Raw genomic sequence first — 57,671 nt, 5'->3', positions numbered from 1 at the left:
TGATTTTGAATATCAAGCACCGCTCCTGCCGCTGTATTGAGGGTGAAATGTCCGCCATTAAGCTCAATTGCATTCCCTTGACCAGATAAGGACACAACGGCTTCTTTCTCAAGATTAAGTGCACCATACGCGCCATTATCAAGCGTGAAACCTTGATCTTTAAGGTTTAAGGCGCCTTTTTCTGCCACTTGTAAAGTCGCCACATTATCCGCAGTTCCATTTAAAGCGAGATCATTAAGGCTTGTGCCTAATTGATCGCTATTAGCAATACGAAGCGTACCACCATTGATATCAACACCACCTGCAAAGATATTCTTCACAGTTTGTGTTAAATCCACAGTGCCGGTAAATGTCGCATCTGTGATATTCATAGATGCATCAATTGAGCCGCCTAAAACAAACTTCCCATCACTATCTACGCCAAAGCTTGAATCTTTCGCTAGCACTTTATTGGTATGGAGTCCTTGACCACTAAAGAGATAAGTACCATCGCCTTTAAAGAAAATCCCCGCGCTTTCAACCGCTGTTTGACCATCTAAAGCGATCGTTTGTGTTGGTGCATTGGTTAAGCCGAAGATGACATAATCATTGGCAGCAATCTCATTCCAAGTACGGCCCTTACTGTCTGTCACAGACCAGTTGCTCGCACCATTGGTACCATTACCATTTGCCCAAGCATCGCCCCCCACCCAGTTTGCGATACCGTGATAGACGATATCTTTCTCTAAGACGAGGTTGTGATCATCTTGTGCTAAGAAGAGCGTTTCAAAACGATTGGTATTCGTATGACCTTTAATATTGGTATCAAAGAGCCCATCTACTAAACTTGCCGTACTAGAAAGCAGCGTATAGTAACCTTGATCAAGTGCTTTAAGATCGGTAAGGCTATTTAAGAGATCAACCTCAATACCACTTTGAACCCCACTATTACTCAAGATAATGTTCTGCGCATCGATATTGAGGATCGCAAGGCTACTGCCCACACCATTCATATCGAGTGAGTAGTTATCTTTTGTCACGGTAAAGGTAAAGGTGGTCTCTGCACTATTGTTAAGATGGAGATCTGCTGTTCTTAAGGTGTTATGCCCCCCTAAAACAAGCTTCGTATTTTGTCCTGCTTTTCTCGAGCCTTGACCATCAAGCACAATATTCGCCTGACCTGCAAGGTTTAAGGTTCCTTCTAAGATCGCAACATCTGATTGTCCTTCAAAGTGATTATCCCCATGAAGTTTGAGCGTTCCTGAACCTGTTTTATTAAAGCTTGCATCCAATCCATTAAGTGCATTTTGTATCTCAAAAACTGCACCAATGCCGGTATTGAGAGCTAATGCACCACCATTAATCGAGATGCCTTCTCCTAAGTTACCATTACTATTGATCGTCACATTAGCGCCATCTTCTAAATCAAGCGCTGCAACATGGTCTTTCTCAATCGTTAATGTCTCATTAGTGAAGGTTAATTGACTATCCTCTTTCACTTGCAGTGTTGCGGCATTATTTGCAACACCAGCCAATAAGAGCTGATCTAAACTTGTGCCTAATTGATCTTTTGTTGCGATACGTAAAGTACCACCATAGATATCAACGCCACCTTGGAAGTCATTTTTCAAAGTACCAGTGAGATCCACAACGCCACTAAAGGCTTGACCCTGCACCACTAAATCAGTACCAATGAGCCCGCCTAATACCAGCTTACCACTACTTAAACCTAATGGGTTTTGTGGATAGAACGTGGTCGTTACAGATTCTGTCGTAATGCCATCTCCTGAGAATTTATAAATGCCATCCCCCGCCACATACATTGCCGCAGCTTCTACTGGATTCACAATCGTAATCGCCTGCTTGCCAGTTGCCGCAAAGTTGACAAAGTCGCCATTAACAAATGTTGTCCAAGTTTGACCATTACTATCTGTGACATTCCAGTTTTCTGAAGTGCCGTTCCAAAGGAGATCTTGTCCACCATTCCAAGTAGCAACGCCGCTAGAGAGCTCACCTTTATTAAGAACAATCCCGTGATTGATAAACTCAAGAGAGAGATCACTTAAACGGCCAATCTCAGAAATCAACTTACCTTGATAGGTAAACTCACTATTAAAGAGATTCTTATCAAGCTTATTTGCGGTATACAGTAACGTATAGAGTCCTGAATCATGCTGACTATTAATGCTCGCAATATCGATATTAAGCTTGCCATTCTTAGCGTTAAACTGACCATTCAGATTAAGCGCTGCGTTATCAGCTGCTGCACCGCTGATATGCGAAATATAGTTACTATCGGTCACATTAAAGCTTAGCGTTGTTTTACCGTTATTGCCGCCACCATCAAAGGTGATATTGCCAAGGCCATTTCCAACATGAAGCGCATTGTTACCGCCTACGAGGAATAGGCTATTCACATTGTTACCACCAAAGGTAAAGCTTGAATCTTGACCTACTAATGAAAGGCTTGCATCTTTAGCAAAATCAAACTTGCCACCATTGATATTAAAGCTCGAATCACCGCCAAAGTTGTGGTTGCCGGCAAGTTTAAAGTCACCTTCGCCAGTTTTCTTGAAATCAGTATTATTGCCCGTGAAACCATTGGCTTTATTGGTAATCTCAAAGAGCGCCCCTGCAGCACTACTCACTGCAAAGCTACCATTATTGATGACAAGCTGACTATCGTCTTTAATTGTGGTAGTCGCATCTTGCGCCAATGAGAGTGCAAGTTTACCGCCATCAACGGTGATACCGCTTTGATTGAGACCAGTGCCCTCAAAGGTCACATCGCTATCTTTCTCAACATCAAGCGCCGCTACACTGCCAGTATTGACTGTTAAGGTCTCATCCATAAAGTGAAGTGTACTACCTTCTGCAATCGCTATGGTTGCGACATTTTGATCGCTGCCCATTAATGCAACATTATCAAGCGCTGTTCCTAATTGCGCCTTTGATGCCACTTTTAGCGTACCGCCATAGATATCGACACCACCGTCAAACGTATTGTTATCAGTATTGGTAAGATCCACAAGACCACTAAATGTCTCGTCGGTTACTTGCATATTCGTATCAATTGTTTGACCTAATACAAGCTTACCAAGACTACTCACACCAAAGGTTGAATCACCGGCATCAATAATATTGCTATTGAGGCTGCCATTCGTGAAGAGATAGCTACTATCACCCGTCAAGAAGATCGATGCCGTATTAATGCTTTCCGTACCTAGATCAATCGTATTATCACTTTCATCAGCAAGTGCAAAGATTACATAATCTTGATCTGCAAATTGACTCCATGAGCGGCCTTTACTATCAACAACTGCAAAGCTATTTGCGCCATCCCACACAGATCCTTGACCTAACCAGTTCGCAATCCCGTGATAAAGCACATCTTTCTCAAGTACTACCGCTTTATCGGTTTGTGCTAAGAAGAGCGTATTGAAACGATCTTGATTTTGGCTATTCGTTGCCGCAATCACATCCTTAAATAAACCTTTACCTAAGCTACTTGTACTATGAAGCAAGGTATAGAAACCGGCATCTGTCACACTACTTGCGTCCCATGTCAGATGAATGCTATCCGTACTTGATTCTTGGTTAACAAGATAGACACCATCAGCACTAATATTCAGCGCTGCTAATGCTGCATAATCCATATTGGCATTAGTTGCCGCATGGTTATCTTGGCTTAAGTTAAAATGAAGCGTTGTACTACCTTGATCTCCACCATTTGCAAGGAAAAGATCCCCAGCAACATTAAGGCTATTGTGACCATTAATATTTAAAAGTGTTGCATTACCAGCGCCACCAAATAAAAGCTCTGAACCTGCGCCATTTAAGTTAATTGCACTATTCGCAGCTAAATCAATCACTCCATCAGTTAACGCAACATCTGCTTGACCCGTAAAGGTGCTATTTTCAGCAAGATTAAGCGTTCCTGACCCTGACTTATTAAACGTACCGCCTTGACCACTAATACCATTATCAAAGGTTGCAACAGCGCCTTGATCGGTATGAAGTGTAAAGGTTCCGCCATTAAGCACCGCACTTTCAGCAAGAATGAGCTTCGCATTGTGATCAAGATTAAGCGCAAGCGCCCCACCGTTGACGGCAATACCGCTACCTACACCAAGATCGACAGATGCTTGTTTTTCAAGGTTAATCGCTGCAATATGATCTTGACCAATCGTTAATGCGCCATCATCAAAGTGTAATGCACTACCTTCAGCAATCGCTAAGGTTGCTGCATTATTACTGTTCGCGCCTGCTAAGGTTAATTGATCGAGCGTCACACCTAACTGATCGCGATTAGCAATTCGTAAGGTTCCGCCAAGTATATCAATCCCTTCAAAGCTATTTTGAGTGGTATTAGTTAAATCCACAACGCCGGTAAAGTCTGCATTAGGCATTGCGATCGCATTAGTATTGAGCATACTGCCTAATACCAATTTACCATCACTTTCAAATCCAAAACTACTATCAACGATATGCGTCGCAAAGCCTTCACCCTCAAAGCGGTAAGTTGCATCACCACTAAAATGAGCGCCCGCTGTTTTAATGTCTTCCTCTTTAATCAGAATCGTTTGATCACTTGTTGCTGCAAAGTTCACAAAGTCATCGAGCATAAAGGTGGTCCAAATTTGACCAGAGCTATCGGTAGTATCCCAGTTATTATTAAAGGCATTCCACTCATTATTGGTAGTGCCGATCCAGGTTGCAACCGCATTGTAGAATTCACCCTTATTAAGCACCATAGCAGAATCAGTAAAGAGAAGATTAAATGCCGCTAATCTCTCAATATCTTTCACATTACGACCATGAATGGTGATCGAATTTTCAAGATTGAACTGGTCTGCTTTTAATACCCCTTTTGAATCGGTGTAAAGCAGCGAGAAGAGTCCTGATTTTTGAGGATTTGTTAATGCAGAAATATCCACATTCACATCAATCTTGCCATCCCCTGTAATCTGCAGATTACCGGCAAGATTTAATACAGCCTTATGATTTTGATCTAATTCAAAATCTTGCTCTGATAACGCATTCGTCCCATCTACTTTAAATTTAAGGGCTGTCTGACCATTTGTGCCACCTGAATGAAGCGTGATATCGCCATCAACAGAGACCCTATTTTCACCTTGCGCATCTAATGTTGCTACTTGTCCTTCTTTACCTAAGGTAAAGGCAGATCCTGCCCCAGTAAGCGTAAGTTGACTACTATTAGCAAGCTTAAATGTTCCTTCTTGAATATTCACATTTGAAGAGCCGGTAAATTGATTGCTACCAGCTAATTTGAAGGTTCCTAAACCTTCTTTATGAAGTGTTGCATTGTTTCCACTCATTTGACTTTGAATGTCTAAAAGAGAATCTGCAACCGTATTAAGCGTTAAGGTGCCCCCTTGAATATTGAGCGCATCTTGAGTTCCAGTAAATTTAACCGTCGCCCCATCTGCCATATCTAATGCCACAAAGTGGTTATTAGCAATTGAAAGCGTCTGGTCATTAAACTCAAGCACTTGGCCTTGACCATTAGCAAAAGCTAATGTCGCTGCTTGATCTTCAGATTTACCCATCAGTTTAAGTTTATCAAGCGTTGTTCCAAGTTGAGTCTCAGATGCGATTTTTAATGTACCACCATAAACATCAATGCCACCTTCAAACGTGTTTTTCACTGTTTGAGTGAGATCAACAATGCCGGTAAATGGCGCATCTTGAACCACTAAGGAGTGATCAAAAGTTTGCCCAAGCACAAGTTTTCCTTGGCTCATTCCATTCCCAGCAAAACCGCTCATATCGACACTATTGGCATTTAAACCTTCGCCAATAAATTGATATTCCTGATCCCCACCTACATAAATACCGGCTGTATTCATTGCAGTTGCAGAATCAAGATTAACGTTCTGAGTGCTATTTTGCCCATTATTTAAGTTAAAGATCACATAATCATTGTCTGCTACTTGGTCCCATGTGCGGCCTTTACTATCTGTAACATTAAAACTGCCCTTTTCAATCCAGAGATCTTTATCGCCCGTCCAAGTTGCAACACCGCGGTAGAGAACGCCTTTCTCTAACACAAGCGCATGGGTTGTTTCCTGAAGATAGAGCGTATCGAAACGATCATCATTTTTCTGGTTCATCTCAAGAATGGAGCTTGCAAAGAGCCCTGAGGTTAAGCCATTTTGGCTATGCAATAAGGTATAGAAACCGCTATCAAGATCTTTACGCTCATTCTCAATCTCAACTGCAATATCTTTAGCCGCAGCTCCTTGATTCGTTAAGAGAATATCTTTTGCATCAATCTTCAGCGCCGCTGAGTTCTCTGTATCGATTGCTGCGATATCTAAGGCGTGATTATCCTGTGAAAGGTTAAAGGCAAATGTTGTCTCACCATTATCCCCACCGGCATTAAGCACCATCTCACCATTAACAATAATCTCATTATCGCCGTTGACCACTAAGCGTGACACATTATCATCACTACCAAACTCAAAGCGAGAATCAGCACCTGTTAAATGAATACTTCCGGCAGTTACTACATCACCATTGCTGTTGATAAGCGCATCTTTACCGTAAAGTGATAACGTGCCGTTATTTACGGTAAAGGTTGTGTTATCACCTGCAAAGATCGATACGCCGGCAAGATTCCAAGTGCCTAAACCATCTTTAACAATAGAACCTCTATCTCCCGACATTGCATCACGCATATCGAGTAAACCGCGTTCTGCGATATCAATGTTAAGCTGTGAATCTTCTGTTAAATGGATGCTGTTACTAATGCCATTTGCAAAGTTATCCTTAAAGGTTGAGGTGCTATCTTCAGTAACCTTGAGATTGAACACTTTACCCTTAAATAAAATCGCACCACCACTAGTAGTTGCAGTATTACCACTAAAATTACTATCGATTAATGTTAAATACTCATCGCTCGAGATTGCCCCACCATAATTTGCGCTATTTTCTTCAAAAGTACTATTACTAACCGTTAAATCATTTCTATTAAGAATCGCACCACCATAATTTGTTGCCTTATTCGCTACAAAAATAGCATTATTAATGCTTAATTTTGCAGTATCGCCACTTACACGAATAAAGTTTACTGCCGCACCACCATCACTTGCATTATTACTTTCAAAAACAGCACCATCAATTGTCATTACCCCGGTATTAGCTATAGCTCCACCTGATTGAGTAGCAACGTTATTGAGGAAATGTGTCTGCCCAGAAATATCAACTTGATCATAAGAATAGATTGCACCGCCATGATTATTAACACGTCTAACACCATTATCAGTAAACGCTGAATCAATCACAGAGACAGTACCACTAACGATATCAAGCGCTCGGCGATAAGCGTTATCAAATGAAACGTTAGTTAACGTCACATCAGCTCCGTCATATACGGCAACTCCATAATGATTATGTTCACTAAATGAACTATTAGAAACTGATGCCTTCCCTCCATTAACGCTGATTCCAAATGCCATGCTAATCGCAGGATTTCCTTTAAATAGCGTATGATTAAGTGTTAAGGTCCCTCCATTATTTTGAATCGCATGAGTACTATTTTTTGTACCATCAAATAAAATCTGATGGTTCTCTGTTCCCGTAACCATTAATTTACCCGCATTAGTAATGGCAGAGGTTCCATTACTATTCGTAAATATTAATTCTCCTGTTCCCTCTGTATCAATGACAGCAAAGACATTGTTATCAATTTGTAATGTTTCATTATTAAAATGAACATTACCTGTATCCGCTATCGTTAAGTGTGCTCTGTTATCTTCCGTTCCTGCCAGATTTAACTTATTTAGAGATGTTCCAAGCTGATCTTTATGAGAGATCTTGAGTGTTCCACCATAAATATCCACGCCACCTGCAAAATGATTGCTTGTCGTTTGTGTTAAATCAACCACGCCTGAGAATTGATCTTTCGCAATATCGATATTACCAGCATTATTAGCAACACTTTCTCCTAATACGAGTTTGCCGGTACTGGTATGTCCTACAAAATCAGTATTAAAGATCTCTGCGTTCAATCCTTCACCACTAAGCGCATAATTTGCAGCTCCTGTGAAGTAAATTCCTGCTGTTTTAATCGCAGTAACATTATTAAGATCAATTGATTGATCCGTTTGTGATGCAAAGTTGACATAATCCCCTTCTGCAAACTGCTTCCAATCACGTCCTTTACTATCCGTTGCATCAAACGCGCCCTTCTCATTCCAGAGCGTTTCAGCGCCTGTCCAATTTGCCACCGCATTATAGAGAACATCTTTCTCTAAAATCACAGCCTTATCCGTTTGCGCTAAATAGAGCGTATTGAAACGATCATCATTTTGTTGATTAATATCGGCAATAGAAGTCGCAAAGAGATCTGCACCTAAGCCATTTTGGCTATGAAGTAAGGTGTAGAAACCGGCATTAAGGTCTGAGCGCTGATTTAAGATATCTAACGTAATATCTTGATTATTAACCCCTTGTCCTTCTAAGGTAATATTATTTGCTGAAATATTTAAAGCCGCTGAACTTTCGGTATCAATCGCCGCATAATCAGCCGTGTGGTTATCTTGTGATAAGTTAAATGCAATTGTTGTCTGCCCATTATCACCACCGGCATTTAAGACTATATTATTACCGGCACTAATAGTATTACCACCACCGACGGTTAATGTTGTCTCGTTACCATCTGACCCTAAGGTGAAATTAGTTGAAACATGAATTTGTCCTGCGGCAACATCTACATTTTCGTAAATATTACTATTATCAACCTCACCAGCACGATAGAGATATAACTCACCCTCTTCAACTTTAACATTCGTTAGAAGTTCGTTATTTCCTCCTAACTTCCAAATGCCTTTACCTGATTTAGTAACAGTACTTAATCGATACATCGGATCACGCATATCAATCGTGCCGTCAGCTATTAGTTGAACATTCCGACCACTAGATGAAAGTGAGTTTGCAATCCCTGAAGTACCGTTGTCAGCTCTTAAGTTTCCTGAGAAAAGCGTTGTTTCCCCTTCATCCGCTGCAACTGTATAGTGACGATATCCATAGATAGCACCACCTTCACCACTTGCTCTATTTTGAATAAAGGTATTATTTTTAAATACTTTAGCATCAGCACTATCCGTAGAATAAACAACAAATGCTAACGCGCCACCATTGTGTGTTGTTGAGTTATTGATAAATGTACTATCTGAAATAAGCGCAGATTTTGCATCGTAAATATCAATCGCTCCGGCATTATTGGTTTCGACTCTTAAGTTCTCAAATACTGAGTTCTCAACAATGACCTCTCCAGCCCCGATATCTAAACTAAATGCTCTTTGGGTGCTGTCTTTAAAGGTCGAGTTTCTAATAGTAATATTACCTTTAGAAACACCAATCATGCTTTGAGATGGCGCACTACCACCATTAGTATCATTATTAACAAATAACGCATCTTCAATTGTTAATGAAGTTGATGAGCCAATAACACGACCAATATTGTTACTAAACTCACTACCTTTGATAACTAAGTTCCCACTATTATCAATAACGCCATTAGTATGATTCGTAAATAATAAGGAACCACCATTACTAGCATCTAATATTGCATAATCACCTGCTTTAACCGTGAGCTTCTCATTACCATCAAAGACGACTCTATCACTAGCAAGGAGCGTTGCTTGATTTTGCGCTGTTCCCATTAAGGAGAGTTTATCAAGGGTTGTTCCAAGTTGCTTCGCATCAGAGATCTTGAGCGTACCACCATGAATATCAACGCCACCTTCAAAGCTATTTGCACCTGTAAGGCTTGTCATATCCACGATACCTGTAAACTCAGTATCTGGCGCTAAACTTAAATCTTTCTTGCCATTACTCGCAATTTTTTGACCTAATACGAGTTTACCGGCGCTCTTCGTTGGATTAAAGGTAGTGTCGTTTACTGACGCATGGAAACTATCTCCATCAAAGAGATAAGTTGCCGCACCACTGATATATACGCCGGAGGTTTGAACATCTTCTGTAATTTTTACTTGATGCTCATCGCTTCCTGCTAAGGCAAAGTTTACATAATCTTTATCTGAGAAAATCTGAGATTTTTTACCATTACTATCAATTGTATCCCAGTTTTTTGCAGAGAGATTATTCCAAACATTCACATTACCAGATGTCGTATCTTCGCCTGTCCATGTTGCAATACCTTGCGCCTCGGCAATTAATCCGCCAAATTTAAAGATTAAAGCATTGCCATCTTTATAACTAAATGGTGAATTTACAGCTCTTCCTAAATCTGCAAGTGATTCTCCTTCATAGAGATAATCTGCACTAACGTAGGCAAATTTGTCATCACTGAAATTCGTTGCGGTATCTGAATAGACTAATGTGTAATACCCTTCTTCAAGGTCTGAGAGATCAACATTAACGTTAATCTTCTTATCACCAATAAAGTTAATCGCCCCATAAAGCGCTAATGCCGCTTTATCGATGCTTGAATCTTCAGCGGTTGCCGTCCAGTTATCTTGAGTTGGGCTAAATTCAAAATTCAGACTTTGATCTGCAAAAGTACTACTACCGGTATTAAAGTTAATGAAACCTTTCTCAACATCGATACGATTATGACCATTAGCCGCTAAAGTCACATGAGTATCACCACTGCCGATACTAAATACAGAACTATCACCGGTTAGAGTGATCGATCCTGACACAATATCTTGATAATTGACATCACGCGCTTGCTCTTTGCCATAAAGAGTAAGCTTTCCATCATCTACAGCTAGATAAGTATTATCCCCTGTAAAGTTAATATCACCACCAAGCTTCCATTCACCTTCACCTTTTTTAACGATTTCAGCACGAATTCCTTTAATAGGATCATGCATGTCAAGTGATAAGCCTTTATTAACATTGATATCTAATACACCATGATCAATATAAATACTATTACTTCCTTCAGCATTTGTATTACCACTAAAGACCATTGTTTCATCTTGAACATTTAAAGCCAGTTTAACAGTTTCATCGCCAGCAAAATAAATGGCGCCGCCCTGATTGCTAGACGTATTTTTAGTGAAATTAGTATCTGTAATAACAAGATTATTATCTATGCTATAGATAGCGCCACCTGAAATAGATGCCATATTGCCATCAAATGTACTGCCTGTAATAGTTAAAAAATGTTGTTTATTGTCATAAAAACGAATAGCAGCACCATAATCTGCTTTATTACCACTAAAGAGTGAGTTATGAATATGTGTCTCTTGACCTGCTGATAATGCGCCGCTTTTATTATTAATAAAACGTGTATTTTCAACCGTTAATAATTTACTGTTTCCATGAATAGCACGACCAGCTGAGCTTGAAGAACCACCATTATCTACAAATAAGCTATCTTTTACCGATAATGTTGCGCCATTTTTACCACTAAAGAATTCAAAACCATAATGATAGTTATCTCTAAATATCGAATCCTCTATCTTGACTGAATTACTATTTACCGCAGCGCCGACAGCGATTCTATATCCTTCAAAAATGCTATCTTTAATATAGGTATCTTCGCTTCCTTCTTGCAATAATAACCCATGAGAACTACCCACTCCCGCACCTATCATATGTGCTGAAGATAAAGATAATTTATGAGTATCATATATCGCCCAAGTATTAATATGAGAGCTTAGATTCTCAGAGGTAAAGGTAATACGCCCATCATCACCATCTCCTGCAATCACCAGCGTCCCTTTATTTAAAATGGCAAAAGGTCCCGTATCATTAGGGGCAAACGTTAATTTTGCATTATTTTCAGTACGAATTTCTGCAAAATGATCTTTCGCAATCTCTAAGGATGAATCTGAGAATGTAACATCCCCATCACCGACTGATAATATTGCTTGATTTTGCGCTGTTCCCATTAAAGAGAGTTTATCAAGAGTTGTTCCAAGCTGATCTTCATGCGAGATCTTAAGCGTACCACCATGGACATCAACACCACCCTCAAATCTATTAGCACTTGTGATATTTGTCATATCTACAATGCCTGTAAATTCTGTATCAGGAGTGAAACTTAAATCTTGACCATTACTGGTAATTTTCTGACCTAAAACGAGTTTTCCAGAGCTTTCACTTGGGTTAAAGGTTGTGTCATTAATAGAGGCGTTAAAACCTTCGCCTTCAAAGAGGTAAGTCGCAGCGCCACTAACAAAAATGCCGGAGGTTTGAATATCACCCTCAAGTTTCACTTGTTGAGTATTAGCATCTGTTAGCGCAAAATTCACATAGTCTTCATTAGAGAAGATTGTTGACGTCCCGCCATTACTATCCACTGTTTCCCAGTTTTCACCGAGTAAGTTTTTCCAAACATTAACATATTCGGGGGTTGTATCTTTCCCAGTCCATGTCGCAATTGCATGGTAATCCGCCTTAATATCCCCCATTTGGAAAATAAGCGCATTCCCATCTTTATAACTAAAGGGGGAGGTTACCGCTCTTCCAAAGCTGGAGAGCGCTTTACCTTCATAGAGATAATCTGTATCAATATAGGCAAATTTGTTATCACTGAAATTCGTTGCAGTATCTGAATAGATCAGCGTATAAAAACCTTTATCAAGATCTTTTAAATCAACACTAACCCCGATACGGTTATTAGCATTATCACCAAAATTAACCGCACCATATAATTTTAATGCGGCATTATCCATCGTTGCCGACTCAACATCTGCTGTCCAGTTATCTTCGGTTGGCTTAAACTCAAAAGTCAGGCTCTCATCTGCTGTTTTACCGGCATTAAAGTTAATAACGCCATTCTCAGCACTAATACTGTTATGTCCATTTGCCGCTAAGGTCACATGTTTGCCAGTACTACCTAGACTAAAGGTTGCATTATCCCCTAAAAGGGTAATTGATCCTGCCGTAACATATTCTCCACGTTCATCGCGCAGCTCTTCTTTTCCATAGAGTGTGAGTTTTCCATCATTAACAACAAAGGAGGCATTTTCATTACTGAAGATAAAATTACCAGTTGCCCCACCTAACTTCCATTCACCAGCCCCATCCTTAACAACTTTTAATGACTCTCTAAAACTCTGGTTAGAATGTATTGGATCATGCATATCCAACAAGCCATCTTTATCGATATTAATATTGACTACCGATGCAGAGATAGCATTACTAACTACTGCTTGTGTATCAATATCAAAAACAGTGTTACCGCTAAAACGGGATATTTCACCTTCACTGACTTGCAAATTAACTAGATCGGCATTAATTGCGCCACCTAAATAATATTTCTCTACGCTGTTGTTAATAAAATTGCTATCGGTAATAGTAACATTACGGGCATCTATAGCACCCCCACCCCAAGTTGATCTATTTCCCTCAAAATCAACATTAGAGATGTCTAATACCCCAGATACAACGTTAATTGCTCCACCAACACCATAGCCAGAATAATTAACATCTGTTATTGCTTCATTGTTCTTAAAATGCCCCCCTCTAATGACTAACTTAGTATCACCAGAGCGCCCATCGAAATAAATAGCACCACCATGACCTTCTCGATCACCGGCTTTATTCCCTTCAAAAATAGTATTTACAATGTCTCCATCATGTTCGAGGTAAATCGCAGCTCCACCTCTGGCGTTATTATTAATAAATTCAGCATCATTAATAGATAAATATCCTTTCCCCCAAGCACTAATTGCACCACCTATCGAGTGAAGAGTTGTACCATTATTTATAAATTTTGTGCCATCAATATCAGCAGTTACATTTGAAAGCCCTAAGCCAGCGTCAGTCCACTCATAATCATTATCAACAAACTCACCACCAATAATCTTTAGATCCCCATTCGAAACACTAATAATATCTCCCTCATTTTTATTATCTTTTACTAGTGTATTTTCTAAATAAGCAGATCCATCTAAGTAACGAGGATTTTCACCACGACCACCAGTTATTACGGAATTAGTGATTCTATATGATTGTTCCTCAAACTTCTTTCCTGAGTCTATTCTTCCCGTCAGTAATACATGATCAAATACTACCGAGCCTTCGTTATACAAACCGCCTTGTAAGAGAATATTCCCATTTTCTTGGCCTAATAGTTCAAGTGAACCATCATTATTGACAAAGCCTAGTTTTAGTATCGCATTTTCTTCGGTTAAGATTTTTGCAAATTTACCATTCTTAATGGTTAACTCATCATAACCTTCAATTTCACCACCGGATGCAACTACTAATGTAGATTTATTATCTTGGTTCTCACTTAAGAAATTAAGCTTATCGTAAGCAACGCCTAGTTGGTTATTCGAAGCTACGCGCAAAATACCACCATAGATATCAATTCCACCGGCAAAACTATTTATATTAGTACCAGTAAGATCTACCATGCCTGTAAATTGTTCATCCGTAATCTTCAGATCTTTCTGATCACTACTTATTTTTTGCCCAAGAACTAATTTTCCAGAACTTTCAGACGGATTGAAGGTCGTTTCATAAATCGATGCATGAAATCCTTCCCCTTCAAAGAGGTAACTCGCAGCGCCACTAACAAAAACGCCGGAGGTTTGAATATCACCATCAAGTTTCACTTGTTGAGTATTAGCATCTGTTAGCGCAAAATTCACATAGTCTTCATTAGAGAAGATTGTTGACGTCCCGCTATTACTATCCACTGTTTCCCAGTTTTCACCGAGTAAGTTTTTCCAAACATTAACATATTCTGGGGTTGTATCTTTCCCGGTCCATGTCGCAATTGCATGGTAATCCGCCTTAATATCTCCCATTTGGAAAATAAGCGCATTACCATCTTTATAACTAAAGGGTGAAGTTATCGCTCTTCCAAAGCTGGAGAGCGCTTTACCTTCATAGAGATAATCTGTATCAATATAGGCAAATTTATCATCACTGAAATTCGTTGCACTATCTGAGTAAATGAGTGTGTAGTAACCTTCTTCAAGATCTGAAAGATCTACATTAACGTTGATCTTCTTATCACCGATAAAGTTAATCGCCCCATAAAGTGCTAATGCCGCTTTATCGATACTTGAATCTTCAGCCGTTGCCGTCCAGTTATCCTGAGTTGGGTTAAATTCAAAATTTAGGCTCTGATCAACAGATGTACCATTACCAGTATTAAAGTTAATAACGCCATTTTCAACACTAATACTATTATGTCCATTTGCCGCTAAGGTCACATGTTTATCAGTACTACCTAAACTAAAGGTCGCATTATTTCCTAAGAGAGTAATTGAACCAGCAGTAACATATTCTCCACGCTCATCGCGTATTTGCTCTTTACCATAAAGAGATAACTTTCCATCATTGACAACAAAGGAAGCTTCATCAATAGCATTATATAAATCTCCTGAATTTCCTCCTAGTTTCCACTCTCCGGTGCCAGATTTCGTAACATTCAATACATCACCATCATGACCACTTGATGTTATGGCATCGTGAATATCTAATAATCCCCCTTGCTCCACATCAATATTCACTACTGCGGCTGAAATTGCATTATTAATACGAGTTGTACCGTCACTATCTAATGTTGTATTACCACTAAAAGTAGAACTTTTACCCTCTGTTACTACTAAATTCAGGGTATTGGCAAGAATTGCTCCCCCATATCGATATTTCTCTACACTATTATTTAAGAAATTACTATTTGTAACAGTGACTTTAACGGCCTCAATCGCACCACCACCATAACTTGCAGTATTGCTATCAAATTCACTATCAAAGATATTGAGATGCTCTTTAGCCCCTGCATATATTGCGCCGCCTCTACCATAGTCATCAACATAGTTTCTAGGAGTTATCGCCCTGTTATCTCTAAACTCACTATTAGTAATTGTTAAAATACTCTCTTTTTCTTCGCTAGCAGGACTTGTATAGTAATATATTGCACCACCATTATTCGTGCCCCATTGCGAAACCTTATTTCCAACAAAAAGACTATTTAATATCTCCCCATCATGTTCTAGAGAAACAGCACCGCCATCTTCGCCGATATTGCTTAAAAACTGGCTATTGTTAATCGATAAGTAGCTATCATAACCTGAACTGAGATTTGATAGTACAGCCTTAGCATTATCCTTAAAGAAAGAATTTGAAATAGATAATTTCGAGCCGAATGCAGCAACCATACTAGAAGGATTATCAACAAAGTTACTATTTCTAATGTCTAAATTGCCATTAGTGATTGAAAAAGTATAATCAGAAGAATCTTGTAAGGATTCCGAGACTTTCATATTGTCAAAATATACATTACCGGAAAGCGTACTTCTAGACCTCACGCCCGTCACTAAAGAATTTGTCAATCTAAGGGATTTATTACTAGCAACATAGTAAGGCATCTCAATCCGATTGGTCAGATGAACATAATCTAAAACTAAATTAGCTACATTCTTAATTACTCCCGTGGTAGTAAGAAGATATGCTCCTGTTCCTTGTAAGTGCAGTGTCCCTTTATTATCAATTGCCCCTATTGATAAAGATGCCTTCTCCTCTGTTAATATCGTGGCAAATTTAAGAGCATCAATCTTCAAGTCTCCTGAAGTTACAACATGCCCTCCCGATGAAACTACTATTGTAGACTGATTATCTTGATTTTCACTTAGGAAATTAATATTATCCAGCGTTGTTCCAAGTTGCTTTTCATCAGAAATTTTGAGTGTGCCGCTATAAATATCAACACCACCTTCAAAGCTATTATTTCCAATAATGCCGGTCATATCGACAACACCCGTAAATTCTTTCTCACTGATTGTCAGGTCTTTACCATTACTTGAAGCAATATGTCCTAAAATGAGTTTTCCAGAGCTTTCAGTTGGGTTAAAGGTTGTGTCATTAATAGAGGCGTTAAAACCTTCGCCTTCAAAGAGATAAGTCGCAGCACCACTAACAAAAATGCCGGAAGTTTGAATATCAACCTCTGTTTTTACTTGGTGGGTACTAGCATCTGTTAACGCAAAATTCACATAATCTTCATTAGAGAAGATTGTTGAAGTCCCGCCATTACTATCCACTGTTTCCCAGTTATCTCCAAACAAGTTCTTCCAAGTATTCACATACTCAGGGGTTGTATCCTTTCCTGTCCAGGTTGCAATACCATGATAGTCGGCCTTTACCTCTCCCATCTCAAAAATTAGCGCATTACCATCTTTATAGCTAAAGGGAGATGTTACAGATCTAGCAAAGCTTGAGAGGGCTTTCCCTTCATAGAGATAATCAGCACCTATATAAGCAAATTTATCATCACCAAAATTCGTTGCGGTATCTGCGTAGATCAGTGTATAAAAACCTTTATCAAGATCCAAAAGATCAACGCTTACATTAATCTTCTTATCACCAATAAAGTTTACTGCACCAGAAAGTACTAAAACAGCCTTTTCAACTGAAGCTTCTTCCGCTGTTTCTGTCCAGTTATCTACTACTGTTGGGTTAAATACAAAGTTAAGGCTCTCATCTTTAGAGCTACTTCCTGTATTAAAGTTAATAGCACCATCTTTAACATTAATGCTATTGCCACCATTAGCAACTAATGTGACATGTTTATTATCACTTCCTAAAGTAAATACCGGGTTTGCACCGGCAATATCAATACCCGCGGCGACAACAAACTCCCCATTTTCATCTCGCACCTCATTACCACGGTAGAGTGATAAAACCCCTTCATTCACTGTAAATGCCGTATTATCACCGGTAAACGTTGATACGCCACCTAATTTCCACTCACCTTCCCCTTGTTTCGTAATTGTTGCATTTTCCCCCCATATAGGATCATGCATTACTAAGGAGCCTCGTTGTGCGACATCAATATCAAGTTTTGATTTTGCTAAATAAAAGCTGTTATTAGGTCTCTCTTCACCTTTGAATACCTGATTACCGCTAAACAGAGAACTATTGCCTTCAGAAACAATTAAATTAGCCCCGTCACTATATTCTCCAACATGAACCGCTGCCCCATTTCCCCGATAACCAGGTCCACTTACGCTGTTGCCAATAAAGGTGCTATCTATAATCGTTAAATAACCCCCGCCTGTATAAATTGCCCCTCCATATTCCGCGGAATTGCTTTCAAACAGGGAGTTTTTGATTGTTGCATTCCCCCCAGTCCCAGTATAAATAGCGCCCCCTGATGAACTACTATTAGAGCTGAAAGTAGCTCCATCTATCATTAATTCTCCAACATTGTATCCTCCATGATAAATGGCACCACCTGAGGATGAACTATTTGTTGTAAAACTAGATTCACCAGTGATTGTGAGATGACCTTTATTTTCTATAGCCCCCCCCTGATGTACGGATGCTTATAGTCTTATTACCTTGAAATACAACATCATGGATATTTAAGGTACCATTATTAACTATTGCGGCACCACTCATGTAGATGGCCGCTGAGTTATTTGAAAATTTATTATTTTCAAGAGTCAATACTCCATTATTAGTAATAACCCCTTTTTTCTTATTATTATAAATAGCGGTGTATCCATTACTACCAGCTATTTTCAAATAACTCCCCTCTGCGACAGTTAAGGTGTCATTTTGCCACATGTTTACATCATTATTATCGATTAAGATGATGGCTGGGTTATCTTTCGTTCCTGCAAACTTTATTTTATCTAGCGCCCCGATATGACTACCATCGGAAATTTTGATTGTTCCCCCATATATTTCAATTCCCCCTTCAAATGTATTGCCCTTTCGAAGCCCCGTCATATCTACAATACCGGTAAACTCATCATCTCCAACAGAGAGTACGCTACCAGTACTTGAAATAGCACGTCCTAAAACAAGCTTCCCAGAACTTGTTCTTGGATAGAATGTCGTCTCATTTATCGATGCGTTGAGCTTCTCTCCATCAAAGAGATACGTAGCATTACCACTGAAGAAAATACCAGAGGTTTGAATGCCTTCATCTATTTTTACTTGATGAACTTCACCATCTTTTAAAGAGAAGTTCACAAAATCTTGATTAGAAAATATTGTTGAATTCGCGCCAGAACTATCCGTCGTTGCCCAGTTCTCAGCTAAAAGATGATTCCAAATATTTTTATATTCTGAATCAGTATCTGCACCAGTCCAAGTCGCAATGCCATGATAATCTGCATACAACCCACCTAGCTGAAAAATAAGCGCATTACCATCGTTATAACTCAATGGTGGTACGAGTGCTCTTCCTAAACTTGATAAGGATTTCCCCTGATAAAAGTATTCAGGATCTTCTACATAAGCAAAATGCTCATCACTGAAATTATTAGACTTATCAGAATAGAGAAGCGTATAAAATCCATCATCCAGGTCTGAAAAATTAATTTTAACTTTAACTTTATTAGAACCAGAGAAATTAACGGCACCATAAAGACCTAATGCGGCATTACTATAATCCGCCTGTTCTGCATCACTAATCCAGTTATCTGCTGAAGGTGTAAACTCTAAAGTAAGGCTACTACTTGCGTTTGAACCTTTCTCAAAATTAATAGATCCATCCGGTACACTGATGGTATTGCCGCCATTAGCAATTAATACAGTATGAGCTGCACCAGAACCTAAGTTAAATTCATCCTTTTGCCCATTTAAAAAGATACTGCCTGCCGCAATATATTCATCATGACTATTTTTAATCTCTTCTTTACCATAAAGATAAAGTGTCCCATGGGCTAAGGTAAACCGATTTTTATTGGCTGAATGAGCCTTAAATATATTTTCTCCACCTAGTTTGACAGTTCCCTTACCACGCAGAGCTACCTCTCCTACTCCTGCTAACGGATCTTGTATATCAAGAACACCTTCTTTAGTGGAATATAGATTCAATACTCCACCATCTAAATAGATGCTGTTACTCTTACCATTGGCATAGTTATTTTTAAAAACGCTATATTGATGATCCGCTGAGATTAATAGCTGCCCATTATCGTCACCTTTATAGTATATTGCTCCCCCTTTTCCTGTATGCGCAATATTACCGTCAAAAATGACTGATGTTAATTCAACATCAGTTCCTGGCTTATTGATATAGAGGGCACCGCCATGCTCCTGAGCTTCATTACCTTCAAAAATAACACCCATAATGGAACCACTAAGGGTCTCTCCATCTTTGGGGATTGTGAGCGCGATAGCACCACCATCTTTTCCTGCTTTGTTATTTAAAAACTCTACATCTGAAATATATATAGAAGTAGCAGCTATTGCACCACCACTTAGGTTCGTAGAGTTACCCTCAAAATACTGAAATTCTGGGGTTGAACTTGATAAACTACTTAAACTAACATAAGCATCTGAAGAGATAGCACCACCATCTTTATCTATTCGTTGATTATTGATAAAGCTACTTGCATAAATTGATACTGGAGATCCTGAATCTGCATCAATTGCCCCTCTTGTTCCATTTTCAAATAACACATCGTAAAGTTCTAATGAACCATCAGAAACATGAATGCCTAATTGATTATTAAGTGCAAATCTTGAAGAAGAAATAAATGTTTGTGCCTTCGTATCTGTTTTTATAATCGAAGCATCACTACCACTAATATTCCCCGTAAAAAGAGCTTTAGATATGCTTAATTTCCCTTGATCATGATTATATATTGCAGATGCATCATTTTGACTATTATCAAATATAATAGTGCCATTAGTAGCAGCCACTATAAAGCTATTAGAGATATCTGAATCTTTGGCTGCATTGTCAAGTATGAGGCGATTATTGTTATTTGCAAATTTTAACGTCCCATTCTCAAGCTCTATTTCGCCAAAAAAATCATGCTCAATCGTGAGTGTCTGATTATTAAACTGGACATCCCCATCAATAAGTAATTTACCTACAGCTTTAAAATAATAATCAGGGACATAAGTTCCTGCCAACCTCAATTTATCTAGCGTCGTTCCTAACTGATCTTCATGGGATATTTTGAGTATCCCATCATAAATCTCAACACCACCTTCAAAACTATTTTGGGTAGTTCCCGTCAGATCCACAGTACCCCAAAAATCAGCATCTGCAACACTAATCCCCCCAGCTTCTTCACTCTCTACTTTTCCCCCTAAAACAAGTTTGCCACTACTTGCACTAGGATTAAATGTTGTTTTATCAATAGTTGTATGAAAACCTTCTCCGCTAAACTTATAACTGACACCACCAGAGAAATAAACACCCGCACTCGTAATTTTATAATTAGGATCATCTTCATTTAAGACAAGATTAATCGTCTCCCACTTCGCGCCATAGTCTTCATTAAGTAAGGCAAAGTTTACAAAATCGCCCGCCATGAAGATTGAATTTTCAACAACAACACCAGCACTATCAATCGTTTGCCAATTAGCATCTGCACTACTGCCCCAATTATTACTACCACCATTACCAGTCCATGAGGAGATAGCGGTTAAACGACCATTATCTTCTTGAATATTATTAAAGATAAGAGCATTCCCCTTCTCATTAATCATAAGGGGATCAAAGCTCTTTAAACGCTCAATTGTGGAGATATCTCTACCTAGATATGTAAGGTTGATAGAGCTCTCAGAATACTCAAATTGATTAGCTGTAGGATTTTATCGCGTTGTTTACAGTATTAGGAGAAAATACTGTTATGAATATCCATCGAAAAACAAAATTAACGCCGTTTCATCGAGAAGAGATTTGGCGATTACATCATCAAGAAAAATTTACCGTAACCTATCTAGCTGAGCGTTTTATGGTAAGCAGACCTACGATCTATAAAGTACTAAAACAAGGTAGATTGAACTTGTTTGTGCCATTAGCTAGTAAAAATGAACGTTATAGAACAATTAAGTATGGCATTAAACGTCTTGCAAAGATTGAAAAATCTATTGAAGAGAAACTTAAAAAGAGGGCTAAACGTTATAACAAAAACTATCCTGGCGAGATGGTCCATGTGGATACTAAACGGCTCCCTCTTTTAAAAGGGGATCTTAAAAATCGCACTAGAGAGTATTTATTTGTAGGAATTGATGATTTTTCAAGAGAACTTTATGCCGGTATTTATCCTGATAAATCACAGTTTAGTGCTGCTGAATTTCTTCGATGGGATCTGTTAGAACAGTGTCCCTATACTGTAGAATGCACCTATTCGGATAATGGTCGTGAGTATAAAGGTACATCAGAACATGCCTTTGTCGAAATGTGTCTAACACATAAGATTAATCAAAAGTTTACAAAGCCAGCTTGCCCTCAAACGAATGGAAAAGCAGAAAGAGTCATTCGAACACTCATGGAAATGTGGCATAATCAGGAAGAGTTTATCAGTTCAGATGATCGGAAAAAGAAGCTAAAACGATTTTTGAACTATTACAACACAGTAAAACCTCATAAGGGTATTAATGGTTTAACGCCTTATGAAGTTTTAGAAAATTATTTTAACACTGAAGTGTAAACAACCCGCCGATTTCTAACAGATTAGCATTAAAAGCATGATCTTGATTAGAGGATAAAAGGGCATAAAGAGCACCCTCTTCCATTAATCCAAAGACTTCAAGCTTTACCTTACCGCCGCCAGTGACTTCAAAAGCACCTTCTAACCCTAAAACAGCTTTATCTGAGGCTGCTTCATTGAGATCGTTTAGACGGTTCTCACCTGTCACATTTAATCTAACGGTTGTATTTGTGTTAGCATCATCATCTGCAAAGAAGGATATTTTACCCTCTTTCACCACAATTTGGTTACCGCCATTAGCCTCTAATATTGCCGACTTACCTTGACTACCTAAGGTAAATCCTGATAGTGAACCGTCTAATAGAATTTTACTGGCGGCAATATCATAACCATTAATATCTTGAGCTTGATTTTTACCATAAAAAGATAAAAGCCCTTCATTAACAGAAAATTGTGTCCCTACGCCTGTAAAATGAGAAACGCCGCCAAGCTTCCAATGCCCTAAGCCATCTTTGGTGACAGCGAGCGCAACAGGCTCATACTCCGGTCCAGGCCCACCCTCATAAGAATATCCAGAGAGGGGATCATGCATCTCTAAAACTGATTCGGCATCTTCCAGATGAACACCGAATGAGAAACCATTGTTTATAGCAATACTATTGCTTTGACCTTTAGCACTATTACCACTAAATAGTGAGGTATGATCACCCGATACTATTAAATCAAGCGTCGCAGCATTAATCGCACCGCCACTTACGCTATCATCTACGCTATTATCAAGAAAACTGCTATTTTTTACATTTAAAATCGTTGCAAAAATAGCACCACCGCCACTGCCTGCACTATTTCCGGTAAAAGTTGAATGGGAAATATCTGCTGTATTTGCCGATATTGCACCACCCGAATCAACTGCACTATTAGCTGTAAAAGTGGAGTCTGAAACATCTAATGGAAAATACCCAGGGTCCGTGGATGAGCCTGCTATTGCGCCACCATAATCTGCACTATTTTCATTAAAAGTAGAGTCTCTAACCAAAAGCGTAGTTAGATGCCCCCAATCGCTATTATAGAAAATCGCTCCACCTTGTGACCCCCACCACCAATCTTCTTCTTTCTGATGGGCACTATTTTTCTCAAAGATTGAGTTTTCAACCGTTAATATCCAATTGTTATAAATGCCACCGCCATGGCCATTAATGGTTTTATTTTCTTGAAAAAATGCATCGCTGATCGTTAAATCACCATTGTTAAAAATGGCACCGCCATGTCCATACGATACACTGTTATTGATAAAGTTCGTTTTAGCAATAGTCGCTTTTGGGGCAATAGTCATCCCCCCATTATTATCATATATTTCACCACCAAGATTATAGATAGCGCCACCATAAGATTCTTGATGTTCCCAACCCCAAATATGGTTATTAATAAAGCTAACATCTTCAAACTCCATAGTTCCGCCATTATTATAAAAAGCGGCTGAACGTAGCGATAAAATACCATCTCTATTGTCCAGAATATTATCTTCAATCATCGTCGACTTAAGTGTAAGATGATTCTGATTATAAAGGACAGCTCGATCATAGGATGTAGTTGCGCTTTCACCTCTAGTACCTCCGATACGTGCATCGGTAATCGTGAGATCTCCATAGTTTTCTATAACCCCACTATTTTCATGCCAAAGATTATGGAGCGATAATATCCCCCCATTAGAAATTGAAGGTCCTATCCCTAACGAATTTTCAAAACGGATACCGTCTGTCGTTAATGTGCCGCCATTCCAAATACCAATAGTACTAAATGGTATAGGATCAGTAAAAATTAACTCCCCACCATCTTCCGCCTGGATAACTCCATAATGCCCCTTTTCAAGTTGAAGAATGTTATCAGTTATTGTAACTTCTCCCGATATTAAGAGCGTTGCCGGGTTTTCTGCATCTTTACTATTAAACCTGATATGAGTTGTTCCCCTGCTATATTCAGGCAATCCAGGATACTCTCTATATCGAGCCTGAATCTGATCTGCACTAGAAATCCTTAAAGCACCACCATAAATGGAAATACCTTCATCAAAATAGTTTTTAGTGGTCCCTGTAAGATCGACAATGCCAGAAAACTGATTTTCTTCAAACTTAAACAGCCCCGTTTGCGCATCTCTAATAACCTCTTGCCCTAAAACAAGCATTCCTGAGCTATAAACCTCTTCTCCCCACTCTCCGGTATACGATGCTTTTAATGCTTGCGAATTAAACTCTGATTCTGTCTCGAATCGATAGGTGCCTTTGCCACTAAAGTATATTCCTGCCGCATTCACTTCAGTGTCAATTTTTACCGTTTGAGATATATCATCAGTTGAATGGAATTGTGCATAATCTCGATTTGAGACAAAGCTTGATGAAGCGATGCTATTTCCATCACTATCAATCGTTTGCCAGTTACCTTCTGAATCCCAAATACCATTGTTATTAGCATTGGTCCATGTCGCAATATTGGTTAATTCCGTATTATCCGTATCAAACTTTTCGATATCTTCAATACCTAATTGAATATGACTTAAAGTATTGATATTACTTTTATAAGGGACTCCCATCTGCCCACCATCGTCAATACCTTGCGCACCTGCCGCAGAAAATAACAGTGAAGCAAGTGTAACAATCATTCGTTTTGAGCTTTTTGTCTTTTTCTTACTACTTGTAAGCTCACTTGTTACTTGATATTCACCAATACTTTTATTGAAAATAACATTGTAGGTCTTATTCATAATTTTATTCTTTCTTATATCGACATTTAATTACGGCACAGGGAGAAAATAGAATGTCACTAAAGAGCACGCGAATACTCTGTTAGAAATCCATTAATAAAAATACAATTTATTGCAAAAAACAAATAAATATATATATTTACAACTATTTGGCACATATACTCCTATATATACCATAAAAATATAAAAAAGTTAGTAATCAATAAGATATAAAACAAATAAAAGCCTCAGATCAAATAATCTGAGGCTTTCATAAAAATAAAAAATATAATATGAAAAATAATTAGTTAATAGATTCTATTTAGTAATAATCTTTAACTCTACCGGAATATTTGCTTCTGGAACTTCTCCCTTAATAATTAATTCCGCCGCTTCCACTCCTTTTGCGCCAATAAGCTCAGGTTGTTGTGCGATCGTAGCTGCCATCTGCCCACGTTCTACCGCTTTAATCGCATCATCGGTTCCATCAAAACCGACAACTAACACATTATCCTTTCCCGCAGAGCGAATAGCACGTACTGCGCCTAATGCCATCTCATCATTTTCAGCAAATACAGCTTCAACATTTGGATTTGCCGTTAAGAGATTTTGCATCACATTCATCCCTTTCGCACGATCAAAATCAGCAGGTTGGGCAGCGATAATATTAAATCCATTCGCCTCTTGTGATTGCTTAAATCCATCTCCTCGCTCCCGAGAAGCTGATGTTCCCACAATACCTTGAAGCTGAATTACTTTTACCTCATTGCCTAGCTTTTCAACGATAAAGTCTCCAGCGGCTTTCCCGCCAGCAACGTTATCTGATGCAATATGACTAACAACCTCGCCCTTAGCACTTGCTCTATCAAGCGTAATCACCGGCACACCTGCTTTATTGGCAGCTAAGACCGCATTGCCGACCGCATCTGAATCTGTTGGGTTAATTAAGAGTACTTTTGTCCCTTTTACCAAGATATCTTCAACATTCGCTAATTCTTTTGCAGGGTTATTTTGAGAGTCTAAAACTACAAGCTCATATCCAAGCTCTTTTGCTTTATCAACGGCACCATCTTTTAATGTGACAAAAAAGGGATTATTAAGTGTTGATACGACTAAAGCGATCTTCTCCTGCGCTATTGCACTTGCTCCCATCAATCCAATCCCAAGAGCTGCAACCATTGCTGTTTTTAATATGCTTCTTTTCATATAAATACTCCTTGTTAATAACTCTTAAAAAGTCTTTCCAATACTCATCAATATTATGCGCGAGCTGTTTTATTATCTATTAATACAGCTAATAGAATAACACCACCTTTTACAATCATCTGATAGTACGCATCTACGCCTAAAAGGTTCATCCCATTATTAAGGAAACCTAAAATCAGCGCCCCGATTAGAGTGCCGATAATCTTTCCTCGCCCACCTGCCATACTAGTTCCACCAAGGACAACTGCGGCAATCGCATCCATCTCATAACCCATTCCGGCAGTTGGCTGCGCAGATGAAAGACGAGAAACCTCAATCATTGCGGCAATTGCACAAAGAAGGCCACTAATCATATAGACAATAATTTTAACGCGATCAACATTAATTCCAGATAAACGTGTTGCCGACTCATTACCGCCCACAGCATAAATATGACGACCTAATCTTGTGAATTTTAAGATGTAACCTGCAACAATAAACACAACAGCCATAATGATAATCGGCATAGGAATACCAAAAACGCGCCCAAAGCCAATCCATTCAAACATATAAGCATAATCACTCATCCCAAGACCAATAGGACTTCCTTGAGTATAAACTTGTGTTGCCCCCCGAATAATGAGCATCATCACTAACGTTGCAATAAATGCTTGTAACTTGCCTTTAGCAATAATCACCCCAGAGCCAAAGCCAATACAAGCCCCTAATGCGAGCCCTGCAATCACGGCAATAAAAGGATTCATATCCTGCCCAATAATAGAAGCGGCAACGGCGCCGGTTAAGGCAAATACTGAACCGACAGAAAGATCTATTCCACTTGTTAAAATCACCAGCGTCATACCTACCGCAATAATGGCATTAACCGAGGTTTGTTGCAGAATATTAAAGATATTATTGAGTGTGAAAAAATTCTCATTAAGGGTTGAGACGCCAATAATTAAAACCACCAAAGCAATTAGTGATTTTTGATCGATTAAAAATTTTTTTATTCCTTGCTGCATGATGCAACTCCTTCTACTTTACCTACAGCTGCTGCCATGATTTTTTCTTGTGTTGCTTCTTCTCGGCTAAGCTCTGCGGTTACTTTACCTTCATGCATTACTAAAATCCGATCACTCATTCCTAATACCTCCGGCATTTCAGAGGAGACTAAAATCACACTTAAACCACGCGCTTTAAATTCATTAATAAGCTCATAAATCTCCTTTTTCGCCCCCACATCTACCCCTCTTGTGGGTTCATCTAAAATCAATACCTTTGGCTGGGTCATTAAGCCTTTGGCAATGGCAATTTTTTGTTGGTTGCCACCTGAAAGTAGACCAATATTTTGCTCAATATGGGGCGTTTTAATATTAAAAGCATCGATATACTCTTTCACAGCAAGAATTTCTGCTTTTAAACGAAGATTGTTGGCTTTTCCTAAAAAGAAATCGAGCGCACTTAAAGTCATATTCTCTTTAACCGTCATCGATAATACTAAACCATCACGCTTTCGATCTTCGGAGATATAAACAATGCCTTGCTTAAGCGCATCAATAGCGGAGCGAATCTTCATAATATTCCCATCAAGGGTTAAGGTTCCCCGCTTTTTAGCATTAGCACCATAAATCGCCTTCATCAGCTCTGTACGCCCCGAGCCCATTAATCCAGCAATGCCCAAGATCTCCCCTTTATTAAGGGTAAAGCTCACATCATTAACACCAAGCCCATGAAGATTAGTCACCGATAAGATCGTCTCTCCGACAGCTTTATTTAACCGCGGATATTGATCTTCTAACTTGCGCCCAACCATTAGCTCAATAAGCTTATCTTCGTTTAAATCTGTCACGGCTTTCTCGGCAACAAATTGCCCATCACGAATCACCGTGACATCATCACAGATCTCAAAAATCTCTTTTAAACGATGTGAGATATAGACAATCCCTACCCCATCTGCTTTTAGCTCACGAATAACTCTAAAGAGCGACTGCGTTTCTGTATCAGTCAGCGCATCTGTTGGCTCATCCATGATGATGACTTTTGTCTCATAACTTAAAACCTTCGCAATCTCTACCATCTGCTGCCCACCGATTGAGAGATCTCCCAATAAGGTATGAGTGCTATAAGGAATATTGAGTCGCTTTAATAACAGCGCCGCCTCTTCATGCATCTTTTTCCAATTAATGCAGCCTAGACGATTGGTAAACTCTCGCCCTAAAAAGATATTCTCCGCAATGGAGAGTTCAGGAATCAGGTTTAACTCTTGATGGATAATGCCAATGCCGGCAATTTGGGAATCTCGAGGATTTTTAAAGGCGATCTTTTCACCAAGATACTCAATCTCCCCTTCATCTTTACTATAAATACCGGTCAATACCTTCATCAAGGTCGATTTTCCGGCACCATTTTCGCCTAAAAGTGCCATCACTTTACCGGCATAAACGTTGAGGCTCACTTTATCTAACGCTTTAACGCCAGGAAAAGATTTGCTCACCTCTTGAATACTTAAATAACGCTCAATCATATTTAAAACACCACACCAGATTCTAAAATAATATTGGCATAAGGCGTGCACTCACCGGTACGAATCACGGCTTTACAAGATTCTACTTTTGTTTGGGCTTTAAACGCTTCATGCGATATATACATTATTTCAATTGGCTTCTTACTTGAATCAAGGCCGGAATAATAGGCGATCAACTGTAATAATTCTTCATGGAGCTGTAAATTTTGCGTTTGAATCTCTTTGGCTAAGATAATTTTCTCAACCTGCATTACGGGTAAAACAGCTCTTAAAGTCTCTAAAAAGCTGGGAACTCCCTGTACTAATGCGAGATCTATTCGCTCGGTACTATTGGGAATAGGCAATCCTGCATCTGCAATCACAATCTGATCTGTGTGCCCAAGTTTTGCTAGAACACCGTTAATAGCGCTATTTAACATACTACTTTTAATCATAACCACCTCATTTAATTAAGGGCTATTATGCCATAAGGCCGTAGCAACTCTGCTTATCATGCCACTTCTTTAAGCGATCCGTCAGCTTTTTAATACAAAAAAAGACCTACAGCAAATTCAGCGTAGATCTTTCAGATCGTATCGTCTTGTAAAGGAAAGATTATTCTATAGTCGATTTGGTTTAAAAACTGTTTTAAAAGTAAAGGTGAAAATAAAACATTTTTAGCCCATCATACATGAACAAAAAGACCAATAGCGTACGTTACAATCATGGTTACCATTCCCACAACCACATTTCGAACCACCGCTTTTAATTTAGGGGCATTGCCTAATTTTGCACTAATAAATCCTGTTAAAGCTAAGGCGAATGACACAACAATAAAAGTACCAATGATTTTAATATTAGCCGGCAACAATAAAATAAAAAGTAACGGAATAATTGCGCCACATGCAAATGAGATAATTGAGGAGAAAGCGGCATACCAAGGATTCACGTAATTATCTAAGGTAATATTTAACTTTGTTTGCACTTCCACCCCTAGCGCATCTTCTTTCATCAGCTCTTTTGCAACCTTTAGCGCTAAATCTTGTGATAGTCCTTGATCGATATAATAATCAACTAACGATTGCTGCTCACCTTTAAAATCATCTCGTAATAATATTTTTTCGCGCTCAACCTCGGCCTGCTCAACATCTTTCTGAGTACTCACTGAGGAGTATTCTCCCCCAGCCATAGAGAGCGCTCCGGCTAATAAACCCGCAACACCAGCCACTAAAATTGTCATCATATTACTTGTGGCACTTGCAACACCAATAACAATACCTGCCGTAGAGATAATGCCATCATTAGCACCTAATACCCCAGCTCGTAGAACATTTAAACGATTCTCAATATCCCGTACTTGATTTTTTGGTTTATGACTCATCGATTTATCCTTTTTAAATAATGCCTTATTCTCAATAGTTCCTGAAATAGTTAAAAAACACAACAACAGACCATGATTTATTCGCCCAATTTTAAAAAAAAGAGAAGTAATACAAATTAACGCCTCTGGTAGGAATATTCATCGCTTTATACTAAAATCAATCACAGTATTAAAAATAATAACGAATAATTTAACCGCTATATCACCTAGGAGCATTCATGTCTAAACCATGCATTACATTAGAAAACACCTCTCTTCCTATTCAAAATATCTTCTGCATTGGGCGAAACTACGCCAAACACATTGAAGAACTCAACAATGAAACACCCACAGAGCCTTTAGTATTTTTAAAACCCACATCAGCACTTGCACAAAAAGGGGATACTATCACCTTGCCGGCATTTTCTAATTCTGTGCACTATGAAGCAGAACTAGTCATTTATATCAATCAAGATGCTCGAAACTTAAATGTTGAGGAAGCAACTACCGTGATTGGTGGTTATGGCGTTGGGCTTGATTTAACGGCTCGTGACTTACAAGATGTGATAAAAAAGAAAGGGGAGCCTTGGACAAAATGTAAAGGCTTTCCGGCAGCAGCAATTGTAAGTGACTTTATCAGCACTGAAAAGATTCAAGATCCTAAAGATATCCAATTTACCTTTACTCAAAATGGCGTTTTAAAACAAGATGGCAATTCTAAAATGATGCTTTATCCGATTGCCGAAATTATTAGTTATCTCTCCACTATTTATGGGCTTTCAAAAGGCGATCTTATCTATACCGGAACGCCAGAAGGGGTTGGGCAATTAGCTGCGGGCGATAAGCTCAATTTAACGCTTGAAGAGTTTATCTCTGCAGATTTTACAATTAACCATATTTAGAATAAACATTAAAATATCGGCAACTATCTCAATACTTGCAACCAATACTTTCAACTGGTAGTTATTTGCAAAGATATATTCAAACTAAAAAGCCATCTAAGATCTCAACTCTTAGATGGCTTTTTAAGCAAATACCGATGCACTCATGCTATTGAGGCAATTTTTCTATTAATTGCTCACTTTCAATTTTTGAATCTGGGGCTTTAAAATAATAATTAAAATTAAACTTGGCACAAAAAGTACAGCCGTTGAAATAAAGAAGTTCGCCCAACCAAGTCCTTCTACCATAAAGCCAGAGGCACCGCCTAATACGCGCAGCCCAAATGTTGCAAATGCACTTAACAGTGCATATTGCGTAGCGGAGGCATTACGATCACACAGTAATCCTAAAAACATGATAAAGAGGGCACTTGAGAAACCTGAAATAAAATTCTCCGCACTCAATGCCACCATTAACATCGTTAAACTTGGCGACATAATGATTAAGAGATAACCCAAATTAGTCACGCCAATTAAGATTGCCGAAACTATTAAGCTACGATAAAGCCCTAGTAGATTGATAATCGCAGCTGCCAAAAATGCCCCTAACAGCGTTGCAACTAAACCATATATTTTTGAAACGGCGCCAATTTGCGTACCGCTATACCCCATCTCATGATAAAACGGGGTTGCCATTACGCCTGAAACAGCATCGGGTAATTTGTAACAAACCACTAATAACAAGAATAATAGCGCATAATCCCGTTTAAAAAACTGCTCAAACCCTTCAATAAATCGCTTAAAAGGATTGCTATATACCTTAACTTCAGAAGCATCTTTCGCTTCCTCTTGCTTCTTTTCTGGAATAAATAAGGTTAAAACTGTAATGATTGCCACAATAAAGGCAATTCCTTGAAAGATTAATCCCCAAGAATAAAGATCAGATAGCGCTAAAACGCCAGCCCCCATTAAAAGCATGGCAATGCGATACATAAAGAGATAACTACTTGCGCCGTATGCTTGCGTCTTCTCATCAAGGGCATCAATACGATAAGCATCGACCACTATATCCTGACTTGCTGAAGCAAAAGCTAAAGAGAAAATTAATACCCCCAATAAATAAGGAGACTCTTTAGGATCAATCATGGCTAACATTAAAAATATAAGCGCAATTGCCACCTGAAAGAAGATAATCCACCCCTTACGCCGCCCTAATTTTCGTAAAATTGGCAATTGAAATAGATCTAGTAATGGCGCCCAAATAAATTTGAGTAAATATGGCATACCTAATAACGAGGCAAGCCCTATTGCTGACTTTTCCACCCCTAAAGTTGAGAGCCAATAAGTAAGAGTTGATAGCGTCATTAAGATCGGCAATCCAGATGAGAAGCCTAATAATGCAACAGAGAGATTTTGTATGGAGAAATAGCGAGTAAAACTCTTTAATAATTGGTCTTCTTGTGCCACTTCCCTCTCCTTTTCTATCTCTTTAAAAAAAATGATCGATGATATCACTCACCGATCATAGCAGATATATTCCTGCAAAATCTCACTCAATTCTTTTTGCAGATAATTTAATCTATAGTTGCAAGAACATACTAGCAATCCCTAGGTAGATAAAGACGCCTGCGATATCACAGATAGAGGTAATTAGTGGCGTACTTGCTGTGGCTGGGTCTAGATTAAAGAGTCTAAAGACAAAAGGAATCACCGCCCCTAAAAGTCCCCCAAACATCACCACAATCACCATCGATAACGCAATAATAATCGCCGTTTCAGTGCCGGCACCATAATCACTACCACGATAATAACCGATCACGGCGATCGCTGCTGCCATTGTTAAACCTAGCGCAAAGGAGACAAATGCTTCTTTAACGAACACCCTACCCCAATCTTTCATTGTCACATCACCAATCGCCATCGCTCGTATAACAAGCGTTGTCGATTGTGATCCTGTATTTCCACCACTTGCGATTAAAAGCGGTAAGAAAAACACCACATAGATATGATCATTCAATAACTCTTCATAACTTGCAATCCCAGCGCCTGACAAGAGGTTTACGAAGACTAAAATCACCAACCAGCCAATACGTTTTTTATAAAGCCAAGCCATTGATGACTCTAAAAGACCTTTGACCTCTTCATCATCATCGACCGAGATCGATGCCATTTTATGAATATCTTCAGTCGCTTCTTGTTGTAAAACATCCATCATTTCATCAACATGAAGCACACCGATCATTCGCCCATTACTATCAATTACAGGTAACGTTACAAGATCTGAATCTTGGAATATTTTGGCCGCTTTTTCTTGGTCTAGGTTGTAATCTAATTTTAAAGAGGTAGGAGACATAATATCTTGTAAGATACTATTTTCATCAGCGCCTAACAGTTCACGCAGCGATAATACCCCAACAAGCACGCCCATTGGATCAATCACGTAGCTATAGTGAATATTGGCCTTCCCGTGAACATTCTTCCTCAGATACTTAAATGCCTCACCAACAGTATACGTTTCAGGAACACAAATAAAATCAAAATCCATTAAAGATCCGACAGTTTCCTCTGCGAACTCATGTGGTCTTTTAACATTTTGCTGTTGAACCATAAGCATCCTCCTATGACTTGGCGTGATCGATACTGATCTACAAAATTAGAATGAGGTTATAGCTTGAAGGACGCTATTTGAATATTAAAGCTCTCAGTACATTTATACTGCACCATGTACCAATTACGCAAAATCTTTAGAAATAAATGAGAGCACCATAAAAAAACAATCTTCAAATAAAGATTGGTCTCAATTCCTATGATCTCCCCTAATTTCTAGCTTATTGCTGCTTCAACAATAACGTATTCTGAAAGCCTAAATTTATCAAGGATATCCTTTGCCTTAATAGAAATAGTCTTTCGACGCCTTAACGAGGAACTCGCAAGATACGGGTTAAGGCCCCTCCTTCGTAAAAACTTTAGCACTATATGGCTAGAACCGATAGTCATTGACTAAACTATTCATTCTCACTGTATTAGAAATAACCTTAATTCGATTATTCCTGCTGACCCATTGGTGTCTCTCGACATTTCTGGGCAACAGCTTACAACCATATAGGAGCCTCACCTAACGAGGAATCATTATCGATTTGAATGATCTAAGTTAGTAACTCTCCTCAATTATTGCCTTTCATTAAGCGCAATGATATTAAAGACCTACTGGGAATTTAAGGCAAAAATTATACCACAACCCTTCAATGATAGCAATTTGCGCAGTTGAAAATAATTACCACCTATTATCTTAGATCTAGCGCATAATGCTATGAAAAAAGGTACAAATTTAATGCTATTTGCGGTATTATTGCCCTGTTATAAAAAAGGTCCACTCAAGTAATGAAAATTCTGATTTTAGGTGCTGGGCAAGTTGGCTCTACGGTTGCGCATGTTTTATCAAAAGAAGCGCAAAATGATATTACAATTATTGATAATCAATATGAGCCGCTTGCATCTCTTAAAGAACGTTATGATATCCGTACCATTCGCGGTAATGCAGCCTCCCCTGTGATTTTAAAAGAGGCCGGTGCTGAGAGCATGGATGTTATTATTGCAGTCACATCAAGTGATGAAGTCAATATCGTTGCCTGCCAAGTGGCGCATACCGTTTTTGGCATTAAACTAAAAGTAGCGCGTGTTCGCTCTCAAGATTATCTTCGTCATGGGGATCTTTTTGGCAATAAGCTCGATTCAACCTTCCATATTGATGTTGTTATCAGCCCGGAAACGCTTATTACAAACTACATCAAAAATATCATTGAGCTGCCAGGCGCGCTTGATGTCCTCCGTTTCTCTAAAGGGGAAGCGCTCATCGTTTCTATGGGCGTTGAAAAGGACTCACAACTCTATGGAAGACGATTTGCTAAAATTAAACGCCGAACTCGCCATCTCAATATTAACTATGTTGCCATTTACCGCGAGGGCTCTGAGTTTATTCCTGATGAAAACACCATCTTAGAAGAAGATGATGAGGTCTACTTTCTCTGCGCTCGCTCTGATGCTCGTGAAGTTATTGAGCAGTTTCAAGCAAAACAGCGCTCAGCAAAGCGCATCACTATTGCCGGCGGCGGAAATATCGGAGCATCACTTGCTGAAGCATTAGAATCATTTACCCATGTAAAACTGATTGAAGCGAATGCTGATCGTGCTAATCACTTAGCCGCACAACTTAACAAAAGCCTGATTCTCCACGGTGATTGCACAGATGAGGCGCTTTTATTTGAAGAGAATATTGAAAAAACTGATCTTTTTTGTGCGCTCACCAATGATGATCAAACCAATATTATGTCAGCAATGCTGGCAAAACGCTTAGGCGCAAAATTCTCAATGTCGTTAATTAACCGTTCTTCTTATCTAGAAATGATCGAAGATGAGTCAAATATCGACCTCGCCTTCTCACCTCAACAAGTTACATTAAGTACACTACTCACATACATTAGAAAAGGAGATATTGTTCAGGTATACTCTCTTAGATCAGGCGAGTCAGAAGCAATGGAGATTATTGCCCACGGGAATGCCGAAACCTCAAAAATCGTTGGAAAATCCTTAGAAGGAATCCGCTGGCCAGAAAATGTTGTGGTCGCAGGACTCATTCGCCGAGGAAAAGTCATGAAGATTGAGCCCTCCATGTTTATTGAACAGAATGATCATCTAATCTTATTTATCACCGATAAAGAGAGTATTCCCGAAGTGGAAGATCTCTTTGAACTTAGAAAATAATCTTTCATACCAAAAGTCGACAGGAGACTGTAATGGAAAAAATCAATAAAGTGGTTCTCGCATATTCAGGCGGGTTAGACACTTCCGTAATCCTTAAATGGTTACAAGACGAATATAATTGCGAAGTAGTAACATTTACAGCAGATATCGGTCAAGGGGAAGAAGTTGAACCAGCACGCGAGAAAGCACAAGCGCTCGGCGTAAAAGAGATCTATATTGACGATCTTCGCGAAGAATTTGCTCGTGACTTTATTTTTCCAATGTTCCGCGCTAACGCAATCTACGAAGGTGAGTATCTTCTTGGTACCTCAATCGCTCGCCCATTAATCGCAAAACGTTTAATCGAAATCGCTAACGAAACAGGCGCTGATGCGATCTCACACGGCGCAACCGGTAAAGGGAACGACCAGGTGCGTTTTGAGCTTGGTGCTTATGCGCTTAAACCAGGCGTTAAAGTCATCGCTCCTTGGCGTGAGTGGGACTTAATGTCTCGTGAGAAACTTCTCGATTACGCTGAGAAAAATAATATCGTGATTGATCGTGGTGGTAAAAAATCCCCATACTCAATGGATGCAAACCTTCTTCATATCTCTTATGAAGGCTTATCACTAGAAAACCCATGGAGCGAACCTGAAGCTGACATGTGGCGCTGGACTGTTTCTCCTGAAGAAGCACCAGATGCGGCAACTTATGTTGAGTTAACTTACCGCCATGGTGATATCGTTGCGATTGATGGTGTGGATACATCTCCAGCAAATGTGATGGCACAACTAAATAAACTTGCGGGCGCGAATGGTATTGGCCGTGTTGATATCGTTGAAAACCGCTATGTTGGTATGAAAGCACGTGGTTGCTACGAAACGCCAGCAGGAACAATTATGCTTAAAGCACACCGTGCAATTGAGTCGATTACTTTAGACCGTGAAGTTGCGCACCTTAAAGATGAGCTCATGCCAAAATATGCAAGCCTCATCTATAACGGTTACTGGTGGAGTCCTGAGCGTGAAATGCTTCAAACAATGATCGATGAATCACAAAAATTTGTGAACGGTGTTGTTCGCGTGAAACTCTACAAAGGCAACGTGATCATTGTCGGCCGTAAATCTGATGATTCACTCTTTGATGAAGATATCGCAACATTTGAAGATGATGGCGGCGCATACGATCAAAAAGATGCTGGTGGCTTCATTAAATTGAACGCACTTCGTTTACGTATTGCAGCGAGTAAAAATCGCCGTTAATTTTTTAACGAGAACGAAATAGATAAATCCCAGTAAATTGTTTACTGGGATTTTTTTATTATAGTGAAATCGGTTTAAAAGCAACTGAATCAGATTGCCGACACATTAGTTATAAAAAGCGCCGAATCCCTTCTATTTAGCACCCTACAAGTGAGTTTAAGGCACCACTACACGGTTTCACTTTTAAAGCTATTTTTCTGAAACCGAATAGGCTATATGTCTGATCACAAAAAAACGCAGCCCTATAAAGCAAGCTGCGTTTTTAATTAAAGATCTTGATCTAATAATTATTTATTAATGGCATTTTGTACATCATCCACCATTTGAGTAGTTGATTTAAGTCCGCCACCTGAGAGATACCAAACATTTGGATCTAAATAGATAATTTTGTTATTTTTATACGCATTGGTATTTTTCACAAGATCATTTTCTACAACTTGTTTTGCAGATGTTTCACTATTACCAACAACCGCACTACGATCTACCACAAAGATATAATCAGGGTTTAAGTCCATCACATATTCAAATGATGCGGTTTGACCATGAGTTGAAACTTGGATTGATTTATCAGCTGATTTAAATCCTAAAGCATCATGGATAATTCCAAAACGTGAACCTGAACCATAAGCACTGATTTTACCATCATTCACAAGGAGAATAAGCGCTGTATCTGGCATATTGCTTGTCTGCTCATATACGCTTGCAACTTTATCTTCTAAAGCTTTTATCTCTGCTTCAACTTGTGCTTCTTTATCAAAAATTTTCCCCATCACTCTTGCATTATTCGCCGTTGATTCAACGTAATTTTTCTCATCAAGAGAGAGGTTTAATGTAGGGGCAATTTCTGCAAATTGATCATAAAGCGCAGCTTGACGAGCAGCAATAATAATCACATCTGGCTTTGCCGCATGAATTGCTTCAAAGTTAGGCTCTTTTAAACTCCCAAAATCACCATATTTATCTGCTTTATAACTCGATAAATAGCTAGGAAGGTTTGCTTTTGGTAAACCGATGATATCAACATCAATCTTCTCTAAGGTATCTACTGCCCCTAAATCAAATGAGATCACTTTTTCAGGTTTTAAAGGAACTACTGTTTCGCCCGATCCATGTTTAATAGTGACGGTTTTAGGTGCCGCTTGCTGTGTTGTTTCTGTTGTTTGATTTGTTGTTGATGATGTCTCGGTTGTTGCTTTTTTCTCATCACCACATGCAGCTAAAACTAATGCTAATGCAGATGCAATCACAACTCTCTTAAACATTTTTGTTTTCATCGGTAACTCCTTATAATTTTACCAAGCTTAAAATTTTCATATACTTTAAAGATCTAAAACTCAATTTCTTATTTAATCTGTAATCAATTGCCTGATTTATCAAGACTTTTAAGAATACTAAAACGCTATTTGATACTCAATCCTTTTTTAAATTGAGAATCATTCACATTAGGATACCTTAAAAAAAGGGATTCACCCAATATATTTTCCTCACCGATATAAAGAATGTTCCCCTTCTCTTTTAATATAAAAATATCAAATACTTAAAAACAGCATTAATCTCCAATTCATGAGATTCTCGATAATAAAGTTTATTTTTATCTATTTTTATGAGAAATAGACACAAATTCTCCGATTATCAATCATCTGAATAGGGATCTCCATATCATAAATATCCCTTAAAATATTACTATCAATAATCTTCTCGGTTGCACCTTCATGCACCAAGGCACCATTTTTAAGAGAGATAATATGATCTGAGTAACAAGAGGCAAAATTGATATCGTGAATCACGATGACAATCGTTTTATTCTTTTCATCTACTAACTTACGAAGCACTTGCATAATCTCTACAGAATGCTTCATATCTAGATTATTTAAAGGTTCATCTAAAAAGATGATCTCCGTATTTTGCGCAACAACCATTGCAATAAAAGCACACTGTCTTTGACCACCACTGAGCTCTGAAATATATTTATCTTGCATCGAAGAGAGGCCCATATACTCAATTGCTTCATCAATAAAGGTCTGATCTTCTGCTGTTAATCGTCCTTTACTATGAGGAAAACGACCAAAAGCCACGAGCTCTCTCACGGTAATTCTTAAATTAAGGTAGTTAGCTTGCTTTAAAATCGAAATCTTCTTCGCCAGATCATCCCCTTTCCAGTCAGAAATTGAAAGACCATCAATTGTCACATTGCCATTATCTGGGGTTAACAACCGGCTCATCATGCCTAATAAGGTACTTTTTCCTGCGCCATTAGGTCCGATCAATGAAGTAATTTTATTTTTTGGGATTGAAATTGAGACATCATCAACGACTTTTCTTTGCCCAAAGAGCTTGGAAACATTTTCGACAACAACCATTACTTGCTCCCCCTTAATAATAAGTACATAAAGTAGATTCCCCCGATAAAGTTAATAATGACACTTAACGTCGTCGTGAAACTAAAGACTCGCTCTACTAAGACCTGCCCGAACGATAGAGCAATCACTGAAACTAATACCGCACCTACCAATAAAATAGAATGGCGATAAGTTTTAAAAACCTCATAGGCAAGGTTTGCGACTAATAAGCCCAAAAAGGTAATCGGTCCGATCAATGCTGTTGACACGGCTGTAAAAATTGCGACAACGATCAAGGTAATCATGACGATGCGCTGATAAGAGACGCCAAGATTCAAAGACTGATCTCGCCCTAAGGATAAAACATCAAGGTATTTAATATAAGGGATATAACAGATAAATGTCACGCCTAAAATCCCAATTGCCCACCATAGTAATTTTACTTGAACGTTATTGAAACTTGCGAACATCTTATCTTGGACAATCATAAATTCATTAGGGTCAATTAAAACCTGCATGAAAGTCGCTAAACTCTGAAATAATGCCCCTAAGACGATCCCTATTAGTAACAAGAAATAGACCGATCTCCCCTCTTTACCTAAAACACCTTTAAAGAGTAATATGGAAAAAAGCATTAAAACACCAACAGATAAGAGAAATAGCCATTCATTGCTAATCATCGTGAAATTCTTACTACCTAAGAAGAAGATCAAGAGAGTCTGCACTAAAAGATAGAGTGAATCTAACCCCATAATACTGGGCGTTAAAATACGATTATGAGTTACCGTTTGGAAAATGACTGTAGAAAATGCAATTGCGCTTCCTGCAACGACCATTGCCGCAACTTTATATCCCCTACGTGGCAATGCGTAATCCCAATTACTCCCAAGCTGATAAAAAAGATATAAAGAAACGCTCGTGAGCATCAAGATTGCTAAAATTATTAATTTTGTACGATTACTCATGCAGCTGCCGCCTTTTTAAAGAGCAACCAGATAAAAATTGCACTACCAATAATTCCAATCATCACACTAATAGGAATCTCATAAGGATAAATCACAAGACGCCCAACAACATCACAAACTAAAACCACAATCGCACCCAAAATAGCTGTATAAGGCAGTGTCGTACGAATATTATCCCCCATATAAAGCGAGACAATATTAGGCACAATGAGTCCTAAAAAGGGGATCATTCCCACTGTTAAAATAACAGATGCCGTAATCATTGCGACAATTGCCAAACCAATATTCATAATTTGCTTATATTTAAGTCCTAGATTCTTAGCAAAATCTTGCCCCATTCCCGCAATAGAGAATTGGTGAGCATAAAGATAAGCCACTATCATTAAAGGGATTGAGATATAAATTAACTCATATCGCCCTGACATTACCATTGAGAAATCACCAATTAACCAAGATGATAAGTTTTGAATTAAATCGTATTTATAAGCGATAAAGGTAGAGATAGAACCAATAATCCCCCCGAACATTAAACCTATCAAGGGGACAAATATCGCATCTTTATAACGAATATGATGCAATATCTTCATAAAAATAAACGTGCCAAGTAGCGCAAAGATAAATGCTAATGCCATTTTAATAATGGGTGAAGCACCGGCAAATAATAAGATCGCAATTAAAATCCCTAACCGAGCGGACTCCATCGTTCCTGCTGTCGTGGGTGACACAAAAGGATTTTGACTTAATTTTTGCATAATCAAGCCACTAATAGAGAGACTTGCGCCGGCAATTAAAATTGTAATCAATCTTGGAATGCGACTAATCAGAATCGTCTGTTTTTGCGCATCAGTTAAATTAAAGAGGTCATTCACTGAAATATTAATGACTCCCACAAAAAGGGAAATCACAGATAATACTAAGAGAATGAGAACCCAATATCGTATTCTCATGTTTATAGAACTAGCCTTTTACAAATGGAATATCAATTCGAATGATAATGATTGTTATTTTACATGGATATTTAGATTTTTCATAGGTGAATTAAACGTTTTAAATGATAACCTGTAACATTTGCGCAACTTTAATACACTTATAAAAAAAAGAGCTAGTTTCCTAGCTCTTCTTCACTTTCGAACAATGAAGTTAATGTAAAGAAGCTTTAATTTTCTTCACTTCATTTAACCATTCATCAAGTTGTAATGGATAAATGTCCTTAAAACCGCTTCATTCTCTAATCAAATATTTAAAAATATCTTGTTTAATAAAAACTTAATAGAAACCTGTTAATTTTTCATTAAAACTAATATAGATATTTTTCTTCTGCGTATAAGCCTCTAAAATCATCTTGTGTGTTTCACGACCAATTCCTGATTTTTTATAGCCGCCAAATGGTGAGTGAGCAGGTAGTTCATTATAAGTATTCACCCACATTCTTCCTGTTCTCACTGCCTTTGCCACACGGAAAGCACGATTAATATCACGAGTCCAAACCGCCCCACCTAAACCATACTCAGAATCGTTCGCCCACTTGATAACTTCTTCTTCGGTATCAAAGACTACAATTGCCACCACAGGACCAAAGACTTCCTCTTTCTCAATACGCATATTCATTTTTACATCTGTTATTGCTGTTGGGCAAAGGAAGGCTCCTGTTTCATGAGCACGCTTACCACCTGTTAAAATAGTCGCACCCTCTTCTTTAGCAATATCCACATATCCTAAGATCTGCTTTAGCTGCTTCTCATTAATTTGCGCTCCCATCTGAGTATTAGGATCTAATGGATCTCCCACTTTTACACTCTCAAATTTTGCTTTAAGACGTTTTAGGAAATCATCATAAATTGAGCGCTGTACAAAAAGGCGTGACCCCGCACAGCAGACCTGCCCTTGATTAAATAAGATTCCCATAAGCGCGCCATCGATCGCTTTATCAATCTGGGCATCTTCAAAAATAATATTGGCCGATTTACCACCTAGTTCAAGCGTTGCTGGAATTAATTTATCAGCCGCCGCTTTTGCCACTGTATAGCCAATTTCGGTAGAACCTGTGAACGCAAATTTACTAAAGCCTTCATGCTCGAGAATATGATTACCCGTTGTCGAACCTCCCCCTGTCAAAACACTCACCACGCCTTTAGGGAGCACTTCATTTAAAATTCGGCCCAATTCAAGGACAGAGATTGAAGTATCACTTGAAGGCTTAATAACAATACAGTTTCCCGCAGCTAAAGCCGGTGCAATTTTCCACGCGCCCATCAATAAGGGGAAGTTCCATGGAATAATTTGCCCTACAACACCGATAGGTTCACTAAGGACTATACTCAAGCTATCTTGATTAATAAGATTAGCCTCATCACTTTCAGAACGGATCACGCCAGCAAAATAACGAAAATGATCTATCGCAAGCGGTACATCCACATTGGTGGTTTCTCGAATCGGTTTACCATTATCTAAGGTTTCAAGCGTTGCAAAGCGCTTCGCTTCTGCCTCTAAGCGATCGGCTATTTCAAGAAGATATTTAGAACGCTCTTGGGGGGAGGTTTTACTCCATGAGTCAAATGCTTGCCACGCTGTTTCAACAGCACGATCGACATCTTCCTTCTCTGCAACAGCGATTGTAGCTAACTTCTCGCCCGTTGCCGGGTTAAAGCTCTCAAAAGTTTTCTTCTGAGCACCATCTGACCAAGCACCATCAATCAACAATTGATATGAAGCTTGCGGTCTAAGATCTTGGGTTAAATCTGCTAACTTTCTCATAACATCACTCCTAAAATATTCACTTTAGAAACCCTTAAAATAATAAAGGACTTATCTATGAACATACCCTTTTTATTAATAATTATCTATTAAAAAACTTTCTATTAAATAAAAATTAGTAACAAAATAGTCCCCTTATTTCATCTGACTGATTAAAGCCTAGCGATCAGATCTTCTTAACAAAATGCGTTTTTTATTTATGTACAAAAAAAGCGTGGAATGAAGCATCACACGCTTTTATATCTATTTTTCTTTAATCAATATCTTTAACAAATATTATGGAATCACTAAAACGGTTCCCACAGGCACCCTTAATTGATTATCAGGTAAGTTATTCGCTTTTTTAAGCGCCGCTTCACTTATCTTAAACTTCGTAGCCACATCCGATAATGCATCTCCCCTAACGGTTGTATAAGATTTTACTTGTACACCCTCTGAAATAAGCTCAATCGCGGGTCCTGATGGCTCAGGAAATTGAACACCAATAGACATCTCTGGAACGGGCGGTGCATCTTGTAATATTTGATTTACAACATCTTGAGAGGCTGGTGTTTGACTATTTGATTCTAATACTAATTCAGGAAGCGGCTGTTGCTGCCCTGTTGAAGGCCCTACAGCTTTAGGTGTTGATGGCGTTAAAACCTGCGCGGCACTATTATCGGATCTCTGTACAACGGTTGTATAAACAAGCTCTGTTGCCGGGCGCTCTTTATAATAGGCTTTTATCCCTGCTAAAATATCATCCGCTAAACGTCCTTGATGCTTTTTACTACGTAAATTCTGCTCTTCTTTTGGATTGGAGATAAATCCCGTCTCTACTAATACAGAAGGAATATCCGGTGCTTTAAGCACTGCAAATCCTGCTCGCTCTACCTGTCTTTTATGTAAATTGGCATGTTGGCTCAATTTTTTTAATAGATGATTTCCTAAAGCATTTGATGATTCTATTGTCGCCTCTTGTGATAAGTCTAGAAGCATTGAGGCAATGGCATTATCTTTATCAGAGATCTTTACCCCCCCAATTAAGTCCGACTGATTCTCAGCACGCGCAAGAAGACGCGCCGCTTCACTTGAAGCGCCGCTTGTAGAGAGAATATAAACAGATGCACCATCTGCTTTAGAAGAACCAGCATCAGCGTGGATAGAGATAAACATATCAGCCTTATGACGTCTTGCAAATAATACTCGCTCTCTAAGCGGTACAAAGACATCACTATCACGTGTCATGATAGCTTTCATATTAGGCTCTCGATTAATTTTCTGTTGTAGCGTCTTGGCAATTTGCAATACCACATCTTTCTCTCGAGTTCCTGCTTTTCCGTGCGCTCCTGGATCTTTACCGCCATGACCTGGGTCTAAAACAATTAAAATATTCTTTTTAGGAACCGATTTCGCTACTTGGATCTCTTGAGGCTGCGTTACAACTGTTTGCCCTGATGCGGCTAAATCATCTCGAACACTGCCAGCAGATGCACCTATTGCAATCACTAATTCATAGCCAAGCTTTCCTCTCACAACAGCGGCACTTGCTGGGATTGAGCCTTGCCTCAAATCGATCACAATTCGTAGATCTGTTCCTTGCTGCGTTCCAAGCCTTACACCTGCAACAAATGCCGAAGTAATCGGTAACGACGTTACTTTTGTTTGCAATTGCGCATTAGGAATATCCACGACTAAGCGTTCTGGATTTTGTAAACGAAAACTATTAAATTTTATCTGCTGACTTAAAGGAAAAGTTACCAGTAACTCCCCATTTCGGTTCTCAGCCCTACCTGTACCAACCGTTGTTGCAGCAAAAAGGATATTACTTAAAGCGATAGTTAATAGCAGAAGAAAGGCAAAAATTCCGCCCTTTCCTCTTCTTAACTTCTTTTCAACACACATCATTACTCTACCCATTCAATATTTTCGACAAGAATCGCTCGCTTTTCTGATTTTCCGAAGAAAAGCTCAAATTTATGATAGAGATCTTTCGCTTTTTCTGTGTTACCTAAAGCATCTAAAATTACAATGTAGTGCGCAATAATCTCTGGGTCTTTATTTTTATGGTAAGCCTTTTCAATATATTTTTTTGCACGAGGCAAATCCCCTAACTGAAAATAAGCCCACGCTAAACTATCCTCAATAAAATCCTGATTTGGCATCATGAGATTTGCTTTAGAGATAAAAGGTAATGCGGTTTTAGCATTTGCAGGGTCAATCTCTATTAAAGAGAATCCTAAAGCATTATAAGCAATCGCATCTTGAGGATTATCTCGCATCTCTGCTTGAAAAATCTCAATCATCTTATCGTAATCTTCACGGCCAAAAGCGCTCATTGCCTTCAAAAAGGCTAAATAAGAGGAGTTCGTTTTAGCTAGAAGTTCCCCTGACAAGGCGATCTCCTTATCTAACAAGACAAACTCTTTTGCTTCTTGCAAAATCATCATCTTTTTAATCGCTAATGCCGTACTATCATAAATCTCAAGCGCTGCGATCTCTTTAAAATATTGTTCAAACTGCTGATACTGCTGCTCTGATAATGCCATTTTTGCTTTTATTGATAAAAGCGCATCTTGATATTCAGGAGTAGGGTCTTTTATTTCTGGCAACACTTTTAAAAGATTCTCACTATTACCTAAAACCTCTGAGAAGTAAAAGAGGTTTAATACTGCACGCGTCAACTCTTCTGGTTGATTTAAGCGATTAGTCAGCATCTCTAGAATATTATCGTAATTACCCATCGCATAAGCCATGCCAATGAATTTTTCAAAAACAATCGGCGCTTCATTTGTTGAAATCATTAAACGCACTAGATGCTGATAGGCATCTTCATAATCAAAATTTGAGATCAAGGCATTAGCAAGCTCTAATCCAATTTCGGGATCTTCATACTTCGTATAAGCATCTTCTAAAAGAGCAATTGCCTTTTCAGGGGTTCCTATATTCCAATAAATATAGGTATATAGTGCATAAATTTTAGGATTAGCAGGATTAAGTTGTAGCGCACGCTCAAGATAGCTCTCTGCTTCAGAAAATCGAGAGTTATCAATTAAAAAACCCGCCAATAAAACTAAAGGGAAAGTATCATACTCTTCAAGTGCTGCAAGATTTTTAAATAAGATCACTTGTGTATCAAGCGGTAACTCAAATTCATGAAATTTCTTTAAAATTGCAAAGTATGGCGAAGTTTCCATACTGCCATCATCAGTCAGGTAAAGCAGCTCGACTAAATGATGATATGTTTTTGCCGCATACTCTAAATCCCCAGTTAAAAGATAAGCCTCTGCCAAGAGATTGTAGTTACTTAAGTTTTTAGGATCCTGCACCACTAAACGCTGAATAAAAGGGAGCGCCTCAGCAATATTCCCTTCAGCAAGATCTAGCTGAATACGGCGCTCTAAAATCTTAGGATCATTCTTTTTTGCTAACAATTCATCATAATGCTGCTTAGCGCCATCCCAATCTTCTCTTTTTGCCGCAATTTCAGCCGCTAGAAAATCATAAACTTCACTATTTTCCGATTCATTATAAAAGGTTGGTTCTACCTGTTTAGTATCTTTTTCGTCTGAAATTAAAGGCGTGTGAAGCTTTGATTCTTCGGCAAATGAGACTGGATATGTCACACATACTAAAAATAGAAAAAGATTAAAATATTTTTTCATACCGCCCTTAACTCCCTCAAGATTTTGTCATTCATCGACATTTTTCTTATTCTGTTATGATTAGAATAGACTGAATTACCAACGTATTTTAACGTAAAAAGCAGTCGAGTGTTAATTATTACTACCCCATTCAAAGGAGTAAAGGACTATGAGTACAAAACATTTTGCATTAATCCTTGCAGGCTGTGGTCACTTAGATGGTGCTGAGATCACCGAAGCATCAGCATTAAACATAGCCCTATCAAAGGCCGGTTACACAGTCTCATTTTATGCCCCAAATCGTTACCAAAGAGATACCATTGAGCATATTTCAGGCGATGAAATAACGCCTAACCGCAATATTTTACAAGAAGCCGCCAGAATTGCCCGAGGTTCAATCAAACCTATTGAGGAGTTAACCTTATCGAGTGTTGATGGGATTGCAATGGCAGGTGGATTTGGCGTTATTAAAAACTTCACAAATTTCATTGATAAAGGCAATGATGCCATTTTACAACCCGATATTGGTGATAAGCTTAAAGAAGCCATTGTCACGAAAAAACCCATTATCGCTATTTGTGCAGCGCCAATGGCGCTTGCGATCGCCCTTAAAGAGTTAGGGATTAAAGATGCCAGTCTCTCTTTTGGAAAAGCTCGCAATGCCGAAGGGTTCTTACCAGCGCTAAAGGCTTGGGAGATTACCCATATCGAGACTCAAAATGATGAAGCGCATAGAGATGCTAAATATCCCATTATCACAAGCGGGGCTTATATGGATAGCCATGCAACCCCTTATGAGATCTTCTTAGGCGCTGAAGCTTGTATCAATAAGCTTGCTTAAATTGATCTTTATAAAGTTGGAATACCTATTTTTGCATATTCCATTCATTAAAACGCCATTTTAAACCACTTTAAATGGCGTTTATTTTTGACCGCCCTTTTAATACTTTTATTCACATATCTACGGGATTTTGAACTATTGATATTATTCAATAGAAGTTATAGCTTTATAGCCGTTATTACGATGATTTTTTACTATTAAGCTTTTAACTATAGATATTTACAATACTGATTTGTATTTCTCACAGCTATAAAGTAACAACAACTTCTTACATCGTACTTTTTCTAAAAAAAGAAACATCTATAAGACGATCTTTCATTTCACAACCTTCAACCTCTTTAAGATTCCCTTTTCTGATATGCCCTTTTTATATGACTTACATAACCTTTAAAATGGCGTAAAAGGTAATTAACTAGCTTCTTTTAGGAATTTAAAATATATTATCTCTTCAATATTTCTCAAAAAGAACTCTATTGAAGACACTTCTAGCAACAAAATTGCTTAAGATGTGCGCAGGTTTTCCACTTTCTTAAAAATCAGGTAAACTTAAAAAAAAGCGTATTTGTAAAGCAAAACATCACACAAAAGTACTCTTTTTCAATCCTTAATGATCTTTTTAGTAGAAGCTTTAATAAGCCATATCTCTATTACTAAAAATCATTGTTGTTCATTAATCATTGGAGAATTTATATCTATCATGGAGCCTCTTAAAGTAGGACTAATTGGTCTTGGCACTGTAGCCTCTGGCGTCGCCTCTGTATTAAACAAAAATCAAGTAGACATCACTCGTCGAATTACCCGAACACCGATTATCGAAAAAGTCTTTGTTCGAACACTCGAAAGAGATAATCCTTACCAATTAAATCTCACCACCAATATTGATGAGATTATTCATAACCATGATATTGATATTGTCATCGAACTTATTGGTGGCATTGAACCTGCACTAACCTATATTAAAACCGCCCTTGCAAACGGAAAATCCGTCATCACAGCCAATAAAGAGTTAATCGCCATTCATGGCAATGAATTATTACAACTTGCAGCTGATAATGATGTATTTTTACGATTTGAAGCCTCAGTTGCCGGCGGCATTCCTATTCTTAAAGTATTAAGAGAGGGATTAGCAGCTAATAGCATCGATTCTGTGATGGGCATTATTAATGGTACTTCTAATTATATTCTGACAGAGATGAGCGATAAAGGTGCTGATTTTGCAGAGTGTCTTAAAGAGGCACAAGCGCTCGGTTATGCAGAAGCGGATCCTACCTTTGATATTAAAGGAATTGATGCAGCTCACAAACTTACTATTTTAGCGTCAAGTGCTTTTGGGATTCCTCTTGATTTTAAAGCGCTTCATATCGAAGGTATTGATACCATCACAAAAGAAGATATCAAAATTAGCCATCAAGAAGGCTTTGCTATTAAGCATTTAGGAATTGCCCGCCATAGTGAACAAGGCGTAGAGCTACGAGTACAACCAACGCTTGTTCCCTTAACCCATGCATTTGCCAATGTAAACGGCGTATTAAACGGCCTATTTATTCAAGGAAATGCTGTGGGTGAACAGTTCTTAAGTGGAAGAGGTGCCGGTAGCGAGGCTACAGCTTCGGCAATCATCGCTGATCTTATTGAAATTATTCATAACGAAAAAGCACAATATAGTGCACCAGCCTTAGGCTATAAAGTGAATAATCTTTCACCACTGCCTATCTTGCCAAAACCTGCATTTAGCTCAAATTATTACTTAAGCTTTAAATATCTTGAGAACACCGATACTCAGGCTGTTTCAATGCAATTAGAGAGTTTGGCATCTAAAACACTAAATGCCCCTTTTGAAATTAAACTTTACAAAGAGAATCAAAGAGTTATCATCCTTTGTGAAAAAACAATTGAAGAAAGTGTAGAAAAACTCCTTAATAATGCTATGTTAATTGAGGGCATTGAGGAAACGAAGTTAATTCGGATAGAGAAATTTTAGAAGCTGACGAATTGACGCTGATACAGTAAATCAGACTAAATCCACAGACGATATAAAAATTATTCTACTCTTCATATTGAGCGTTCAAATTTGAGCTATCACTAAGATTCAATTTGAACGCACTATGGAGCGTCTCAAGATGCTCGCTTTACTAAAATATATTATTTAAAAAAGAGGAGATCCTGTGAAATTAAGCGGTGCAGAAATCATCATCCACTCCTTAATAAAGGAAAACGTGGAGTGTATCTTCGGTTACCCTGGTGGTGCCGTATTACCCCTATACGATGAGATTTACAAACAAGACAAAATTGAGCACATTCTAGTCCGCCATGAACAAGCAGCAACACACGCAGCTGATGGTTATGCGCGCACCACTGGAAAACCAGGTGTCGTCCTGGTCACTTCTGGTCCTGGACTGACCAATGCTGTCACTGGTATTGCAACTGCTTACATGGATTCCATCCCAATGATTGTCCTATCAGGACAAGTTGCCACAAGCTTAATTGGGAATGATGCCTTCCAAGAAGTTGATACTGTTGGAATTACCCTTCCATGTGTCAAACATAACTTCTTAGTGAAAGATGTGAATGACCTCGCAATCACAATTAAAAAAGCATTCTATATTGCCACAACAGGCCGACCTGGCCCGGTTGTTATTGACCTTCCAAAAGATATTACGGTTCATGAGGCAGAATTTGATTATCCAAAAGAGATCAGCATGCGCTCCTACAACCCAACGGTAAAAGGACACTCAAAGCAAATCGCTCGCGCATATGATCTAATTATGAAAGCAGAACGCCCGATGGTTTATACCGGCGGCGGAGTCATTATTGGTGAAGCACACAATGAGCTTCGTCAATTTGTAAAAGATCTTAATCTTCCTATCACAAGCACTCTAATGGGATTAGGGGCTTATGAGGGAACAGACAAACAATTCCTTGGTATGCTTGGCATGCATGGAACTTATGAAGCAAATATGGCAATGCATCACTGTGATGTATTAGTTGCACTCGGTGCTCGTTTCGATGACCGTATTACCGGTACACTCGAATCATTTTGCCCCTATGCAAAAATTATTCACGTAGATGTCGATCCGTCTTCAATTGCTAAAAACGTTGCTGTTGACCTGCCTATTGTTGGGCAACTTCAGCCGGTACTTGAAGAGCTCAATAATATTCATAAACAACAAAAAGGCCAGCTTGACAAAGAGGCACTTGGAAATTGGTGGGATCAAATTGCAAAGTGGCGTGAGATGAAATCACTTGCTTACGAGCAAAGCGATGTCATTATCAAACCACAATTTGTTGTTGAAAAATTATTTGAGGTAACAAATGGCGAAGCTATTGTCACTTCAGATGTCGGTCAGCATCAAATGTGGGCTGCGCAATATTACCCTTTTGATGAGCCTCGTCAGTGGCTTAACTCTGGTGGTCTTGGCACAATGGGCTTTGGACTTCCAGCGGCAATGGGTGCAAAAATTGCACGCCCTGATAAAGATGTTGCCTGTATTACAGGGGATGGCAGTATTCAGATGATGCTCCAAGAGCTATCAACAATGTTACAGTACTGCTCGCCTGTAAAAATCATTAACCTCAACAATGGTTATTTAGGAATGGTTCGCCAATGGCAAGAATTTTTCTTCCAAAAGCGCTACTGCATGAGTTACTTTGACTCACTTCCTGATTTTGTAAAACTAGCAGAGGCTTATGGTCATAGCGGTGTTCAAATTCACAAACCAAGTGATGTAGAACCTGCGTTAAGAGAAGCTTTCAAACAGAAAGATAAGACCATTTTCCTCGATTTTATCACCGATCCCAGCGAGAATGTTTACCCAATGATTCCCGCCGGTAAAGGTCATCACGAAATGATCTTAGCGGGTCGAGATAAAATGGAAAATACGGTTAAAGATGGCTTGAGCCAAGTTTAATTAAGGGAGAGAAAAAATGACATTTAATACAGAAACTTCGCGTCATATTATTTCGATCTTAATGGAGAACGAAGCGGGCGCATTATCTAAAGTAGTAAACCTATTTTCTGCACGTGGCTACAATATTGAAAGCTTAAGTGTGGCAGCAACTGATGATCCTTCTCTTGCAAGATTGACGTTAGTCACCATTGCCAACAACCATGTGGTTGAACAGATTGTAAAACAACTGAATAAACTCATAGATGTTGTCAAATTAACAGATCTTTGCGATAGTGCTTATGTTGAACGCGAAATGATGTTGATTAAGGTGCAAGCTGAAGGCCAAAACCGATCAGAACTCTTTCGTATCAATGAGATGTTCAGAGGTCGTGTCATCGACGTTACACCACTTTCATACACTATTGAGATGACCGGAACTCAAGAAAAACTCGACGCATTTATTGTCGCAGTCAATGAGCTTGGTATTATCGAAATTGTCCGTTCTGGCGCACTAGGGCTAGTTCGTGGTGCAAAAGGCTTAACACTCTAAGTTTGATACTTTAGCTACTAAAATTTATTAATAATATAAGGTGTATCAGCATGACATTTAACAAAGCTGATACATCAATGACAAAAAAGAATTATATAAAGGATATTTAAGATGAATGTTTTTTACGATAAAGATGCCGATATCTCATTAATCAAAAATACAACAGTTGCAATCATTGGGTATGGTTCACAAGGTCATGCGCATGCGCAAAACCTCAAAGATTCAGGTGTCAATGTTATCGTCGGTCTTCGTAAAGGCGGTGCTTCATGGAATAAAGCCGTGAATGCAGGTCACAACGTACAAGAGATCGCAGAAGCAACGAAAGCTGCAGATTTTGTGATGATTCTTCTCCCTGATGAGAACCAACCTGCTGTTTATCGTGATGCGATTGAACCAAACCTTAAAAATGGCGCAACGCTTGCTTTTGCACACGGATTTAACATTCACTATAACCAAATCGTTCCACGTAAAGATCTTGATGTGGTAATGGTTGCACCAAAAGGCCCAGGCCATACAGTTCGCTCAGAATATGTAAAAGGTGGCGGTGTTCCAACGTTAATTGCAATTTATCAAGACTCAACTGGTAAAGCACGTGATATCGCCCTTTCATATGCATCAGCAAATGGTGGTGGTAAAGCAGGTGTTATCGAAACATCATTCCAAGAAGAGACTGAAACAGATCTTTTTGGTGAGCAAGCAGTTCTTTGTGGTGGTGCTGTTGAGCTTGTTAAGGCGGGCTTTGAAGTATTAACAGAAGCAGGTTATGCACCAGAAATGGCATACTTTGAGTGCTTACATGAATTAAAACTCATTGTTGACTTAATGTATGAAGGCGGAATTGAGAACATGAACTATTCAATCTCAAATAATGCTGAGTATGGTGAATATGTAACAGGTCCTGAAATCATTACAGAAGATACAAAAGATGCAATGCGTTATGCTCTTTATCGTATCCAATCTGGTGAATATGCAAAAATGTTTATTCAAGAAGGGATGACGAACTACCCTTCAATGACCGCTCTTAGACGCTTAACGGCAGAACATCCAATTGAGAAAACAGGTGCTAAACTCCGTGCAATGATGCCATGGATTACAGAAAACAGCCTTGTTGACCAATCTAAAAACTAAATTTTAAAACACTCAAAAGTGGAGAATCCTGATGTTTATAGGATAATCAAAATTTAGTAGGAATGTAAAAAATGCCTTAAGCAATCTGCTTTAAGGCATTTTTTTATGAGCATGTATTTTATAAAAATTAATTTTACGAAGTATTCCCTCCTCTTTTTTAAAACAGAGAGGATTAGAAAGTACCGCGTTATTTTCTAACAAGTGTGAATTCTTTTATCACTTCTAACCATTCTCTTAAAATTTCAAATATATTGATTAATTGATCGTTAGAGCCATTGTTACAACCTCATTTAAAATAGAAGATAAAATAGGAAAGAAATTATGAGCCAGATTTGGACCCCATCTAGTTGGAGAAACTTCCCGGCAGCACAATTGCCGAACTACAAAGATGCAGCAGCACTTAAAGCCGTTGAAGATCGTCTGCGTAAAGCTCCACCACTCGTTTTTGCGGGTGAAGCAAGATCGCTTAAAGCACAACTTGCAGATGCGGTATATGGAAAAGCATTTTTACTTCAAGGGGGCGATTGCGCAGAGAGTTTTGCTGATTTTAGTTCAGATAATATTCGTGATACTTTCCGTGTATTACTACAAATGGCAATCACCCTGACATTCGCCGCAAGTAGCCCTGTTATTAAAGTAGGACGTATTGCAGGACAATTTGCGAAACCGCGCTCATCAGATACAGAGACAATCGATGGAATTACGCTACCTAGTTACCGCGGGGATATTGTCAATGGCATCGAATTTACCGAAGCTGCCCGTGAACCAAATCCTGAGCGCTTATGGCAAGCATACGCACAATCTGGATTAACACTTAACTTATTACGCGCTTTTGCAAAAGGAGGCTATGCAGACCTTCATCGTGTACAACGTTGGACGATGGGTTTTGTGGAGAAATCACCACAAGCTGAGCGTTATATCGATCTTGCAACACGTATTCAAGATGCGCTTAAGTTTATGCAAGCTTGCGGTGTAGATCCTAATAATGCCATTATTCGTGAAACTGAATACTTTACTTCTCACGAAATGTTACTCCTTGGTTATGAGGAAGCAATGACTCGTACAGACTCCACCACAGGTGATTGGTACAATACATCAGCACATATGGTTTGGATTGGGGAAAGAACTCGCCAATTAGATGGTGCTCATATTGAGTTTGCAAAAGGAATCGCAAATCCTGTTGGCGTTAAAGTTAGCCAAAAAATGGGGGAAGATGAGCTTATTCGCCTTATTGATGCACTTAATCCTAACAATGAACCAGGTAAACTAACACTTATTACCCGCATGGGAGCTGATAATATCCTAGAACACCTCCCACGCCTACTTCGTACCGTTAAAAACGAAGGACGCCATGTTGTTTGGAGCTGCGACCCGATGCACGGTAATACAATTACTGAAAATCGTTATAAAACTCGTCCTTTTGATAGAATTCTGGCAGAAGTGATCAACTTCTTTGATGCACATAATGCAGAAGGAACCTACGCAGGGGGCGTTCACTTTGAGATGACAGGAACGGATGTGACAGAATGTTTAGGCGGCGGACAAAATATCACTTCTAAAGATCTTGAAGATCGCTACCATACACATTGCGACCCAAGATTAAATGCGCAACAAAGCCTTGAACTTGCCTTCCAAATCTCATCTAAACTGAAAGAGCATCGCGAAAAAATTCCAGCTCGCGTATAATTCTTTAGCTTACTATTACGTTAAGATATGGTATTTTATAGGACATATCGATTTTCTTAGGAGTTTTGTGTTGAATACGAATTACCTCGATTTTGAAGCCCCAATTTATGAGCTTCAAACTAAAATTAATGAGCTTCAAAATTGGGCTCAAGACGCTGATATCGATGTTGCTGACAAGATTGATGCTTTAGAAAAAAAGAAGAGTGCAAAATTAGAGCAGATCTTCTCTAAACTCTCATCTTGGGAAGTAACACAGCTTGCTCGCCATCCACTTCGTCCTTACACGTTAGACTACATCAGTTTAATTTGTGATGATTTCCAAGAATTACATGGCGATCGTGCTTATGCCGATGATGCTGCAATTGTTGGTGGCTTAGCGAGAATTGATGGCCGTAGCGTTATGGTAATTGGTCACCAAAAAGGCCGTGATACTAAAGAGAAAATTAAACGTAATTTTGGAATGCCGCGCCCAGAAGGTTACCGAAAAGCCCTTCGCTTAATGAAACTAGCTGAGCGCTTTAATGTTCCTGTTATCACGTTTATTGATACTCCAGGAGCATATCCTGGTATTGGGGCTGAAGAGCGTGGACAAAGTGAGGCTATTGCTCGTAACTTACTTGAAATGAGTAAGCTTCGTGTGCCTGTTATCTGTACAGTTACAGGTGAAGGTGGCTCAGGCGGGGCTCTAGCAATTGCCGTAGGTGACCGTGTGATGATGCTTCAATACTCTATCTATTCAGTCATCTCTCCTGAGGGTTGTGCTTCTATCCTTTGGAAAAGTGCTGAAAAGAATAAAGAAGCAGCTGAAGCAATGGGCGTTACGGCAGATAAGAATAGGGATGCAAAATTAATTGATGCCATTATCACAGAACCTAAAGGCGGCGCACATCGTCACTATAAAGAGATGAGTGATAACATTAAGAAAGAGATCAATACCGCACTCGATCAGCTTTCAGCATTATCAGTTGATGAGCTTCTCGAACAACGTTATGAAAAAATTATGGCTTACGGACAATTTAAAGCGAAATAATCCTAGGCTCTTGAAAAGACGATTTTATCTACATAAAATCGTCTTTTTACTTCCCTGTTTTATCATTGAATACTTTAAAAATTATCCTGACATTTTCTCTCAAAAGAGACAGTAAAATTTTTATTTGCTATTTATTTTAAAATATTATTAGAGCTATAAAGGTTAACGACTATCATGGAAAAATTTCTCCCTTATCTTCAAAAAATTGCCGATACTTTAGATCGATTAGAGCCATTTCTTCCCCCTGATAATAGTCATATTGATTTTGCAAGCACCCAAGCTTTTCGCTGGGTTAAAAGACAACACTCCTCTTTTGGTACCTTACTCCCTATTAAAAACCCTGCTTATGTCGATTTTAAGCAGTTAAAAGGGATTGATCGCCAAATTAGTCTTATCCAACAAAATACCGAACAATTTATCCAAGGACTTCCGGCAAATAATGTCCTCCTTACCGGTTCTCGTGGTACAGGGAAATCATCTATCGTCAAAGCTGTATTAGCGAACTATCACCCACAAAATCTCAAAATGGTAGAAATTGATAGTGATGATCTTAGTGATCTTCCTGAGCTTTTAGAACTACTAGAAAGTAAACCGCATTATTTCATTATATTTTGTGACGATCTCTCTTTTGAAGCAGGAGATTCCTCCTATAAACCATTAAAAGCAATGCTCGATGGGTCCTTATCAAGCCCTGCTAATAATATTTTACTATACGCTACTTCAAATCGCCGACATCTACTGCCCGAATCAATGCAAGATAACCTCAATCAATATGAAGCGAAAGAGATTCACCCTCAAGAAGCCATTGAAGAGAAAATCTCGCTCTCTGAGCGCTTTGGACTTTGGCTTAGCTTTTATCCACACTCTCAAAATGACTATTTAGCCATTGTAAAAAGTTGGATTAATGAATTTGATGCAGATATTGAATATAATGAACAAGTAGAACGAGCAGCACTGCAATTTTCACAAATGCGTGGCTCAAGAAGTGGAAGAGTTGCCTACCAATTCGTGAAAGATTATATTGGTAGCTATCATCTTCAAAATAAACGATAAACTCTATCTCGATATAGATCAAAGAGAAAGGAAAGTAAAACATGTCGACCTATATGGCTAAGGAAATCTTAGATATCCCTAATGTAATCGAACGACAACATGAAGAAAATGCTGCGGTTTTAATCGAGCTTGCAGAATATCTTAAAAAAGCAAAGCCAACACAAATTATTACCCTTGGTCGAGGCAGTTCTTACAATGCTTCTATTTATGGGAAATATCTCTTTGAAACAGGTCTTGGTATTCCTGTTTCAGTGGCCGCACCTTCCCTCTCTACCATCTATAAGCAACCACTCATTGCAGATAATGCAATTTTAATTGTGACTTCTCAATCAGGGAAAAGCCCTGATCTTGTTAATTTTGCACTCATGATGAAAGAGCGTGGCACCAAGATCATTGGGATTATTAATGATGAAAAATCACCTCTTGCTAAAGAGTGCGACTTTCTCTTTGGTATCAAAGCTGGTGAAGAAAAAAGTGTTGCCGCCACAAAGAGCTTTGTAGGTAGCCTCTCGATTTATGCCGCAATTTTTGCTGCATGGGTGGAAGATAGCGAGCTTGCTGATGCTCTTCTTAACCTTCCATATGCACTAGATCAAGCAGTCAATAGTGAATGGCCTGAATTAATCGAACATCTCTCTCATGCTAAAGACCTCTTTGTAATCGGCCGCGGCGTTGGCTTAAGTGCGGCCGTAGAAGCAGCACTTAAACTTAAAGAGACCTGCCAAATACACGCCGAAGGGATCTCGGCTTCTGAGATTTTCCACGGTTCAGTATCGCTGATTACCCCTCAATACCCTA

The 57,671-nt window shown here is 38.8% G+C and carries 30 protein-coding genes and 1 riboswitch (2 of these 31 running past the window's edge); of the genes, 13 read left to right on the top strand and 17 right to left on the bottom strand.

Features of this window, described 5'->3' with window-relative positions; translation table 11 throughout:
* Together MMG00_RS02920 and MMG00_RS02915 are read right to left on the bottom strand one after the other, a co-directional pair.
* Window positions 1–18,137 carry the 5' portion of an autotransporter-associated beta strand repeat-containing protein gene (locus MMG00_RS02920; RefSeq protein WP_242151164.1) on the bottom strand. Its footprint begins 5,260 nt before the window's first position, so only the first 18,137 of its 23,397 coding nucleotides appear in the window; its start codon is at window positions 18,135–18,137; its stop codon lies off the left edge, out of view.
* A gap of 97 nt (window positions 18,138–18,234) precedes the next feature.
* Window positions 18,235–21,402, bottom strand: coding sequence for a hypothetical protein (locus tag MMG00_RS02915; protein ID WP_242151161.1), 3,168 nt, complete (start codon window positions 21,400–21,402; stop codon window positions 18,235–18,237).
* A gap of 143 nt (window positions 21,403–21,545) precedes the next feature.
* Here MMG00_RS02915 and MMG00_RS02910 point away from each other — a divergent pair, with 143 nt between their 5' ends.
* Window positions 21,546–22,349, top strand: a complete 804-nt coding sequence (locus MMG00_RS02910) for an integrase core domain-containing protein (RefSeq protein ID WP_242153261.1) — start codon at window positions 21,546–21,548, stop codon at window positions 22,347–22,349.
* Here MMG00_RS02910 and MMG00_RS02905 read toward each other — a convergent pair.
* The 6 genes from MMG00_RS02905 to MMG00_RS02880 all read right to left on the bottom strand — a co-directional run bounded on the left by MMG00_RS02905 (window position 22,333) and on the right by MMG00_RS02880 (window position 30,155).
* Window positions 22,333–25,107, bottom strand: coding sequence for an ESPR-type extended signal peptide-containing protein (locus MMG00_RS02905; protein ID WP_242151157.1), 2,775 nt, complete (start codon window positions 25,105–25,107; stop codon window positions 22,333–22,335). The genes MMG00_RS02910 and MMG00_RS02905 overlap by 17 nt on opposite strands.
* Before the next feature lie 297 nt (window positions 25,108–25,404).
* Window positions 25,405–26,292, bottom strand: coding sequence for a ribose ABC transporter substrate-binding protein RbsB (gene rbsB, locus MMG00_RS02900; RefSeq protein ID WP_242151154.1), 888 nt, complete (start codon window positions 26,290–26,292; stop codon window positions 25,405–25,407).
* A 53-nt stretch (window positions 26,293–26,345) separates the two neighbouring features.
* Window positions 26,346–27,293: a ribose ABC transporter permease gene (gene rbsC, locus MMG00_RS02895; RefSeq protein WP_242151151.1), complete on the bottom strand. Its 948-nt coding sequence runs from the start codon at window positions 27,291–27,293 to the stop codon at window positions 26,346–26,348.
* Window positions 27,278–28,792 (bottom strand): ribose ABC transporter ATP-binding protein RbsA, encoded by a 1,515-nt coding sequence (gene rbsA / locus MMG00_RS02890; protein WP_242153255.1) that lies wholly within the window; start codon window positions 28,790–28,792, stop codon window positions 27,278–27,280. The genes rbsC and rbsA overlap by 16 nt, the downstream gene beginning before the upstream one ends.
* Window positions 28,793–28,797: 5 nt before the next feature.
* Complete coding sequence (rbsD, locus tag MMG00_RS02885; protein WP_242151148.1) at window positions 28,798–29,229, bottom strand: D-ribose pyranase; 432 nt, start codon at window positions 29,227–29,229, stop codon at window positions 28,798–28,800.
* Window positions 29,230–29,459: 230 nt separating this feature from the next.
* Complete coding sequence (locus tag MMG00_RS02880) at window positions 29,460–30,155, bottom strand: VIT1/CCC1 transporter family protein (RefSeq protein WP_242151145.1); 696 nt, start codon at window positions 30,153–30,155, stop codon at window positions 29,460–29,462.
* A 218-nt stretch (window positions 30,156–30,373) separates the two neighbouring features.
* On the opposite strand from MMG00_RS02880, the gene MMG00_RS02875 reads away from it, so the two are divergent.
* Window positions 30,374–31,036 (top strand): fumarylacetoacetate hydrolase family protein, encoded by a 663-nt coding sequence (locus tag MMG00_RS02875; RefSeq protein ID WP_242151141.1) that lies wholly within the window; start codon window positions 30,374–30,376, stop codon window positions 31,034–31,036.
* A gap of 168 nt (window positions 31,037–31,204) precedes the next feature.
* Here the strand turns inward: MMG00_RS02875 and MMG00_RS02870 are convergent, their stop codons facing one another.
* On the bottom strand, window positions 31,205–32,482 hold the full coding sequence (locus MMG00_RS02870; RefSeq protein WP_242151138.1) for an AmpG family muropeptide MFS transporter: 1,278 nt from the start codon (window positions 32,480–32,482) through the stop codon (window positions 31,205–31,207).
* 112 nt (window positions 32,483–32,594) lie between these two features.
* On the bottom strand, window positions 32,595–33,623 hold the full coding sequence (gene mgtE, locus MMG00_RS02865) for a magnesium transporter (RefSeq protein ID WP_242151134.1): 1,029 nt from the start codon (window positions 33,621–33,623) through the stop codon (window positions 32,595–32,597).
* A gap of 335 nt (window positions 33,624–33,958) precedes the next feature.
* Window positions 33,959–34,145, bottom strand: a riboswitch (M-box (ykoK) riboswitch).
* Window positions 34,146–34,396: 251 nt separating this feature from the next.
* Here mgtE and trkA point away from each other — a divergent pair.
* Entirely contained in the window at window positions 34,397–35,776 is a 1,380-nt protein-coding gene (trkA, locus tag MMG00_RS02860; protein WP_242151131.1) for a Trk system potassium transporter TrkA, read from the top strand.
* Window positions 35,777–35,808: 32 nt separating this feature from the next.
* Window positions 35,809–37,017 carry an argininosuccinate synthase gene (locus tag MMG00_RS02855; protein ID WP_242151128.1) on the top strand — a complete coding sequence of 403 codons (1,209 nt, stop codon included), beginning with the start codon at window positions 35,809–35,811 and terminating at the stop codon, window positions 37,015–37,017.
* A 287-nt stretch (window positions 37,018–37,304) separates the two neighbouring features.
* Here the strand turns inward: MMG00_RS02855 and MMG00_RS02850 are convergent, their stop codons facing one another.
* The 7 genes from MMG00_RS02850 to MMG00_RS02820 all read right to left on the bottom strand — a co-directional run bounded on the left by MMG00_RS02850 (window position 37,305) and on the right by MMG00_RS02820 (window position 46,719).
* Entirely contained in the window at window positions 37,305–38,291 is a 987-nt protein-coding gene (locus MMG00_RS02850) for a siderophore ABC transporter substrate-binding protein (protein ID WP_242151124.1), read from the bottom strand.
* Between the two features lie 327 nt (window positions 38,292–38,618).
* The gene (locus tag MMG00_RS02845; RefSeq protein WP_242151121.1) at window positions 38,619–39,377 is read right to left on the bottom strand and encodes an iron ABC transporter ATP-binding protein; all 759 of its coding nucleotides are present in this window, start codon (window positions 39,375–39,377) and stop codon (window positions 38,619–38,621) included.
* Window positions 39,377–40,321 carry an iron chelate uptake ABC transporter family permease subunit gene (locus tag MMG00_RS02840; protein WP_242151118.1) on the bottom strand — a complete coding sequence of 315 codons (945 nt, stop codon included), beginning with the start codon at window positions 40,319–40,321 and terminating at the stop codon, window positions 39,377–39,379. Before MMG00_RS02840 ends, MMG00_RS02845 begins: the two co-directional genes overlap by 1 nt.
* The gene (locus MMG00_RS02835) at window positions 40,318–41,268 is read right to left on the bottom strand and encodes an ABC transporter permease (protein ID WP_242151115.1); all 951 of its coding nucleotides are present in this window, start codon (window positions 41,266–41,268) and stop codon (window positions 40,318–40,320) included. Before MMG00_RS02835 ends, MMG00_RS02840 begins: the two co-directional genes overlap by 4 nt.
* Before the next feature lie 319 nt (window positions 41,269–41,587).
* Entirely contained in the window at window positions 41,588–43,075 is a 1,488-nt protein-coding gene (locus MMG00_RS02830) for an aldehyde dehydrogenase family protein (RefSeq protein ID WP_242151112.1), read from the bottom strand.
* 276 nt (window positions 43,076–43,351) lie between these two features.
* Entirely contained in the window at window positions 43,352–44,974 is a 1,623-nt protein-coding gene (locus tag MMG00_RS02825) for an N-acetylmuramoyl-L-alanine amidase (RefSeq protein ID WP_242151109.1), read from the bottom strand.
* Window positions 44,962–46,719, bottom strand: coding sequence for a tetratricopeptide repeat protein (locus MMG00_RS02820; protein ID WP_242151106.1), 1,758 nt, complete (start codon window positions 46,717–46,719; stop codon window positions 44,962–44,964). Before MMG00_RS02820 ends, MMG00_RS02825 begins: the two co-directional genes overlap by 13 nt.
* Window positions 46,720–46,867: 148 nt before the next feature.
* Here MMG00_RS02820 and MMG00_RS02815 point away from each other — a divergent pair, with 148 nt between their 5' ends.
* The 9 genes from MMG00_RS02815 to MMG00_RS02775 all read left to right on the top strand — a co-directional run.
* A complete protein-coding gene (locus tag MMG00_RS02815) occupies window positions 46,868–47,539 on the top strand; it encodes a type 1 glutamine amidotransferase family protein (RefSeq protein ID WP_242151103.1) in 672 nt (223 codons plus the stop codon).
* Window positions 47,540–48,236: 697 nt separating this feature from the next.
* The gene (locus MMG00_RS02810; RefSeq protein WP_242151100.1) at window positions 48,237–49,520 is read left to right on the top strand and encodes a homoserine dehydrogenase; all 1,284 of its coding nucleotides are present in this window, start codon (window positions 48,237–48,239) and stop codon (window positions 49,518–49,520) included.
* Window positions 49,521–49,704: 184 nt separating this feature from the next.
* Window positions 49,705–51,447, top strand: coding sequence for a biosynthetic-type acetolactate synthase large subunit (ilvB, locus tag MMG00_RS02805; RefSeq protein WP_242151097.1), 1,743 nt, complete (start codon window positions 49,705–49,707; stop codon window positions 51,445–51,447).
* Window positions 51,448–51,463: 16 nt separating this feature from the next.
* Complete coding sequence (gene ilvN, locus MMG00_RS02800; protein WP_242151096.1) at window positions 51,464–51,976, top strand: acetolactate synthase small subunit; 513 nt, start codon at window positions 51,464–51,466, stop codon at window positions 51,974–51,976.
* 111 nt (window positions 51,977–52,087) lie between these two features.
* Window positions 52,088–53,104, top strand: a complete 1,017-nt coding sequence (ilvC, locus tag MMG00_RS02795; protein WP_242151093.1) for a ketol-acid reductoisomerase — start codon at window positions 52,088–52,090, stop codon at window positions 53,102–53,104.
* Window positions 53,105–53,425: 321 nt separating this feature from the next.
* Window positions 53,426–54,790, top strand: coding sequence for a class II 3-deoxy-7-phosphoheptulonate synthase (locus MMG00_RS02790; protein ID WP_242151088.1), 1,365 nt, complete (start codon window positions 53,426–53,428; stop codon window positions 54,788–54,790).
* A gap of 70 nt (window positions 54,791–54,860) precedes the next feature.
* Window positions 54,861–55,820 (top strand): acetyl-CoA carboxylase carboxyl transferase subunit alpha, encoded by a 960-nt coding sequence (gene accA, locus MMG00_RS02785; protein WP_242151087.1) that lies wholly within the window; start codon window positions 54,861–54,863, stop codon window positions 55,818–55,820.
* 174 nt (window positions 55,821–55,994) lie between these two features.
* Complete coding sequence (locus tag MMG00_RS02780; RefSeq protein WP_242151084.1) at window positions 55,995–56,873, top strand: ATP-binding protein; 879 nt, start codon at window positions 55,995–55,997, stop codon at window positions 56,871–56,873.
* Window positions 56,874–56,914: 41 nt separating this feature from the next.
* On the top strand, window positions 56,915–57,671 hold the 5' portion of the coding sequence (locus MMG00_RS02775; protein ID WP_242151081.1) for an SIS domain-containing protein. The gene runs 263 nt beyond the window's last position; only the first 757 of its 1,020 coding nucleotides appear in the window; the start codon lies at window positions 56,915–56,917; the stop codon falls past the right edge of the window.

This window comes from Ignatzschineria rhizosphaerae, assembly GCF_022655595.1.
GTDB lineage: Bacteria > Pseudomonadota > Gammaproteobacteria > Cardiobacteriales > Wohlfahrtiimonadaceae > Ignatzschineria > Ignatzschineria rhizosphaerae.
This window is presented reverse-complemented; position numbering and strand designations above follow the sequence as displayed.

Coding starts and splice junctions, on each gene's coding strand:
- MMG00_RS02915 (WP_242151161.1), bottom strand. CDS start 21,402: ATGATTAATGAGAAGGGGAATGCTCTTATCTTTAATAATATTCAAGAA.
- MMG00_RS02910 (WP_242153261.1), top strand. CDS start 21,546: ATGAATATCCATCGAAAAACAAAATTAACGCCGTTTCATCGAGAAGAG.
- MMG00_RS02905 (WP_242151157.1), bottom strand. CDS start 25,107: ATGAATAAGACCTACAATGTTATTTTCAATAAAAGTATTGGTGAATAT.
- rbsB (WP_242151154.1), bottom strand. CDS start 26,292: ATGAAAAGAAGCATATTAAAAACAGCAATGGTTGCAGCTCTTGGGATT.
- rbsC (WP_242151151.1), bottom strand. CDS start 27,293: ATGCAGCAAGGAATAAAAAAATTTTTAATCGATCAAAAATCACTAATT.
- rbsD (WP_242151148.1), bottom strand. CDS start 29,229: ATGATTAAAAGTAGTATGTTAAATAGCGCTATTAACGGTGTTCTAGCA.
- MMG00_RS02880 (WP_242151145.1), bottom strand. CDS start 30,155: ATGAGTCATAAACCAAAAAATCAAGTACGGGATATTGAGAATCGTTTA.
- MMG00_RS02875 (WP_242151141.1), top strand. CDS start 30,374: ATGTCTAAACCATGCATTACATTAGAAAACACCTCTCTTCCTATTCAA.
- mgtE (WP_242151134.1), bottom strand. CDS start 33,623: ATGGTTCAACAGCAAAATGTTAAAAGACCACATGAGTTCGCAGAGGAA.
- trkA (WP_242151131.1), top strand. CDS start 34,397: ATGAAAATTCTGATTTTAGGTGCTGGGCAAGTTGGCTCTACGGTTGCG.
- MMG00_RS02855 (WP_242151128.1), top strand. CDS start 35,809: ATGGAAAAAATCAATAAAGTGGTTCTCGCATATTCAGGCGGGTTAGAC.
- MMG00_RS02850 (WP_242151124.1), bottom strand. CDS start 38,291: ATGAAAACAAAAATGTTTAAGAGAGTTGTGATTGCATCTGCATTAGCA.
- MMG00_RS02845 (WP_242151121.1), bottom strand. CDS start 39,377: ATGGTTGTTGTCGAAAATGTTTCCAAGCTCTTTGGGCAAAGAAAAGTC.
- MMG00_RS02840 (WP_242151118.1), bottom strand. CDS start 40,321: ATGAGTAATCGTACAAAATTAATAATTTTAGCAATCTTGATGCTCACG.
- MMG00_RS02835 (WP_242151115.1), bottom strand. CDS start 41,268: ATGAGAATACGATATTGGGTTCTCATTCTCTTAGTATTATCTGTGATT.
- MMG00_RS02830 (WP_242151112.1), bottom strand. CDS start 43,075: ATGAGAAAGTTAGCAGATTTAACCCAAGATCTTAGACCGCAAGCTTCA.
- MMG00_RS02825 (WP_242151109.1), bottom strand. CDS start 44,974: ATGGGTAGAGTAATGATGTGTGTTGAAAAGAAGTTAAGAAGAGGAAAG.
- MMG00_RS02820 (WP_242151106.1), bottom strand. CDS start 46,719: ATGAAAAAATATTTTAATCTTTTTCTATTTTTAGTATGTGTGACATAT.
- MMG00_RS02815 (WP_242151103.1), top strand. CDS start 46,868: ATGAGTACAAAACATTTTGCATTAATCCTTGCAGGCTGTGGTCACTTA.
- MMG00_RS02810 (WP_242151100.1), top strand. CDS start 48,237: ATGGAGCCTCTTAAAGTAGGACTAATTGGTCTTGGCACTGTAGCCTCT.
- ilvN (WP_242151096.1), top strand. CDS start 51,464: ATGACATTTAATACAGAAACTTCGCGTCATATTATTTCGATCTTAATG.
- ilvC (WP_242151093.1), top strand. CDS start 52,088: ATGAATGTTTTTTACGATAAAGATGCCGATATCTCATTAATCAAAAAT.
- MMG00_RS02790 (WP_242151088.1), top strand. CDS start 53,426: ATGAGCCAGATTTGGACCCCATCTAGTTGGAGAAACTTCCCGGCAGCA.
- MMG00_RS02780 (WP_242151084.1), top strand. CDS start 55,995: ATGGAAAAATTTCTCCCTTATCTTCAAAAAATTGCCGATACTTTAGAT.